At 70.7% G+C, this 51958-nt stretch carries 81 protein-coding genes (1 of these 81 cut by a window edge); 71 read left to right on the top strand and 10 right to left on the bottom strand.

Going from position 1 to position 51958, the window contains the following annotated elements; genetic code table 11:
- Together DQ384_RS26415 and secA2 are read left to right on the top strand one after the other, a co-directional pair.
- Window positions 1-370: the end of an MDR family MFS transporter gene (locus DQ384_RS26415; protein WP_114031592.1), read on the top strand. It extends 1160 nt beyond the left edge of the window; only the last 370 of its 1530 coding nucleotides appear in the window; its start codon lies beyond the left edge, outside the window; its stop codon occupies window positions 368-370.
- A gap of 57 nt (window positions 371-427) precedes the next feature.
- Window positions 428-2683 (top strand): accessory Sec system translocase SecA2, encoded by a 2256-nt coding sequence (gene secA2, locus DQ384_RS26410; protein ID WP_220183151.1) that lies wholly within the window; start codon window positions 428-430, stop codon window positions 2681-2683.
- A 134-nt stretch (window positions 2684-2817) separates the two neighbouring features.
- Here secA2 and DQ384_RS43730 read toward each other — a convergent pair whose 3' ends face one another.
- Window positions 2818-2940, bottom strand: a complete 123-nt coding sequence (locus DQ384_RS43730; protein WP_281274109.1) for a hypothetical protein — start codon at window positions 2938-2940, stop codon at window positions 2818-2820.
- A 542-nt stretch (window positions 2941-3482) separates the two neighbouring features.
- Here DQ384_RS43730 and DQ384_RS26400 point away from each other — a divergent pair.
- Together DQ384_RS26400 and DQ384_RS26395 are read left to right on the top strand one after the other, a co-directional pair.
- Window positions 3483-4841 carry a cytochrome P450 gene (locus DQ384_RS26400; RefSeq protein ID WP_114031590.1) on the top strand — a complete coding sequence of 453 codons (1359 nt, stop codon included), beginning with the start codon at window positions 3483-3485 and terminating at the stop codon, window positions 4839-4841.
- Between the two features lie 31 nt (window positions 4842-4872).
- Window positions 4873-5082: a hypothetical protein gene (locus DQ384_RS26395; RefSeq protein WP_114031589.1), complete on the top strand. Its 210-nt coding sequence runs from the start codon at window positions 4873-4875 to the stop codon at window positions 5080-5082.
- 1508 nt (window positions 5083-6590) lie between these two features.
- Here the strand turns inward: DQ384_RS26395 and DQ384_RS26385 are convergent.
- The gene (locus DQ384_RS26385) at window positions 6591-7055 is read right to left on the bottom strand and encodes an SSI family serine proteinase inhibitor (protein WP_114031588.1); all 465 of its coding nucleotides are present in this window, start codon (window positions 7053-7055) and stop codon (window positions 6591-6593) included.
- A gap of 142 nt (window positions 7056-7197) precedes the next feature.
- A complete protein-coding gene (locus DQ384_RS26380) occupies window positions 7198-8388 on the bottom strand; it encodes a S8 family peptidase (protein ID WP_181871424.1) in 1191 nt (396 codons plus the stop codon).
- Window positions 8389-8880: 492 nt separating this feature from the next.
- Between DQ384_RS26380 and DQ384_RS26375 the strand changes: the two genes are divergently transcribed.
- Together DQ384_RS26375 and DQ384_RS26370 are read left to right on the top strand one after the other, a co-directional pair.
- The gene (locus DQ384_RS26375) at window positions 8881-9456 is read left to right on the top strand and encodes a hypothetical protein (protein ID WP_114031586.1); all 576 of its coding nucleotides are present in this window, start codon (window positions 8881-8883) and stop codon (window positions 9454-9456) included.
- A gap of 249 nt (window positions 9457-9705) precedes the next feature.
- Window positions 9706-10869: an acyl-CoA dehydrogenase family protein gene (locus DQ384_RS26370; RefSeq protein ID WP_181871442.1), complete on the top strand. Its 1164-nt coding sequence runs from the start codon at window positions 9706-9708 to the stop codon at window positions 10867-10869.
- Window positions 10870-11020: 151 nt separating this feature from the next.
- Here DQ384_RS26370 and DQ384_RS26365 read toward each other — a convergent pair whose 3' ends face one another.
- Both DQ384_RS26365 and DQ384_RS26360 read right to left on the bottom strand, forming a co-directional pair.
- A complete protein-coding gene (locus tag DQ384_RS26365; protein WP_114031584.1) occupies window positions 11021-11218 on the bottom strand; it encodes a DUF5302 domain-containing protein in 198 nt (65 codons plus the stop codon).
- Between the two features lie 259 nt (window positions 11219-11477).
- A complete protein-coding gene (locus tag DQ384_RS26360) occupies window positions 11478-12305 on the bottom strand; it encodes a DUF4253 domain-containing protein (protein ID WP_114031583.1) in 828 nt (275 codons plus the stop codon).
- Between the two features lie 260 nt (window positions 12306-12565).
- Here DQ384_RS26360 and DQ384_RS26355 point away from each other — a divergent pair, with 260 nt between their 5' ends.
- Both DQ384_RS26355 and DQ384_RS41550 read left to right on the top strand, forming a co-directional pair.
- A complete protein-coding gene (locus tag DQ384_RS26355) occupies window positions 12566-13021 on the top strand; it encodes a MarR family winged helix-turn-helix transcriptional regulator (RefSeq protein ID WP_114031582.1) in 456 nt (151 codons plus the stop codon).
- A gap of 11 nt (window positions 13022-13032) precedes the next feature.
- On the top strand, window positions 13033-13209 hold the full coding sequence (locus DQ384_RS41550) for a hypothetical protein (protein ID WP_181871423.1): 177 nt from the start codon (window positions 13033-13035) through the stop codon (window positions 13207-13209).
- A gap of 18 nt (window positions 13210-13227) precedes the next feature.
- On the opposite strand, the gene DQ384_RS26350 is transcribed toward DQ384_RS41550, so the two are convergent.
- The 4 genes from DQ384_RS26350 to DQ384_RS26335 all read right to left on the bottom strand — a co-directional run bounded on the left by DQ384_RS26350 (window position 13228) and on the right by DQ384_RS26335 (window position 16397).
- Complete coding sequence (locus DQ384_RS26350) at window positions 13228-13767, bottom strand: MFS transporter (RefSeq protein ID WP_220183150.1); 540 nt, start codon at window positions 13765-13767, stop codon at window positions 13228-13230.
- A gap of 19 nt (window positions 13768-13786) precedes the next feature.
- A complete protein-coding gene (locus DQ384_RS26345) occupies window positions 13787-15334 on the bottom strand; it encodes a recombinase family protein (protein WP_114031581.1) in 1548 nt (515 codons plus the stop codon).
- Window positions 15335-15421: 87 nt separating this feature from the next.
- A complete protein-coding gene (locus tag DQ384_RS26340) occupies window positions 15422-15787 on the bottom strand; it encodes a hypothetical protein (RefSeq protein WP_114031580.1) in 366 nt (121 codons plus the stop codon).
- Window positions 15788-15881: 94 nt separating this feature from the next.
- Complete coding sequence (locus tag DQ384_RS26335) at window positions 15882-16397, bottom strand: hypothetical protein (protein ID WP_114031579.1); 516 nt, start codon at window positions 16395-16397, stop codon at window positions 15882-15884.
- A 169-nt stretch (window positions 16398-16566) separates the two neighbouring features.
- Between DQ384_RS26335 and DQ384_RS26330 the strand changes: the two genes are divergently transcribed.
- From DQ384_RS26330 to DQ384_RS26130, 47 genes are all read left to right on the top strand, one after another.
- Window positions 16567-16866 carry a helix-turn-helix domain-containing protein gene (locus tag DQ384_RS26330; protein ID WP_181871422.1) on the top strand — a complete coding sequence of 100 codons (300 nt, stop codon included), beginning with the start codon at window positions 16567-16569 and terminating at the stop codon, window positions 16864-16866.
- A complete protein-coding gene (locus tag DQ384_RS26325; protein ID WP_114031577.1) occupies window positions 16866-17102 on the top strand; it encodes a hypothetical protein in 237 nt (78 codons plus the stop codon). Before DQ384_RS26330 ends, DQ384_RS26325 begins: the two co-directional genes overlap by 1 nt.
- Before the next feature lie 25 nt (window positions 17103-17127).
- Window positions 17128-17334, top strand: a complete 207-nt coding sequence (locus tag DQ384_RS26320; RefSeq protein WP_114031576.1) for a hypothetical protein — start codon at window positions 17128-17130, stop codon at window positions 17332-17334.
- Between the two features lie 97 nt (window positions 17335-17431).
- Entirely contained in the window at window positions 17432-17989 is a 558-nt protein-coding gene (locus tag DQ384_RS26315) for a hypothetical protein (protein WP_114031575.1), read from the top strand.
- On the top strand, window positions 17986-18717 hold the full coding sequence (locus DQ384_RS41545) for a hypothetical protein (protein WP_181871448.1): 732 nt from the start codon (window positions 17986-17988) through the stop codon (window positions 18715-18717). The genes DQ384_RS26315 and DQ384_RS41545 overlap by 4 nt, the downstream gene beginning before the upstream one ends.
- Window positions 18714-18896 carry a hypothetical protein gene (locus tag DQ384_RS41540; RefSeq protein ID WP_181871447.1) on the top strand — a complete coding sequence of 61 codons (183 nt, stop codon included), beginning with the start codon at window positions 18714-18716 and terminating at the stop codon, window positions 18894-18896. The genes DQ384_RS41545 and DQ384_RS41540 overlap by 4 nt, the downstream gene beginning before the upstream one ends.
- Complete coding sequence (locus DQ384_RS26310; RefSeq protein ID WP_114031574.1) at window positions 18893-19426, top strand: hypothetical protein; 534 nt, start codon at window positions 18893-18895, stop codon at window positions 19424-19426. The genes DQ384_RS41540 and DQ384_RS26310 overlap by 4 nt, the downstream gene beginning before the upstream one ends.
- Window positions 19423-19902, top strand: coding sequence for a hypothetical protein (locus DQ384_RS26305; RefSeq protein ID WP_114031573.1), 480 nt, complete (start codon window positions 19423-19425; stop codon window positions 19900-19902). Before DQ384_RS26310 ends, DQ384_RS26305 begins: the two co-directional genes overlap by 4 nt.
- On the top strand, window positions 19899-20342 hold the full coding sequence (locus tag DQ384_RS26300; RefSeq protein ID WP_114031572.1) for a hypothetical protein: 444 nt from the start codon (window positions 19899-19901) through the stop codon (window positions 20340-20342). The genes DQ384_RS26305 and DQ384_RS26300 overlap by 4 nt, the downstream gene beginning before the upstream one ends.
- Window positions 20339-21376, top strand: a complete 1038-nt coding sequence (locus DQ384_RS26295) for a YqaJ viral recombinase family nuclease (RefSeq protein ID WP_114031571.1) — start codon at window positions 20339-20341, stop codon at window positions 21374-21376. The genes DQ384_RS26300 and DQ384_RS26295 overlap by 4 nt, the downstream gene beginning before the upstream one ends.
- Window positions 21376-22182, top strand: coding sequence for an ERF family protein (locus tag DQ384_RS26290; RefSeq protein WP_220183137.1), 807 nt, complete (start codon window positions 21376-21378; stop codon window positions 22180-22182). Before DQ384_RS26295 ends, DQ384_RS26290 begins: the two co-directional genes overlap by 1 nt.
- A gap of 46 nt (window positions 22183-22228) precedes the next feature.
- Window positions 22229-23059, top strand: coding sequence for an exonuclease domain-containing protein (locus DQ384_RS26285; RefSeq protein ID WP_114031570.1), 831 nt, complete (start codon window positions 22229-22231; stop codon window positions 23057-23059).
- Window positions 23060-23136: 77 nt separating this feature from the next.
- On the top strand, window positions 23137-23718 hold the full coding sequence (locus DQ384_RS26280; protein WP_147268902.1) for a hypothetical protein: 582 nt from the start codon (window positions 23137-23139) through the stop codon (window positions 23716-23718).
- Entirely contained in the window at window positions 23715-23873 is a 159-nt protein-coding gene (locus tag DQ384_RS41535; RefSeq protein WP_181871421.1) for a hypothetical protein, read from the top strand. The genes DQ384_RS26280 and DQ384_RS41535 overlap by 4 nt, the downstream gene beginning before the upstream one ends.
- Entirely contained in the window at window positions 23870-24478 is a 609-nt protein-coding gene (locus tag DQ384_RS26275; RefSeq protein WP_114031568.1) for a hypothetical protein, read from the top strand. The genes DQ384_RS41535 and DQ384_RS26275 overlap by 4 nt, the downstream gene beginning before the upstream one ends.
- Window positions 24478-24636, top strand: a complete 159-nt coding sequence (locus tag DQ384_RS41530) for a hypothetical protein (protein ID WP_181871420.1) — start codon at window positions 24478-24480, stop codon at window positions 24634-24636. Before DQ384_RS26275 ends, DQ384_RS41530 begins: the two co-directional genes overlap by 1 nt.
- Entirely contained in the window at window positions 24636-25469 is an 834-nt protein-coding gene (locus DQ384_RS26270; RefSeq protein WP_114031567.1) for a hypothetical protein, read from the top strand. The genes DQ384_RS41530 and DQ384_RS26270 overlap by 1 nt, the downstream gene beginning before the upstream one ends.
- Window positions 25466-25930: a hypothetical protein gene (locus DQ384_RS26265; RefSeq protein ID WP_114031566.1), complete on the top strand. Its 465-nt coding sequence runs from the start codon at window positions 25466-25468 to the stop codon at window positions 25928-25930. Before DQ384_RS26270 ends, DQ384_RS26265 begins: the two co-directional genes overlap by 4 nt.
- A gap of 139 nt (window positions 25931-26069) precedes the next feature.
- Window positions 26070-26252 carry a hypothetical protein gene (locus DQ384_RS26260; RefSeq protein WP_147268901.1) on the top strand — a complete coding sequence of 61 codons (183 nt, stop codon included), beginning with the start codon at window positions 26070-26072 and terminating at the stop codon, window positions 26250-26252.
- Window positions 26249-26581: a hypothetical protein gene (locus tag DQ384_RS26255; protein ID WP_114031564.1), complete on the top strand. Its 333-nt coding sequence runs from the start codon at window positions 26249-26251 to the stop codon at window positions 26579-26581. The genes DQ384_RS26260 and DQ384_RS26255 overlap by 4 nt, the downstream gene beginning before the upstream one ends.
- Window positions 26578-26967 (top strand): hypothetical protein, encoded by a 390-nt coding sequence (locus tag DQ384_RS26250; RefSeq protein WP_114031563.1) that lies wholly within the window; start codon window positions 26578-26580, stop codon window positions 26965-26967. Before DQ384_RS26255 ends, DQ384_RS26250 begins: the two co-directional genes overlap by 4 nt.
- A complete protein-coding gene (locus DQ384_RS41525) occupies window positions 26964-27137 on the top strand; it encodes a hypothetical protein (RefSeq protein ID WP_181871419.1) in 174 nt (57 codons plus the stop codon). The genes DQ384_RS26250 and DQ384_RS41525 overlap by 4 nt, the downstream gene beginning before the upstream one ends.
- Entirely contained in the window at window positions 27134-27841 is a 708-nt protein-coding gene (locus tag DQ384_RS26245) for a RusA family crossover junction endodeoxyribonuclease (RefSeq protein ID WP_220183136.1), read from the top strand. The genes DQ384_RS41525 and DQ384_RS26245 overlap by 4 nt, the downstream gene beginning before the upstream one ends.
- Entirely contained in the window at window positions 27841-28437 is a 597-nt protein-coding gene (locus DQ384_RS26240) for a hypothetical protein (protein WP_114031562.1), read from the top strand. Before DQ384_RS26245 ends, DQ384_RS26240 begins: the two co-directional genes overlap by 1 nt.
- Window positions 28434-28676, top strand: coding sequence for a WhiB family transcriptional regulator (locus DQ384_RS26235; RefSeq protein WP_114031561.1), 243 nt, complete (start codon window positions 28434-28436; stop codon window positions 28674-28676). The genes DQ384_RS26240 and DQ384_RS26235 overlap by 4 nt, the downstream gene beginning before the upstream one ends.
- On the top strand, window positions 28673-29161 hold the full coding sequence (locus tag DQ384_RS26230) for an HNH endonuclease family protein (RefSeq protein ID WP_114031560.1): 489 nt from the start codon (window positions 28673-28675) through the stop codon (window positions 29159-29161). Before DQ384_RS26235 ends, DQ384_RS26230 begins: the two co-directional genes overlap by 4 nt.
- Entirely contained in the window at window positions 29158-29895 is a 738-nt protein-coding gene (locus DQ384_RS26225) for a hypothetical protein (protein ID WP_114031559.1), read from the top strand. Before DQ384_RS26230 ends, DQ384_RS26225 begins: the two co-directional genes overlap by 4 nt.
- A 20-nt stretch (window positions 29896-29915) precedes the next feature.
- Window positions 29916-30449, top strand: a complete 534-nt coding sequence (locus DQ384_RS26220; protein WP_181871418.1) for a hypothetical protein — start codon at window positions 29916-29918, stop codon at window positions 30447-30449.
- A complete protein-coding gene (locus tag DQ384_RS26215; RefSeq protein WP_114031557.1) occupies window positions 30436-30975 on the top strand; it encodes a hypothetical protein in 540 nt (179 codons plus the stop codon). Before DQ384_RS26220 ends, DQ384_RS26215 begins: the two co-directional genes overlap by 14 nt.
- Window positions 30975-31199, top strand: a complete 225-nt coding sequence (locus DQ384_RS26210; protein ID WP_114031556.1) for a hypothetical protein — start codon at window positions 30975-30977, stop codon at window positions 31197-31199. The genes DQ384_RS26215 and DQ384_RS26210 overlap by 1 nt, the downstream gene beginning before the upstream one ends.
- A 90-nt stretch (window positions 31200-31289) precedes the next feature.
- The gene (locus tag DQ384_RS26205) at window positions 31290-31679 is read left to right on the top strand and encodes a hypothetical protein (RefSeq protein WP_114031555.1); all 390 of its coding nucleotides are present in this window, start codon (window positions 31290-31292) and stop codon (window positions 31677-31679) included.
- Window positions 31679-32833 carry a glutathionylspermidine synthase family protein gene (locus DQ384_RS26200; RefSeq protein WP_114031554.1) on the top strand — a complete coding sequence of 385 codons (1155 nt, stop codon included), beginning with the start codon at window positions 31679-31681 and terminating at the stop codon, window positions 32831-32833. Before DQ384_RS26205 ends, DQ384_RS26200 begins: the two co-directional genes overlap by 1 nt.
- Window positions 32834-32919: 86 nt before the next feature.
- Window positions 32920-34116 carry an RNA ligase gene (locus tag DQ384_RS26195; protein WP_114031553.1) on the top strand — a complete coding sequence of 399 codons (1197 nt, stop codon included), beginning with the start codon at window positions 32920-32922 and terminating at the stop codon, window positions 34114-34116.
- On the top strand, window positions 34113-35015 hold the full coding sequence (locus DQ384_RS26190; RefSeq protein WP_114031552.1) for a phosphatase domain-containing protein: 903 nt from the start codon (window positions 34113-34115) through the stop codon (window positions 35013-35015). Before DQ384_RS26195 ends, DQ384_RS26190 begins: the two co-directional genes overlap by 4 nt.
- Window positions 35015-35239, top strand: coding sequence for a hypothetical protein (locus DQ384_RS26185; RefSeq protein ID WP_114031551.1), 225 nt, complete (start codon window positions 35015-35017; stop codon window positions 35237-35239). The genes DQ384_RS26190 and DQ384_RS26185 overlap by 1 nt, the downstream gene beginning before the upstream one ends.
- Window positions 35232-35759, top strand: coding sequence for an RNA polymerase sigma factor (locus tag DQ384_RS26180; protein ID WP_114031550.1), 528 nt, complete (start codon window positions 35232-35234; stop codon window positions 35757-35759). Before DQ384_RS26185 ends, DQ384_RS26180 begins: the two co-directional genes overlap by 8 nt.
- Window positions 35752-36372, top strand: a complete 621-nt coding sequence (locus DQ384_RS26175; protein ID WP_114031549.1) for a hypothetical protein — start codon at window positions 35752-35754, stop codon at window positions 36370-36372. Before DQ384_RS26180 ends, DQ384_RS26175 begins: the two co-directional genes overlap by 8 nt.
- Complete coding sequence (locus DQ384_RS26170; protein WP_114031548.1) at window positions 36369-36794, top strand: hypothetical protein; 426 nt, start codon at window positions 36369-36371, stop codon at window positions 36792-36794. Before DQ384_RS26175 ends, DQ384_RS26170 begins: the two co-directional genes overlap by 4 nt.
- A gap of 112 nt (window positions 36795-36906) precedes the next feature.
- Entirely contained in the window at window positions 36907-37107 is a 201-nt protein-coding gene (locus tag DQ384_RS26165; protein ID WP_114031547.1) for a BldC family transcriptional regulator, read from the top strand.
- Window positions 37100-37741, top strand: coding sequence for a hypothetical protein (locus tag DQ384_RS26160; RefSeq protein ID WP_114031546.1), 642 nt, complete (start codon window positions 37100-37102; stop codon window positions 37739-37741). The genes DQ384_RS26165 and DQ384_RS26160 overlap by 8 nt, the downstream gene beginning before the upstream one ends.
- Window positions 37738-38316, top strand: a complete 579-nt coding sequence (locus DQ384_RS26155) for a hypothetical protein (RefSeq protein ID WP_114031545.1) — start codon at window positions 37738-37740, stop codon at window positions 38314-38316. Before DQ384_RS26160 ends, DQ384_RS26155 begins: the two co-directional genes overlap by 4 nt.
- Window positions 38313-39410 carry a hypothetical protein gene (locus DQ384_RS26150; RefSeq protein ID WP_114031544.1) on the top strand — a complete coding sequence of 366 codons (1098 nt, stop codon included), beginning with the start codon at window positions 38313-38315 and terminating at the stop codon, window positions 39408-39410. The genes DQ384_RS26155 and DQ384_RS26150 overlap by 4 nt, the downstream gene beginning before the upstream one ends.
- On the top strand, window positions 39407-39790 hold the full coding sequence (locus DQ384_RS26145; RefSeq protein WP_114031543.1) for an SPFH domain-containing protein: 384 nt from the start codon (window positions 39407-39409) through the stop codon (window positions 39788-39790). Before DQ384_RS26150 ends, DQ384_RS26145 begins: the two co-directional genes overlap by 4 nt.
- Entirely contained in the window at window positions 39787-39936 is a 150-nt protein-coding gene (locus DQ384_RS41520) for a hypothetical protein (protein WP_181871417.1), read from the top strand. The genes DQ384_RS26145 and DQ384_RS41520 overlap by 4 nt, the downstream gene beginning before the upstream one ends.
- Entirely contained in the window at window positions 39933-40565 is a 633-nt protein-coding gene (locus tag DQ384_RS26140; RefSeq protein ID WP_114031542.1) for an N-6 DNA methylase, read from the top strand. The genes DQ384_RS41520 and DQ384_RS26140 overlap by 4 nt, the downstream gene beginning before the upstream one ends.
- A complete protein-coding gene (locus tag DQ384_RS26135) occupies window positions 40562-40819 on the top strand; it encodes a hypothetical protein (protein WP_114031541.1) in 258 nt (85 codons plus the stop codon). Before DQ384_RS26140 ends, DQ384_RS26135 begins: the two co-directional genes overlap by 4 nt.
- 180 nt (window positions 40820-40999) lie before the next feature.
- A complete protein-coding gene (locus tag DQ384_RS26130) occupies window positions 41000-41194 on the top strand; it encodes a hypothetical protein (RefSeq protein ID WP_114031540.1) in 195 nt (64 codons plus the stop codon).
- An 11-nt stretch (window positions 41195-41205) separates the two neighbouring features.
- Here DQ384_RS26130 and DQ384_RS26125 read toward each other — a convergent pair whose 3' ends face one another.
- Window positions 41206-41400: a hypothetical protein gene (locus DQ384_RS26125; protein ID WP_114031539.1), complete on the bottom strand. Its 195-nt coding sequence runs from the start codon at window positions 41398-41400 to the stop codon at window positions 41206-41208.
- A 302-nt stretch (window positions 41401-41702) separates the two neighbouring features.
- Between DQ384_RS26125 and DQ384_RS26120 the strand changes: the two genes are divergently transcribed.
- The 16 genes from DQ384_RS26120 to DQ384_RS26045 all read left to right on the top strand — a co-directional run bounded on the left by DQ384_RS26120 (window position 41703) and on the right by DQ384_RS26045 (window position 51722).
- Window positions 41703-42953: a hypothetical protein gene (locus DQ384_RS26120; protein WP_114031538.1), complete on the top strand. Its 1251-nt coding sequence runs from the start codon at window positions 41703-41705 to the stop codon at window positions 42951-42953.
- Complete coding sequence (locus tag DQ384_RS26115) at window positions 42953-43252, top strand: hypothetical protein (protein ID WP_114031537.1); 300 nt, start codon at window positions 42953-42955, stop codon at window positions 43250-43252. The genes DQ384_RS26120 and DQ384_RS26115 overlap by 1 nt, the downstream gene beginning before the upstream one ends.
- Window positions 43249-43491, top strand: a complete 243-nt coding sequence (locus DQ384_RS26110) for a hypothetical protein (protein WP_114031536.1) — start codon at window positions 43249-43251, stop codon at window positions 43489-43491. Before DQ384_RS26115 ends, DQ384_RS26110 begins: the two co-directional genes overlap by 4 nt.
- Window positions 43488-44066: a hypothetical protein gene (locus tag DQ384_RS26105; protein ID WP_114031535.1), complete on the top strand. Its 579-nt coding sequence runs from the start codon at window positions 43488-43490 to the stop codon at window positions 44064-44066. Before DQ384_RS26110 ends, DQ384_RS26105 begins: the two co-directional genes overlap by 4 nt.
- Complete coding sequence (locus DQ384_RS42340) at window positions 44059-44655, top strand: hypothetical protein (protein WP_220183135.1); 597 nt, start codon at window positions 44059-44061, stop codon at window positions 44653-44655. Before DQ384_RS26105 ends, DQ384_RS42340 begins: the two co-directional genes overlap by 8 nt.
- Window positions 44652-44975 carry a hypothetical protein gene (locus DQ384_RS26095; protein WP_114031534.1) on the top strand — a complete coding sequence of 108 codons (324 nt, stop codon included), beginning with the start codon at window positions 44652-44654 and terminating at the stop codon, window positions 44973-44975. Before DQ384_RS42340 ends, DQ384_RS26095 begins: the two co-directional genes overlap by 4 nt.
- The gene (locus DQ384_RS26090; RefSeq protein WP_114031533.1) at window positions 44975-45322 is read left to right on the top strand and encodes a hypothetical protein; all 348 of its coding nucleotides are present in this window, start codon (window positions 44975-44977) and stop codon (window positions 45320-45322) included. The genes DQ384_RS26095 and DQ384_RS26090 overlap by 1 nt, the downstream gene beginning before the upstream one ends.
- Complete coding sequence (locus tag DQ384_RS26085; protein ID WP_114031532.1) at window positions 45319-46680, top strand: hypothetical protein; 1362 nt, start codon at window positions 45319-45321, stop codon at window positions 46678-46680. Before DQ384_RS26090 ends, DQ384_RS26085 begins: the two co-directional genes overlap by 4 nt.
- Window positions 46673-47143 carry a hypothetical protein gene (locus DQ384_RS26080; RefSeq protein ID WP_114031531.1) on the top strand — a complete coding sequence of 157 codons (471 nt, stop codon included), beginning with the start codon at window positions 46673-46675 and terminating at the stop codon, window positions 47141-47143. The genes DQ384_RS26085 and DQ384_RS26080 overlap by 8 nt, the downstream gene beginning before the upstream one ends.
- Window positions 47144-47228: 85 nt before the next feature.
- Window positions 47229-48500, top strand: coding sequence for a DNA modification methylase (locus tag DQ384_RS26075; RefSeq protein ID WP_114031530.1), 1272 nt, complete (start codon window positions 47229-47231; stop codon window positions 48498-48500).
- Window positions 48501-48575: 75 nt separating this feature from the next.
- A complete protein-coding gene (locus tag DQ384_RS26070; RefSeq protein ID WP_147268899.1) occupies window positions 48576-48767 on the top strand; it encodes a DUF7167 family protein in 192 nt (63 codons plus the stop codon).
- A gap of 81 nt (window positions 48768-48848) precedes the next feature.
- Window positions 48849-49235 (top strand): hypothetical protein, encoded by a 387-nt coding sequence (locus DQ384_RS26065; RefSeq protein ID WP_114031528.1) that lies wholly within the window; start codon window positions 48849-48851, stop codon window positions 49233-49235.
- A 72-nt stretch (window positions 49236-49307) separates the two neighbouring features.
- A complete protein-coding gene (locus DQ384_RS26060) occupies window positions 49308-49766 on the top strand; it encodes a Pycsar system effector family protein (RefSeq protein WP_114031527.1) in 459 nt (152 codons plus the stop codon).
- An 88-nt stretch (window positions 49767-49854) separates the two neighbouring features.
- Window positions 49855-50460 carry a hypothetical protein gene (locus DQ384_RS26055; RefSeq protein WP_114031526.1) on the top strand — a complete coding sequence of 202 codons (606 nt, stop codon included), beginning with the start codon at window positions 49855-49857 and terminating at the stop codon, window positions 50458-50460.
- 53 nt (window positions 50461-50513) lie between these two features.
- On the top strand, window positions 50514-50912 hold the full coding sequence (locus tag DQ384_RS26050; RefSeq protein ID WP_114031525.1) for a hypothetical protein: 399 nt from the start codon (window positions 50514-50516) through the stop codon (window positions 50910-50912).
- 183 nt (window positions 50913-51095) lie between these two features.
- Window positions 51096-51722 carry a hypothetical protein gene (locus DQ384_RS26045; RefSeq protein WP_114031524.1) on the top strand — a complete coding sequence of 209 codons (627 nt, stop codon included), beginning with the start codon at window positions 51096-51098 and terminating at the stop codon, window positions 51720-51722.
- The last annotated feature ends 236 nt before the right edge of the window (window positions 51723-51958 follow it).

Here is a 51958-nt window from a genome sequence, read left to right as displayed (position 1 = left end):
CTCCGTCGACTATCGGGACGTGGGCGCGGCCACCTCCGCGGTGAACTACTTCCGCCAGACCGGCGCGTCCCTCGGCACGTCGCTGGTCGGCGCCGTCTTCATCCACCGCCTGACGGACGCCATCACGGCCGGTGGGACGAGGCTGCCGGTGCGCGGCGTCAACGCGCTCACCCCGCAGATGGTGCACCACCTTCCGCCGCCCGCGCGCGCGGCGATCGCCAGGGCGTACGCGCAGGCGCTGCCGCCGATCTTCCTGTACGTCGCGCCGATCGTCGCGATCGGGTTCGTCCTCGCCTTCTTCATCAAGGAGGTCCCCCTCTCCACGCGGCCGGGCGCGGCACGCCGGGACGTCGCCGCGCACAGCACCTGAGTGATCAGAGGCGGGAACGCCGGTAGAGTAGTTGGCGTTGGAGGGAATGTGGCCTCGATATCGCAGTTGATTAGAAACCTCCTGGATCGCCCGGGAAGTGCAAACATCAGCCCTTTTCAACGCGTGGCCACCCAGGCCGGCGCGCATGAGGATCGGCTCAAGGAGCTGGACGAGCTCCCGCCACCTCGCATGGGCGATCTGCCGGAGTTCTGCGCGATAGCCCGAGAGGCCGCCCGGCGCACGCTCGACGAGCGTCCGTTCGACGTGCAGCTCGTCGGCGCCCTGGCCCTGTTGTCCGGGCAGGTCGCCGAGATGGCCACCGGCGAGGGCAAGACGCTCTCCGGCGCGATCGCCGCGGCGGGCCACGCCCTGCGCGGACGGCGCGTCCACGTCATCTCGGTGAACGACTACCTCGCCCGCCGCGACGCCGAGTGGATGGGCCCGCTGTACGAGGCGCTCGGCGTCTCCGTCGGCTGGATCAGCCAGTCCTCGACGCCGGAGGAGCGCCGCGAGGCGTACGCCAAGAACGTGATGTACGCCTCGGTGAGCGAGATCGGCTTCGACGTGCTGCGCGACCGCATCGCGACGTCCGCCGACGACCTCATCGTCCCCGAGCCCGAGGTCGCGCTGATCGACGAGGCCGACTCGGTGCTGGTGGACGAGGCGCGCGTCCCGCTCGTGCTGGCCGGCGCCGCCGACCCCGGCCTGGACTCGGCCGAGACCGCCGAGCTGGTACGGCGCCTGTCGCGCGGCTACCACTACGAACTGGACGACCAGGGGCTCAACGTCTTCCTCACCGCGAAGGGCACCGACGCGGTCGAGAGGGCCCTCGGCGGCATCAACCTGTACGAGACGCCCGAGGTGCTGACCCAGGTCAACCTGGCGCTGCACGCCCACGCGCTGCTCACCCGCGACGTCGACTACCTCGTGCGCGACGGGCGCATCCAGCTCGTCAACCAGTCCCGCGGGCGCGTCGCGACGCTGCAGCGGTGGCCGGACGGCCTTCAGGCGGCGGTCGAGGCCAAGGAGGCCCTCCCGGCCAGCGAGACCGGCGAGATCCTGGACTCGATCACCATTCAAGGCCTTATCCGCCGATACCCCGAAATTTGTGGCATGACGGGTACGGCGGTCGCGGTCGAGGACCAGCTCCGCGAGTTCTACGGCCTCAAGGTCGCGGTCATCCCCCCGAACCGGCCGAACGTCCGCGTCGACGAGCCCGACCGCGTGTTCGGCGCCGTCGTCGACATGCGCATGGCCCTGGTCGACGAGATCGCCCGCGTGCACGAGACCGGCCGCCCCATCCTCATCGGCACCCTGGACGTCTCCGAGTCCGAGCGCCTGGCCGACGACCTGCGCCGCGAAGGCCTGGAGTGCGTCGTCCTCAACGCCAAGAACGACGCCGAGGAAGCCGCGATCATCGCCCAGGCCGGCCAGAAGGGCACCATCACCGTCTCCACGCAGATGGCCGGGCGCGGCACCGACATCCGCCTCGGCGAGGGCGTCGCCGAGCTCGGCGGCCTGTACGTCATCGGCGCGGGCCGTCACGCCAGCAGCCGCCTGGACGACCAGCTCCGCGGCCGCGCCGGCCGCCAGGGAGACCCCGGCGGCTCGGTCTTCTACGTGAGCCTGGAAGACGACCTGATCACCCAGTACGCGCCCCACGAGTCCCTGCCCCCCGCCGACGACGAGACCGGCGTCGTCCGCAGCAAGCGGGCCGGGTACATCGTCGGCCACGCCCAGCGGGTCGCCGAGGGCACCCACCTGGAGATCCACCGCAACACCTGGCGCTACACGCGGCTGCTCGAAACGCAGCGCGCGCAGGTCCTCGAACAGCGTGACAAGGTGCTGCGCGGCGAGGCCGGCGGAGACGCGCTGGCCGCCGCCCGTCCCCAGCGCTGGGAAGAGCTGGGCGCCGAGGTCGGCGATGCGGTGCTGCGCGAGGCCGCCCGGCAGATCGTCCTGTTCCACCTCGACCGCTGCTGGACCGAGCACCTGGGCTTCATGTCCGACATCCGCGAGGGCATCCACCTGCGCGGCCTCGGCCACAAGCTCAAGCCCATCGACGAGTTCCACCGCGAGGGCGTGGCCGCGTACAAGCAGTTGCTGGAGGAGGTCGAGCGCCGCTCCATCGAGACCTTCGAGACGGCGACGATCACCGCCGACGGCCTGGACTCCGAGGAAAGCGGCCTGAAGCGCCCCACCGCCACCTGGACCTACCTCGTCCAGGACAACCCCTTCGGCAGCGCCTTCGACCGAGCCCTGAAGAACCTCGTAACCCCGAGATCAAAGCGCCGCCAATCCCTCGACGACTAAAGCCCCGGAAGCACGGGGCCGGCCGTGTTCATAGACCGGCCCCGCAAGGAATGGCCCTCGCCACCGGGCCGGGCTGCTTTCCCCAGGGGCTCCCGGCCACCTTCGACCGACGGTGGACGAACCGTGACCGCGGGTCAGCGGTTGACGGTCGTCCGTACCTCATCCAGGAGGGTGGTCGCGTCGGTGACGGTCTGAGCGATCTGGTGCGGTGACTCGCCGACGTTGCCGTAGAACCCCAGCGGATGTCCGGGCTGCACCCCGACCTCGTAGCGGCCTTCCCGGCAGTCGGCCCAGATCCGGGTGGACGCGGTCCAGGTCGCGGTAGATCCAGTCGACGCGTCGGCCTTCGATGGTCAGCCAGCCGCCGCCGTCTACCCATGGCCCCCAGCCGCCCGGCTCGGTGATTTCAGCCTCTGCGCCGGCCTCCTGAACGGCCAACGCGCGCAGCGCCGCCACGTCCAGATCGCCCCGGTAGTACAGCCCCAGCGCAACGCCTCGCCGTGGCCTCTGACGAGCCTGCCGACAGGACACGGAAAGGTGCTCCTGCCGGGCTTCGAGTGACTTGACTAGAACCGGTTCTATTTCGTTGAATCCGGCTGTTGCGAAGATCGTGGCGCACGGCGATAGTTGGTTGGGCGGGCAGGGAATTCGTGGAACAAGGAACAACGAAAAGGTGGAGCCCGGGGCACCGGGAGTTCCTCGTCCGCCGCTTCCGTCGTCGCTTTCTCACTCACCTTCCGTGCCCGCTTTCGCCTTTCCGGCATCGGCCGTCCCGTAGGCCATTTATCGGAGGACCGCTATGTCCGTTCCTACCGTCCCCGCGTACACCGAACCCGTCCGGCCGGTGCCCGCCTCCCGGACTCCGTTGCTGGGCAACCTTCCGGAGTTCGCCAGGGACCCGCTGGCCTTCTTCACACGGCTGCGCGACGACCATGGCGACATGGTCGAATGGCGGCTCGGCCGGCAAAGGTGCCTGTTCCTCGCCAGGCCGGACCACGTCGGCGAGGTGCTCGCCGGCGCCGAGAGCACCTTCGTTCACGCCCAGATGCCGCCCACCTTCCTCCAGTTGCACGGCGAGGGCATGGTCAACAGCAGCGGCGACGCGTGGCGGCGCAAGCGCGCCCTGGTCCAGCCCGCGATACGCCCGCGTCAGGTGCGTGCCTACGCGCGCACGATGGCGCAGTGCGCCGAGGAGTTCGCCGACGGGCTGAAGGCGGGCGAACGCCTCGACATCCGGCGCCACATGTTGAAGCTGACCCAGCGCATCGCCGTGCGTACGCTGTTCGGCACCGACACCGCGGAACAGGAGGCGACCGTCGGCCGCACCATGGAGGTCGCCCAGCGGGAGATCGGGGCTGAGCTGGGTGGTTTCGCCTCGATGGTGCCGAGCTGGGTGCCCACGCCTGGACGACTCCGCCTCAAGGCCGCCATCACGGAACTGGACGCCGAGGTGCTCCGGCTCATCAAGGCGCACAAACAGAGCGCCGGGGAGCGTGAAGATCTCATCAGCCGGCTGATGACGGCCCGGGACGAGCAGGGCCGGTCGCTCACCGACCGCGAGGTCCGCGACGAGGCGGTGACGCTCTACGTGGCCGGGCACGAGACCACCGGCACCACGCTGACCTGGGCGTGGTATCTGCTGTCCGATCATCCCGAGGTGCTGGCCAAGCTCGCCGGGGAGGCGCGCGAGGTGTTCCAAGACCGTTTCCCCGACCACGACGACTACCCGCGCCTCACCTACACCCAGCAGGTGATCAAGGAGACTCTGCGCCTCTATCCGCCGGTGTGGCTGGTGTACGCGCATGCGACCGAACGCTCCACCGTGGGAGGGGTGCGGATCCCGGCGGGCAGCCGCGTCTACACCAGCCCCTGGGTGACCCACCGGGACCCTCGCTGGTTCCCCGACCCCGAGGAGTTCCGGCCCGAGCGCTGGACCGACGCGTTCGACGCCACCCTGCCCGCCCACGCGTGGTTCCCCTTCGGCGGCGGCCCGCGCGCCTGCCCCGGCGCCCGGTTCGCACTGGTCGAATCGGTCCTGGTGCTGGCTACGGTGGCACGCCGGTTCTCCCTGCGCGTGGATCCCGGCGAGATACCGGCCAAGGCGGCCCTGACCCTGCAACCGGGCCGCGAGGTCCCCGGCACAGTGGTCGCAGCCTGAAGGTCCCTCGAACCGCGGTGGCGGTGGTTCCATGGCCGGCCGGTCGATCATGATGGTGACCGCCCTGAGCCCCGTGATCGGCTACGACCGCGCCGCCCGCATCGCGCACCTCGCGCTGGAGGAGGACCTGCCCCTCAAGGAGGCCGCCCTGAAGTGCGGCGTCAGCGAGCAACTCTTCGACGAGGTGGTGGTCCCGGAACGGCTCACCAGGCCGGGCACGGCCGGACGGCCCGCCCGATGAGATCACGGCGGCGGGCGCGTCGTCGGCCGAGGGGGTGCGCGCGGCCTGCGCGCACCCCCTCGGGTATCCGGTCCGCTGCGCCTCGAGGACGATCAGCCGCCGCACACGGGATAGATCGACCTCGCACACGGATACGTCAACAGCCCTACGGGGACCGGACGAGGTCTCGTCGTGACCGCCTGTGCCGCGGGACTGCTTGGCGGACCCGGAGGACCGGGAGGACCCGCGGGCCCCTGCGGACCGGCAGGACCCTCAGGCCCGGGAGGACCGGGAGGGCCTACGGGACCTTGGGGACCGGCAGGACCCTCGGGGCCGGGCGCGCCATCGGCCCCCGGAAGACCCGCAGGACCCGCCGGACCGCGAGCGCCATCGCTCCCCGGAGGCCCCGGAGGCCCCGCAGGTCCCGCAGGCCCCGCAGGTCCCTCCGGCCCAGGAGGACCCTCTGGGCCTGGAGCGCCATCGGCCCCAGGAGGACCGGCAGGACCGGCGGGACCGGCGGGACCGGCGGGACCGGCGGGACCGCGGGCGCCATCGGTCCCCGGAGGACCGGCAGGTCCCGGAGGACCGGCAGGTCCCGCAGGCCCGGGAGGACCCTCAGGCCCGGGAGGACCCTCAGGCCCGGGAGGACCCTCAGGCCCGGGAGGGCCCTCAGGACCCGGAGCACCGTCGGCCCCCGGAGCGCCCGTGGGACCCGCAGGACCGGCGGGCCCCGCGTCCCCGTCGGCCCCTGCCGGGCCTGCCGGTCCGGGAAGACCTCGGGGGCCTGGGGGCCCGGCCGGACCTGGGGGACCCTGTGGGCCGGCGGGGCCGCGCGGCCCTGGTGGGACCTTGCAGAGCGCTTCGGGCAGGTGAAGCCATCTGCACAGCGGGATGGTCCCGGGCTCTGCCGGAACGGCTCCGGGGGTCTCGACCCATTGGACGGCCGCGCCGGGCGGCGCCACACACACATAAAGGACGCAGTCCGCGGGAGACACGAAAAGCCGCGAAGGGGTCGGCGAAACCCCGGCCGGCGCTCCGTCGCGCGTGCCGATCCCCGCGTGGTTCCCCATCGGGCGATCTGGCCGCAGTTCGGTCGTTGTTTCCGCGCCCGCCGGCCCGGGCGAGTAGAGGAGAATTGCCCCGCCGAGCGCGCCGCCCAGCAGGGTTCGTTTCATTAGCGTAGCCACGCTGCGCTCTCTTCCCAGAAGTTCGGAGAAAGCACCCGGGAGACGGAAAGTTTCCGCGACGGAGGTTCGGATGCTCAATTGTTTCCGACCCGTATAACCCCCGTGCCGGGTGTCGCGGAATTCCCTTGCCCGGCGGTAACGCGACCGCGGCCCAGAACATCCCAAAACGACAGCTGTAGCGAATCGCCTGAATTAATGAAACAAATACCGGCCACAGAATCGGAGCCATCGGCTCCGCCCGGAGTCCGGAGGTCCGATGCTCCCCGTCCGCCGGAACGTCCTGCCCACACGCGAAGGGGCCCGGCATCGGCCGGGCCCCTTCGCGTCTCCTGGTTCACGCGTTCAAGACCGAACGTCCGCCACAGGACCGAGGGTGCTGCGCATTTCGCACTTGTTGCCGAAAGTGCGGGAGGTCATGACCATACGACCGTCCCAGACGCCGGACGCCGTCACGGTGAGCGGCTCGTACATCGCCGGGCAGGCCGTCCCCACCTGGGCCTTGAGCTTTCGCAGGTCGCCGCCCACCGTCCCGAGCAGCGCGCACGCCTCGGCCGTTCTCGGATGCGTGCCGCCCTGCTGCGGCGCGCACCGCAGCACCACGCTGGTGGAGGCGTCCCGTCCTTCGTGTATCACCAACACCAGCGAGCGGGGGGACGAGACGGCGCCGGGTGCGCCCGACGTGGCGGTGGGGTCTTTCGGCGGCGGGTCACCTGCGGCCGAACCGGCGTCCGCGGCCGTTTGCCCGAGCACGGCCGTCGCGGCGATGATCGCCGCGACGCAAGCCGCACGACTGAAACGAAGTCCCATCTATATCCCCCGATGAATGGAAGCCCAGTGCTGTCGATCTTTCGGACGAAATCCTGCGAGCGGGCGTTCGACGTCGAACGCGCCGCGTTGCCGAGCGGCCCCGCCGGGCCGCTCGCGGACCGGGAAGCGGACCGGGACTGGCCTACAGCCCCGCGGTGTACAGCAGCCTGTCGTTGGCGCCGTGAAGGCCCTTGAGGACACCACTCGTGGACGCGTCGTTGATCCACTTGAGGACGGTGGCCGTGGGGTAGTCCCCATATGTCTGCTTGAACAGGGCGCCGACCCCGGCGACGTAAGGCGAGGCGAAGGAGGTCCCGCTGCCTTGGGCGCTGCCGCCGCCCATCCTGGCCGAGACGACGTCGGTGCCGGGGGCGAACAGATCGACACATGGGCCCACGTTGCTGAAACCGGAAAGCGTGTCGTCGCCGGCGGACGCTCCGACGGTCAGCACCCGGGAGGCACCGGCCGGGGAGAAGTCACACGCGTCGTCCGCGCTGTTCCCGGCGGCGACGCTGACGAAGACACCTGAGTCGGCCAGCGCGGTCGCGGCGGCGTTGGCCGCGGCGGATTTCGGGCCGCCGAGGGACATGTTGGCGACCGCGGGTTTGACCGCGTGGGCGGCCACCCAGTCGAAGCCGGCGATGATCTGGGAAAAGGTGCCGAAGCCGTCACAGCCGAGGACGCGTACCGGGGAGAGCTTGACCGATCGGGCCACCCCCCAAGTGGTGCCGCCGACGATGCCGGCGGTCATGGTGCCATGGCCCAGGCAGTCGTTGGTGCCGTTGCCGTCGTCGACGGTGCTGTAGCCGGGAGCGATGCGGCCGGTGAACTGGCTGTTGGTCTTGTCGATGCCGCTGTCGACGATGTACGCGGTCACCCCGGCGCCGGTGTGCGCGGCGTTGTAGACACGATTGAGCGGAAGACGGCGCTGGTCGATGCGATCGAGTCCCCAGGAAGTGGTGGGCGCCGCCGGCGGAACGCGCGTGATCGGCCCGGCGAAGCCGCGCGGGACGTCCACCGCCCGGGCCACGGCGTCCTGTTCGATCGCGGCGACATCGGGATGGGTCCGCATCTCGTTGAGCTGGGCGAGCGTCATCCGGGCGGTGAACCCGTTGATCACCCGCTCGTAGATGTAGAGGGGCCGCACCCCGCTCGGGGCCATCACGCCGGAGCTGAGAGCGCCTGGCTTGAGCGTGACGATGTACTGGCCGGGGACAGCGCTCGCGGCGGGAGGAACCGTCACTTCTATCGCGGTTCGCCGTACGGCCGCCGTACCGGCCTGGGCGCCCGGGGCCACTCCGATCAGGGCGCTGACGAACGCGAGCCCGATCACCGCAGGCGAGGCACCTCCCCTGATCCTGTGAAATCGGCGTGCGGAGCGCATGACCATCGCATCCCTTCAGAGCTCGTCCCCGTCCTGAGCTTCATTCGTCCTCCAGACAGTAACGATCATCCGTGCGGCGTAATCGTCGCGCCGCTCCGCGTGTGCCATCCGTTAGGGTCAAAATTCGTCAGGGCGCCGGTCGCCATATGACCACCGGTGGACATTCCCGCCTCCCCGCGAATGTCCCGCCTTGCAGGGAAATGCCCGTAGTGGCGAAACGACCGGCCGATGGATTCGCCGGGCCAGAACGGCGGTCGCCGTTCTTACCAATTCCTGGCCTTCCCGCCCCGGCCGCCTCCGACGGACGGCGGCCACATAATGCGACCATCTCGGTAGGTCGAAAGCCTGACGCACCAAATGCCCTACGATTCCATGCGATGCCCTGGCGAATTTCCGCCCATCGAATCCATGGAGCGAACGAAAAGGAAAGTCGGGGTCAATATGTTCCGATCAGCGTTCGTCATCGCGACCGCCTTGGCCGGGCTGCCGTTCTCCGCGGTCACCACGCCGGCCGACGCGGCACGCCTCGCGCCCGCGGTCTCGGCGCGCTCCCTCGCGTCGCCGGCCGTCACGGCCGAAGCTCGGCGGCCCGCCTGCGCGCCGCAGGGCTGCGCCGAGGTGGCGTGTCCGCAGGGCTACGCCTGTGTGTACGCGCCCAAGCAGTGCCTGACCGTTCCGTGCCCTCAGTACGAGTGCGTCCCGAACGGGACCGCGACCCCCCCGACCCCGCCGTACACCCTGCCGGTATACCCATATCCCTACCCGTACCCGTACCCCACGCCCGCGTGGCCGCCCTACGGCTGGTACCACAAGCATCATCATCACTACCCCGCCCCCTACCCGCGGCCCCACTCTCCGCGGCCGCGCAATCACTCCCAGCCGAACGCGCTGCTCGCCCAAGGGGTGGCCCCCAAGCCCGCGGCCGACGGGCAGATGCCGGCTCAGAGCCCGATCCTGGACGTCCCTGGCCGCTCCGACGCGGAGCGGCCCGGCGTCTCCCTGGCCGACGCGGGCTAGGCCCGCCGCCCGGGACCGGCCGTGGGGGCGGGGTCATGGCACACCCGCCACCGCGGACCTCCGCCCCTGGAACCGCCCACCCACCACAGCGCGCCCGGCAGGGCCGATCACGGCGATCGGCGATCACGCGGAGGACGTCTTCGGCCGCCTTCGCCCGGGCGCGTTGGAGGGGCCGGGAAGAGCTGTGATTGGGTGCTGACTAGCACGAGGGCACACAAGTCACCTCACGACCCCTGGGCGGTGATCGGCATTAACGCTCACGACTTTCTCGAAGTAGACCGCGAACTTTCCGACGAGGAGCGCGCGATCCGCGACGCCGTCCGCGACTACGCGGGCGCCGAGCTGCTGCCGCATGTCGCCGACTGGTTCGACGCCGGGACGCTGCCCGACCCGCGCGGGCTGGCCAAGGGGCTCGGCAAGCTAGGCGTCTTCGGCATGCACCTGACCGGGTACGGCTGCGCGGGCACCAACGCCGTCAGCTACGGCCTGGCCTGCCGCGAGCTGGAGGCCGTGGACAGCGGGCTGCGCAGCTTCGTCTCCGTCCAGGGCTCGCTCGCGATGACGGCCGTCCACAGGTACGGGTCGCCCGAGCAGAAGGACGAGTGGCTCCCCCGCATGGCGACGGGCGACGCGCTCGGCTGTTTCGGCCTCACCGAGCCCGACTCGGGAAGCGACCCCGGCTCGATGCGCACCCGTGCCCGCCGCGACGGCGACGACTGGGTGCTGGACGGCACCAAGATGTGGATCACCAACGGCTCGGTGGCCGACGTCGCGATCGTCTGGGCCGCGACCGACGAGGGCATCCGCGGCTTCCTGGTGCCGACCTCCACACCCGGGTTCTCGGCGAACGTGATCCACAAGAAGCTGTCGCTGCGCGCGTCCATCACCTCCGAGCTGGTGCTGGACGGGGTGAGGCTGCCGGGGGACGCGATACTGCCGGGCGCGGAGGGGCTCAAGGCGCCGCTGTCGTGCCTGTCCGAGGCGCGGTACGGCATCGTCTGGGGCGTCGCGGGCGCCGCCAGGGCCTGTCTGACTGCCTCGATCGACTACGCCAAGCACCGCGTGCAGTTCGACCGGCCCATCGCCGGCTTCCAGCTCACCCAGGCCAAGCTCGCCGACATGCTGGTGGACGTCAACCACGCGATGATGACCGCCCTGCGCATCGGCCGTCTCAAGGACGAGGGCCTCGCGACCCACGCGCACGTGAGCTTCGGCAAGCTGGCCAACGTCCGCGCCGCCCAGCGCGTCGCCGCCACCGCCCGCAGCATCCACGGCGCCAACGGCATCACCCTCGAATACCCCGTGATGCGCCACATGGTGAACCTGGAGACGGTCGCCACCTACGAGGGCACCGCCGAGGTCCACGCCCTGACCCTCGGCCGCGCCCTCACGGGCCTGGACGCCTTCCGCTGAGCGGCCCCGCCCACGGAGTGTGGCCGTGTCCCGCGGGGGTCGTGAACGACGCGGCCTCGCGGGCACGGTGACGTGCGGACGCGCATGGCACAAAGGCCCGTCTCAGGCTTGCTGAGAACGGGCCTTTCGCGGGCTGGGTGGCTCCGAGGGGTCAGCCGCTCTTGCGGCGGAAGGAGCGCTTGCCTGCCGCGGGGCCGTGGGCGCCGGCGATCTTGGAGGCGTTCTTGCCTCGGCCGGCGGCGTTCGACTCCGCCTGGGTCTGGCGCTTGCGTTCCAGGGCCTCCCGGAACTTGCGCTTCAACTCGTCGTCCGAAGTCTCGGCCTCGGGCTCCGGTGCGTTGGCGGTCATGCGGACCTCCTGCTCTTGGACGGGGTACCACTGGGCCTCGCACGCGCGCGTGACCGCTCGCCCGACGACGGTGGCCTGCCCCCGCCCCCGATTACGTCACGCCGAGATCCGGCGAAGCACGCGGACATCATCTCATGGCTGGTCGTTGCGCTTCATACGCCTGTCCTGACATGAACTGACTTCGTGGTGCAAGTGTGTCGACACGGACAGTGGCACCTCGCACCACTTTGACGCTGAACGTCGAAGAATGTCCGAAGTATCAGTCCCACCAGAACGACCAGGTGTACTTGCCCAGAATCTGCTCGGCGTAGTCGATCAGCGTGCCCGCGCTCTGGATGATCGCGTCCGGGCAGAACGCCCAGTGCTCGGCGGCGACGTGCACGGCGTGGGCCGGCGTCTGCGGGGGCGCGGCGACGCTGAGCTCCAGCGTGTTGAACCCCATGCCGACCAGGCGGGCGGCGAAGCGGTCCTCCCAGCTCCGCACGACGGCGGCTAGCGGCACATTCCACTCGTTGTGGTGCAGGGCGCCCTGCCACCCCATGACGGCCAGCGCGTCCGCGCCGCGCTGCACCGCCGCCAGGCCGATCGGCATGCCCTGCTCGGCCAGCATGGCCGCGTACCGGTCGGCCAGGGCGTCGGGGTCGGTCTTCAGCTCGCCGGGGTCCGCGGGGCCGGGGCAGACCGGGCCGAAGGGGTCGAGGGTCTCGACCTGGTCCTCGTGCGCCCGCTGGATCCAGTCGGCCCAGACCTCGTCCATGAACGCGCCGATGTTGTAGTTGTCGATCTCGGCGGCGGCGTCCGGCGCGATCTGGCCGACCGACCACGGCTGGACCGACTCCTCCAGCAGGACGGGCCACAGGCCGGACCTCGGGTGCTCGGCGCGCAGCCGCGCCCACAGCGTGCCCGTCGCGGGCGTCTCGCTCAGCCAGAAGGCGGGGCGCCGGCGCGCGGGGAAGCGCGCGTACGTCGGGTCGGGCCACACCAGCGTTCCAGGCGGGAGATCCACCGAGAGCGTGCGCCCGCCGCCGCCGTCGTCGAACAACCGGCACACGGCGGCCGGCAGCATCCGGCCTTCACCATCGTCCATCTCAACCGTTCCGGTACCGACCACACCAAAAGCATTCCGGTAAGCCGAGATGGTAGTGCGAGGGGGATCCGTCACACCTTCCGTCGTACCGCACAACCGCCCATCCTGTCCCGCGCCCCCGGCCATGATCTCTACGGTACGGATATGCGGCTCGATCGGCCATTTGTTCGATCAAACCGGTCTTACACCGAGCATGAGCCCCCGAACCGCACGTCACAGGCGACGTGGACGGATACATAATGTGGTGATATAAGCATGTTATGGAAATCTCCGGTCCGGCCTCGACACGCGAGCACCCCGCCGCCCACGTCACGGGAGCCCTGGAACGGCTGACCCGCTTCCTCGTCCGGCTCGGCCCGCGCGGCGACCTTTCCCTCACCGCCGTCGGCACCCTCGGCACGCTGGAGCGCTCGGGCCCCTGCCGGCTGACCGAACTGGCGGCGCACGAGGGCGTCACCCAGCCCGCGATGACGCAGCTCGTCTCACGACTGCAGGAGTCCGGCCTGGTCACCCGCACGAGCGACCCGGACGACAAGCGGGTCGTCCAGGTGCGCATCACCGACGCGGGACGCGCCGCGCTGGCCGGACGCCGGGAGACGCGCGCCGCCATGCTGGCCGAGTTGCTGGACCAGCTGAGCGAGGACGAGCGCGCGTCGCTCGTCGCGGCCGTCCCCGCCATCGACCGCCTGACGCACCTGGCACCCGAGGACCGCTGAACCACGTCCACGTGCCCTTCTACATCGGCGCGGGGACGCTCGTGCTCGGCATCGTCATCCTGTCCACCGCCCACGGGCACCTCCAGCAGGCCGAGCGGGTGCAGGCGGCCGCGGTCGACGGGCCCGGCGAACCGGCCGAGCCCGGCCTGGAGCTCGCTCGCCTGGACGCCTCCGGCACCACCGCCTGACCGGCCCGGACGGACGGCTCAGGCGGGCTGGGGGATGTCGCCGCCGCGCTCGGAGCGGCTGAGGGCCGCGTCGCGGGTCTCGCGCATCGTCGTGTAGACGACGAGCGACACCGCGGCGCAGCCGGCGACGTACCAGTAGAAACCGGACTCGGCGCCGGCGTTCTTGAACCACAGCGCGACGTACTCGGCCGTGCCGCCGAACAGGGCGTTGGCGATGGCGTACGGCAGGGCGACGCCGAGCGCGCGCACGTGCGTGGGGAACAGCTCGGCCTTCACGCACGCGTTGATCGAGGTGTAGCCGGTGACGATCACCAGCGCGGTCAGGGAGAGGGCGAGCGCGGCTCCGACGGTGGTGACCCCGGCCAGCGCGGTCATGATCGGGACGGTGCCCAGCATCGAGCCGACGCCGAACGTGATCAGCAGGGGCCTGCGGCCGACCCGGTCCGACAGCGCCCCGGCCAGCGGCTGGAGCAGGCAGAAGATCGTGAGGGCGAGGAAGCCGACCAGTGTGGCGTCGGACTTCGACAGGCCGGCTGTGTTGGAGAGGTACTTGGTCAGGAAGGCTCGTGTACCGCAACTAAATGGGGAAGGTCCGCTCCTCGCCCCATGCCGCGCGCAACGTCACCCATGCCGACCTGCGCGACTCGCGAAAGATCAGAATCTCCGGCAGCAGATCAGCGACCATCTCTCGCCGTGCTTCGGGGCGAAGCGTCAGCCATTCCTCCACCACTGTCCGGATCACTGGCACGTACTCGTGCCGTTGCAGCGGCGCCGGTCGATCGTCCTCCTCCAGAGCTGCCGCAGCCACGGCCCGCTCGGTCAGGAGCACGTCCCTGGCTCGGATGTAGGAGTCCTCGGGGATGATCCCTTTAGCCATTTTCAAGGTCAGTGCGTCCATGGCGGCGTCAGCGGCGGCGACCTCGGCCTCGAGCTTGGCGCGCTCGGGCTGGATTGTGGCCTGGGATGGCTCATTGGCGACGGGCGCCTCGGCGGCGATGTCGTCGGCCCACTGGGCGAGCTCGCGCACCACGATGGCCTCGATGGCGCTCCGTCGTGCGCTTCGAGCAAGACACGTGCGCTTTCGTAGGTAGCCGCTGCAGAGGTACCGGACGGCCGGCTCGGGGCCTTCCGCGCAGGGCGTCATCCGGCTGCCGCAGTGGCCGCAACGCAAGGAGGCTGCCAGGGGGTAGATCGAGGCACGGGCGCGGGGTGGGGTGGCGGCAACGCGGAGTCGCCGGCGGCGGTATGCCTGCCACTCTTCCTCGCTGATCACAGGTTGGTGAGCGCCCTTGATGAGGGTCATGTTGCTGCAGTTGGCGGGCTGGTTGCATTCACAGTTGGGGTCGTGGATGCGCAGCAGGCCGGCGCCGAAGCCGCGGTCGAGCATGCCCCTTATGGCTACATCGGACCAGTGGTTGCCGCGAGTGGTGCGCAAGCCTGTCTGGTTGAGGTAGGCGGCGAGTTTTTGACCGCCGGTGCCGGCGATGTATCGCCGGTAGAGGTCCGCCAGGACCGGCCCGGTAATGGGATCTGGCTCATACCGCTCGGGGCCGTCGTCGGGAGCTCGGAGGGTCCGGTGCGCGTGGAGGGGGTCGGGCTGGCGGCCGCGGAGAACGTACCCGAATCGGGGGCGGCCGTTGGCCGGGAGTCCGCTGGCGACGCGGTAGGCGTGAGTCTCGGCCCATTGCTCGCCGATGCGGTCGCTTTCGAAGGACGCGATCTCCATGAGCATGCCGCGGGTCAGTCGCCCGACGGCGGTGCGGGCGTCAACGTCTTCGGTGGCTGATTGGAGTTCACCGCCGGCGAGGTTCACGCGGCCGAGGTTGACGGCGTTGCCGGTGCGGTTGCGGCCGAAGCGGTTGAATTTCCAGACGATGATCTCGCGGGCGTCGCCTGATTCGATACCTTCGATCGCCTTCATGATCTTGCGACGGAAGTTGCGGCCTGTGGCGTCAAGATCTTCGATCCATCGCACGATTCGCCGGCCGTTGCGGCGGGCCCAGTCGGTGATGGCGGCGCGTTGGATCTCCGGGGAGATCTGCTCTTCCATGAGCATCGAGACGCGTATGTAGCCGATGGCGGGAATCAGTTCGCCGCTGGCGATTGTGCGCTGTTGGGGGGGCATGTGACTCTCGTCCGGGGTCGGGTCCCGGGGCTGCCCGTGGCAGGGGGCACGAGCGAGCCTTTGTAGGGGGTCAGGTTGTCGTAGGGGTCAAATCCGGGGAACGAACTCGAGTGGGTTGTCGATGGCGTCGGGGGTCAGCGCGTCGAGCCGCCCTCGCAGGTAGCTGGCGCGGAGCGATATGTCGGCCAGGCTCTTGGTCAGGTCATCGATCTTTTCTGCGACGACCCTGCTGGCTTCTGCGGCGCGTCGCTGGTTTTCGGCCAGTTCGCTGATTGCGGTCACGATGCGTCCGATACACCAGACGACGGTGCATCCGAGCGCAGCGACGGCGATTGCCCGAAGGGTGGCGTTCCACTGGTCGGGATCGACAATCCCCGTGACGATGACGAGGGTGTCGAGTGGAACGAGCGCCCACAGGGCTACGGCGATGTAGCCGATGGCTTTTTGTTGCATGCGCTTACCTCAGGTTAGGAGCGTTTCTTGGTGCGCTCTGGCTAGATATGGACGCTCCAGAACCTGATGCGGGTTACGTGCCGCTCCGGATTTTTCAGGTGTCTTCGGGAGGTTCTTCGGGGGTCCATTCTCCTCGCAACAACTTGGCATATATCAGATTCCGTCGAAGTCTGCGGCGCTGGTAGTCCACCTCCTCTTCTCGTATGACCCGCTCGAATTGCTCACGCTCTTCGGGGGTCATGGCGGCGAGCCGCTGTGCGAGCTCCGCTTCCATGGCGGCGATGTCGGGGGCTGCCTCCTTGGTACGCGCGGCCGCCTTCGCCCCGACCGCGTCCTGGGGCACGCCTCCGATGCCGGAGATGAGAATAGGTTCCTGCCCGGCCAGGACAAGCTTGATCGAGCCGGGCGCCCACAAGAGGGCTTCTTCGAGGCGCGCCTCGACGATGGCGCTTACGCCGGCTTGGCCACGGCGGAAGCGCCGTAGGTGCGTCGCCGAGATGGATGCATGGTCGGCGATGTCCTCCCATTGGCGGCGCAGCTGCTTACGCCGTTGATCCATCAAGTGGCCGAGGTGCTCGCGTGTCTGCCCCTCGGCGCTTGCGCTGATCATGCATGGCCCTTCTGGCGAACTCGTCGAGTTGCGGCACTGGGCGCACTGTATCGCACAGTACCGCACATTCGCAGGTCCGAGGCCCTTTCTGTTTTGACAAGAATCCGACACAAGGGCGCACATGTGCGGTTTGTTGCGCAGCACCGCACATGTGCGCTACGTTCCGCACATGGCACCTCCAACACGCCTGAGCCTTCCCTTCGACGGTCTCCGGGCACGGCGCGAGCGGGAGCGCCAGGGCCTGACCCTCGTCGCTCTCGCCGATCGCTGCGCGGAGGCCGGCCGCCGCTTCGCACACACCACGATCAGCCGCTGGGAGTCCGGTGACTTCGGCCCTACCGCGCCGAGCGTCAAGGTCCTCGCCGACGCGCTGGGAGTGACGGTCGACGACCTGTGCACCCCCGCCGACGAGGACAACAGCAACACCACCCCCGCCTCGGCGGACGACAACGACGGGCGGCCGTCCTGATGTCGGCCTACCGCGACAGCCTCCGCCCCGAGCAGCGCCCCCTCTACGACCAGGCCATCGCCAGCGCCGGTCGCATCCTGGCGGCCGCCCGGCAGCGCCGGGACTCCCTCCCCCCGGAGGAGGCCGCCCGCGAGGCCTATGTCCCGGGCGGCCCGTCGATCGAGGAGCTCACCGCCCTGATCGAGCGGCACAGGGCCGAGGCCCGCGCCGCGCAAGGCCGTACGGCCGCTGCTTGACCGCCCCTGCCTGAAGGAGACACCGATGCTGACCACGGACCAGAGGGTGGACCGCTACCTGCGGCAGAACGGCGGCGGGTCCCGCCTCACCGCCGCCCAGTTCCGACGGATCCGCCGCAAGGAGGGCCGCCGCACGCTCGCGGCCCTCGCCGCACGCCAGGCCAAGTCCGCGGAGGCCGCCGACGCCCAGAAGCGGCGGGCGTCCCTGCCGGTCGGCGTCTTCCGCCGCTGACCCTCGCATGAAAAGGCGGGCCGGCCGGATCGCACCCGGCCGAACCCGCACACCCCCGGCTCAACCCGCTCAACGCGCTGAACAGGAGAGCAGAGAGATGACCAAGCCTAGCGACTGGCCGTACGACGGCGCGGTCGAATACGCCGTCTGGATCCGCGGCGGTGAGACCGACATCACCAGCACCATGCCCACCGACAACCAGCAGATCGTCCGCGACCTGATGGACAGTTTCAAGCACGGCCCCTACAAGCAGTCCCTCCTGGTGATGCGGACCTACACCAAGGCCCCCGGCAAGGGGATGGTCTGGGGCGATTGGAAAGAGGCCACCGACGAACTGCTGCTGCGGGTCGCGGTCCGGCAGGCGGGGGCGGTCCTGGCGCGGATCGTAAGCCTCCCGCTCCCCATCGTCGATTGGACGTTGGTGACGCGTCCGCGGCAGGTCGGGCTGGTGGCGAGTATCGGGACGCGCCATGAGAACAAGCGGGCGGCCCTCGCCGCGTACGCGACGCTGCTGGGCGTCGAGGTGAGCGAGAGGGAGGCGGACGAGAAGATCCACTTGGAGGTCGAGGGCAGCTACCACGGCGTGCTGGTGCAGATGTGGGCGTACGTCGACCGGGTGGAGCGGTCCGAGGACGCGTCGGCGGTGACCGCGTGACGCTCCAGCAGACCCTCCGGGGGGCGGCCGACATCGTGGGCTCGCTGCCGCACGCCCGGGTAAGCCCGGTGGACCTCGGCCTGGCGCTGCGCAGCGCCGCCGGGGGCGACTACCACCAGGCGCAGGCGGCGCTGGAGGCGTTCGCGAGCTACCTCGACACCAAGGCCGCCGGGAGCAGCCAGTGGGTGCGTGAGTGGTCCAAGCCGCGCAGCCGCGACGAGGTGGCGGCTGAGCTGCGCGCCGCCAGCCAGAACCGTGACGGGCGTGTGATGGCCGCCCGCACTCAGGACGAGATCGTGACCCGCATCCACGCCGTGGGCGAAACCGACTTGTTCGGTTTCCGGACAGAGGTCCTCGCCGCGGCGCTGGACTTCGAGCACGTCCGCGAGTTCCTGAAGGACGGTGTCACCGAGACCGACTGGCACCAGGTCACCGACCGGGAGAACGCGGCGCGCGAGTACTACCAGTTTGCGCTCGGCAAGATCCGTCACCACCGTGGCCTGTCGGCGGAGCGCAGTGTCTTGAAGCTGGCCGAGCACGCGTGGCTGCTCGGCCAGGACGACGTCGTGGCGGCGATGGACGAGGCGCCGTACCCGCCGTACGGGGCGCCGAAGGTGCGGGCGTTCGCCCAGGGGTTCGACCTTGTGTGGCCGGGCGATGCGGAGATGACGCGCATGGCGGCCGGCGAGCCGTGCACCCCCGGCTGCGTCGAGGGGTGCTTGCGGTGACCGGCCTGATCACACGTCTCCGCGACCGCAGTGAGCAGGCTCGGGTGCGCCGCGAACTGAAGGCCGGGACGCCGAACGACCGGCAGATCGGTGATTACCTCGCCGCCGCCCGCGGTGGCCGGACCACGACCAGCGGCCGGCGGCCGTACGGCCGGTCCGGGGTGGGTGATGCCCGGTGAGCGGCGTCCAGGTTGGGGTCCTCGTCGACGTCACCATCAAGGGTGTCCCCCTCGCAGGTGTGGACCGGTACGGGTGCGTGACAATCACCGCCGAGGCGGGGGACGGCGGCCCGGCGAGTTTTCACATGCCGCCCCAAGCCGCGGTCGGGCGAGCCGACACCAGCGAGGCGATCGGCGAACTGCCGGCCGGGGACCAGGGCGACCGCACCGCCAAGATCCTCGAACTCCTCGACCGCCTGGAGGCCGAGGACGTCATCTCCCCGTACGTCGCCGCCACGGCGCGCAAGGTGGCTGGCTTGCCGCCCCGGCACTGGCCGCCGCAGCCCGGCGACGTGTGGCACGACGGCTACCCGTTCGGCTCGCCCCTGTGGTTCGCCCAGGTCCTCCACGAGATCGGTCACTCCGAACTGGTGATGGTGCCGACCGAGCGCAGTCCGGGCACGACGGGCGTGAAGGCGCCGGAGGAGTTCCTGGAGTACGCCTGCGACGAGATCGCGCTGGTCTACCGCCGTAAGGACGGTGACCAGTGAGCGCCTGCTGGTGCGCGGACCCCGGCCGCACCGAAGAGGAGATGTACCAGTGCCCCGCCGGCGACGCGGGCGAGGAGTGCCTCGCACACGACTACGTGGCGGCCGGCGGGGACCTGGGCGCGGCCTTCGGCTGGCTGGGCAACTACCGGGTGCCCGACAACAGGCAGCTGCGGGAGGCCATGCGCCTCGCGGCACAGCGCGGCCAGCGACGTACACGCGCGGTGATGGCGCTGACGATCATCGATTGGAAGACCGGCCTGCGCCGGTCAGCGATCCGCTGGCAGGACGGCGACCCCCCGCCGGTCGGCGGGTGCCGGTGGTGCGGCTACCACCGCGATGACCACGACCTGGCATGGCTGGGGTCGTGCCGCGGGTTCGAGGAGCCGACGCTGAAGCAGCGCCAGGCTCGTACCCGCGCCCGGGCCCACAGCGCCCTTGCCCGCCGTGTCCGGCGAGAGCTGGGAGTCGCCCGGTGAACGACATCCGTCTGTGGCACGGCGGCTTCCCGGGTCTGAAGCCCAGCGACTTGCTGCTGCCGCCCGACCAGACCGGCAGCCTCACCAGCGCCCGGCTGCTCAAGGGCATGGGGTTCGATCCGCACGCCAACGGTGTGGAGGCCGACCGGATGCGCAGCGACCGGGTGTACCTCACCACCGACCGCGGGCTCGCCCGGGCCTACGCCGCGTGCTGGATCACCCAGACCGGCGGGGAGTACCGCCTCGGGCGCGGCGCCCTGTACGTGGCCCGGCCCGTGGGCGAGAGCTGGCCGGACCCCGACATGCCGGACGGCTGCATCGAGTGTGACCGCGCGGAGATCGTGACGGTCTACGACGCCGCGGTGCGCATGACCGAGCGTGAGATCACCCGCAAGATGGCCGCCGCCACCCGGCGCCGACCCGTGCGGGGTGGCGTGTGACCGTCATCGACGGGCCGCCGGCCGCCCCCGCCCGGAGGGTCACCCCGACCGCCCACCTGGTGCTGCCCGCCACCGCCAGCCGCGAGGAGTGGCTGACGGCCCGGCTCGGTGGCATCGGCTCCAGCGACGTCGCCAACATCCTCGAGGTCGGATTCAAGCCGCCGCTGCACGTCTACCACGACAAGCGCGGCGAGCTCCCGCCCGACCCGGACGAGGAGCTCGACGAAGCGCTGCTGTGGGGCACCCTCCACGAGGAGACCGTCGCCCGCGAGTGGGCCCGCCGCAACCGGTCGGTCATCCGCCGCGTCGGCCTGGTCGCACACATCGACGCGCGCTGGATGATGTGCACCCTGGACCGGCGCGTCACCGAGTGCCCGCTCAAGCGCACAGAGCGGGAGAAGTGCGCTCTGGAGGTCAAGACCCGCAACGCGTTCGTCGCCAAGAAGTGGAAGCGCGAGGTCCCCGACGACGTCCTGGCGCAGACCCTGTGGCAGATCAACGTCACCGGCTACGACCACGTGCACGTCGCCGTGCTGATCGGCGGCAACGACTACCGGCAGTACACCGTGCGGCGCGAGGGCAACGAGGACCTGATCGCCGACATCGTCACCGCGACCGAGCGGATGTGGCACCGGATCCGGCAGGGCCGGCCGCCCCAGCCCTCGGGCGACCCCGACCAGCTGATCGAGTTGTACGAGCGGCTCAACCCGGGCCGGGCCGGTTCGGTGCGCGTGGAGGGCACCGACGCGGTGGAGCTCCTCGCCGAGTACGAGACCGGGCGGCTGGAGGAAAAGGCCGGCAAGGCGAAGAAGGACAGTGCCAAGGCCCGGATGGTCGAACGGCTCGGCGGCAACGCGGTCGCGCTGTTCGGCGACGAGCTCGCCTTCTCCTACGAGGAGTCGGCCGGCCGCCCGGCCGTCGACCTGGAACTGATGGCCGAGCAGTACCCCGACGCCTATGCCGCGTGCGTGACCCCGACCACACAACGCCGCATCAAGATCGGCAAGGCCTTCCGGATGGAGGAGCTTCCCTGATGTCCCTGCGTGAGAAAGCCGCCAAGATGGCCCGCCAGGAGGATGACTGGCCGCCGGTCGCCACACCGGGCTCTGGAGGGTCCTCGGCTGAGCGTCGTGAGCCGCCGGCCCCAGCCTCAGCCCCGGACGACGACGACCTGCCGGAGATGCCGACCAAGGACGCCGACATCGTCCCTGTGCACGTCGCATGGCAGCGGGTTATGACCAGCATCCGCAAGATCGGCAAGAGGGACGAGTTCAAGGGCGGGACCGCGGGCACCTTCAACTTCCGGGGTGTCGATCGCACCGTCAACAACTTCGCCCCGGTCCTTCGCGAACACGGCGTTCTGGTCCTGCCGGTCAAGGTCGACGCCAGCTATCGCGACTTCAAGAACAACAACAACAAGATCCAGCGGGAATGCACCGTCACCGTGACCTGGATGGTCATTGGCCCTGGTGGCGACACGCTGCCCTCCACGCTTCAGTCCGCGGGCGAAGCCCTCGACACCTCCGACAAGGGCACGGCCAAGGCCCAGAGCGTGGCCCTGCGCGTGTTGCTGCTCACCGCCGCGATGGTGCCCACAGGCGACCCGGATCCGGACTCGCAGTACATCGAGCGGGGAGAGGCCCAGGTCCGGACCGCGGCGAACTACCGCGATGAGGCGCTGGAGGAGACGACCAGTAAGACCCGGCTCCGGCAGATGCACTGGGAGCTCAAGTCCGCGCGGCGGTTGGGCGAGCTGGTGGAGAACGAGGTCGGCGACGAGGAGGCGATCGGCGACCTGATCGTGCGGGTCGGGAAGTCACGTGAGGCGGGTGGTGCCTGATGACCGCTCCGTACCCGGTGCCCGACAAGGGCGAGGTGCCGTTCTGATGGCTGGTCCCTGGTACCTTGCGCGGCTCGCGCCATTCGATCTCGAAACCACTGGCAAGGATCCGGAGGAAGCCCGGATCGTCGAGGCGTACATCGGCATGGTCGGCGGCGGCTTGCCCCAGTTCGACCCGCCGCCGATCCTAGTCGACCCGGGCGTCGAGGTGCCGGACGAGGTCGCGGAGATCCACGGCTACACCACCGAGTTCCTCCGCGAGCATGGCGGCCCCGCTGCTGAGTGCGTCGATGCCATCGCCACGCGGGTTGCCGACGCGGTCAACGAGAAGGTGCCGCTGGTCGGACAGAACATCCGCTACGACCTCACGGTGCTGGATCGCGACTGCCGCCGGCATGGGCTGCCCAGCTTGGCCGAGCGCATCGACGGCACGCTCGACGGCCTGATCATCGACACCTACGTGATCAGCAAGCACGTCGACCGGTGGCGCCCGCGGGTGAGCGAGAAGCAGGGCGCGCACGTGCTGAAGACGACCGCCCAGGTGTTCGGCGTGAAGTGGAACGACGACGACGCGCACGGCGCCCGGTACGACGCCCTGATCGCAGCCCGGGTGGCGTGGTGGATGGGCCGGCACGCGTTCGCGCCGGTGCATCAGAGGCCGCGCCTATCGGGCCGCCGGGACGAGCGGCACCTGTTCGATCACCTCGCTGTGGACCTGCACGAGTTGTTCGCCGCCCAGAAGCGATGGGCCGCCGAACAGGCAGCGAGCTACGAGGAGTACCTGCGCAGCCCGAAGGCGGGCGAGAAGCGCGACCCGGATGCGGTCGTCTCCGGCGACTGGCCGCTGATTCCGGCGCCCACTGGAGCGCTCACGTGAACCCCCTGAACGACGGAACCCCGCGCCGGGATGTGGCCTGGCGCGGGGCTGCCCCCATCAGCACGACGGAGTACGACATGACCGATCGTAACGGCACCACCAGACCGACCAACCCGACCGCGCAGGCCCCGGCGGCCCCACCGGCAGCCGCGCAGACCGCGGCGTGGCCCGGGGACGAGGCACGCCAGACCGTCATCGAGTCCAACCGGGTCGCCGCCGAGCAGCGCCTGCGCAACGCCGAGGAGCACCGCGCGAACGCGCGCCGGATCCACGACGAGATCGGCGCGCTGTCCCCGAAGCTCGAGGCCAAGCGCCAGGAGCTCGAGGAGTTGCGCGGCCGGATCGACGGGCTCATCGAGGACGAGCGGCGGGAGAACCTGTACGCCGAGCAGGAGCAGCGGACCAGCGAGGCCTACTCGGCGGCCGCGACCGCGCTGGAGACCGCTGCGCTGTCCCCGCCGGTGAACGGTGTGAAGGTTTTCCCTTCCGAGCAGCAGCCCGTGATGGAGTCATGCCCGCGGGGGGACGGGCCGATGCGCTGGACGGCGGAGCACGGGCTCATCCACGACCTTCCGGACAACGGGTGGCGCCCCGCCGGCCAGTTCTGCGGGCAGCCGCAGGACGCCACGCAGGCGCCCCGGCAGGCGGGGGCCTCATGAAGCTCTTCCGCCGCCACGGCGGCCGTCACATGCGCTGCTCCGGCTGGGGCGACCTGGCCGCCATGGTCGCCGCCTACCGGGCGTACCCGATCGTCGTCCCCCCGGTCGACTGCCCTGCTCTTACCCGCAAGTCCAACCAGGAGAAGAACCGGTGAGCCGCCCCCGTAACACCCGAAATCAGATCATCTCGATCCCGGCCCTGCACGGGATGAGCATCCCTGGTGCCATCGAGAAGCAGGAAGCCGAAGGCGCTGCGGCGATGCAGCGAGGCGACTGCGAGATCATCCCCGTCGAGATCAACGGCGGCACCGAGGCAGACCTGATCGCGCTGGGCTTCGTCCTAGGCCCCGTCGATCCGGCTGATCGGCTGATGCGTGAGGCGACGCTGCCCGCCGGGTGGAAGCGCACTGGCACCGGCCACTCCATGCACACCGACATCGTCGACGAACTGGGCCGCAAGCGGATCGGCATCTTCTTCAAGAACGCCTGGTATGACCGTCGCGCTGACCTGTCGATCACCTCCGTGTACGGGTACATCGGCACCTGCCTGCATCAAGGGCAGACGCCGATCCTCGACGGCGAGTGGGCGACCCGTGAGGCGGTCCTCGAAGCACTCGACGAGCACGCCAGGCAGAAGCAGGACTATCTGCCGCTGTACGAGTGCCGCGACGACGAGCATTCGGCGGGCCGCGTCACGGAACTCCGCGGGGAGATCGCCGCGATCAAGGCTCTGCGCGCCAGTGTGACGGGTGGTGCGTGATGCGGCCGCCGTTCGCCGGGTTCGCCGCTCCGGCCGCGCTGCTGGTGGCCGGTGTGGCGTTCCTTCTGATCACGGGAGCGGGGAGCGCCGTGTCCGGCGCGGTGCCCTCGCCGACGCCGGGGCCGCCCGTGGTGGTCGTGACGGGCGGTGGTCGCTGATGGCCACGGTCGAGGAGGCGAAAGCCATCAACCGGGTGTTGCGGTACGTCCTGCAGAGCCCGAGCGTCCTGCCCGGTGACGAGGCACTGGGGGCCGCGGAGTTCCTCATCTTGCGGGCCCGCCGGGCGCTCGGCGGCGCCGGGCTCACCGTTGAGGAGGTCCGGGAGCGCTGGCCCGTGGTGGAGCTCGGCCGCGAGGACGTCGAGGTGGCCACCTGCCGGTTGTGCGGGTGCACCGAGGACGCGGCCTGCGAGGGCGGCTGCTGCTGGGTGCCGAACGGGCTTGGCGTGGACCTGTGTAGCGCCTGCGTCGGTCGGGTCCGGGAGTTGATCGACGAGCTCGACGACGCGGCCGCCCAGGAGCTCGCTGACCAGACGCTGCTTCGCGGGCTGACCGTCAAGGACGGCGTCGCGGAGCTGGCGATCGTCCCGCCGCACGAGATCGCGGTTGCGTGGGTGCGCTACGCCCGCGAGATGCTCGGCGACGCTCCGAACTACGTCGAGACGCTGGTCGAGATGCCGAAGGCCTCGATGGAGGTTGGACTGGCCGGCGAGGCGGAGCGGTTCGTCTTCATCCTGCAGCGGGTCGGCAAGGTCACTCCGCACGAGGCGCGTTCGCAGGCCGAGGCCGAGCGGGACGTACTACGCGGCGTCATCGTGCAGCTGGCTCGGGCGTTGCACACGACCAGCGACGGCACGGGTGTCAGCGCCGCGCTGTCGGCTGTCCCGGCCGACCTGTGGGCCGAGGCCGTCGGCGAGGACGCACCGCCGCCGCCGCCGCACGCGTGCGGGGAATTCGGGCCCTGCCCCGAGCACGCGGGGGTGCCGGCATGAGCGTCATCGGCCAGGCCGAGGGCATCGAGCACGGGACGCCGAGGGGTTACAAGCAGCACCTGTACCGCAAAGTGTCCGCCTGCCAGGAGTGTCTCGCGGCGCACCGCGAGAACGCCAAGGCCAAGGCCCCCGGGCGGCGTGCGGCAAGGCGTGCCGAGACCTCCAGAGCCGATGCCGCCAGCTGGTACGACGGGCAGCTCGACCGCCACCCGGAGGCTCCGGCACTGCGGCCGGGCACCGTCTTCGGCCAGGACCTGGCGATCGGCGATGTCATCGACTTCCTCGGCCGCCACTACAAGATCGACCAGTTCACGCCCTACACCGGCCGCCTCAAGGCGCAGCTGGGCGCCGGCACACGCATTGCGTGGAGCGGCAAGTGGGGCATGACGGTGGGCCCGCGGGCCGTGATCCCCATCCTGCCGCGCGCGCAGGCGGCAGCACCAACCCCTGGAGGCGCCTGATGGCCGCGCCAAGATCGTCTCAAGACAGCTTGGCCGACAACGCCGGATGGTTCGCCCTCATCCCGGCCTTCGCAGGCACGCTCTGGGCGACTCGGTGATGTCTCTGGTGATGGGCCTAGCGGCCGGCGCCCTGATCAGCATGTCCATACAGCGCCTGGCGGGCTACCGGGAGAAGCTCGCGGAGATGCGCCGCCTGGCGGTCGAGCTGGTGCGGGACATCGACGACCGCGCCCAGGGACACCTGCGGGTCGACGGGCTGAGCTACGTCCCGGCCGACGTGCTGGCCGAGGATCGACAGCCGCAGGCGGGTGATGCCGAGTGATCCACCTGCAGTACCTCGCCGACGACCAGGACATCACCAGCGCCGTCCTGCGATACCTCCACCAGGACAAGGACATGGCGGCGCTGATCCTGCTCCTGATCCTCACCGTGGTCTGCGTCGTCGTCGCGACCGCCGCCGGCAAGCGGGACTCCGCGCGCCGACGGCGCCGCCCGCCCCGCAAGCGCAGCAAGCCCACCGCGGCGGTGGACCCGAGTATGCCCGGCCCCGGCCATCCCGAGTCTCTCGACCGCCCCCTGACCCGCCGCGAGCAGGCCGTCCTCGACGCCATCGCCGAGCAGCTGCACGCCATGGACCGGAGGAGAGCGTGAACCACCGCCCCTCAGCCGTTCGGGCCCTGCTGTCCCGGGCCCAGGCCGTACGCGACCTCATCCGGGTCACCGGCGACCGCGACTTGGCCGTGGCCCAGCGCGACACGGCCGAGGACACCAACCGGTCGCTCCGCGCCGTCGTAAACCGCCGCGACCAGCAGATCACCGACCAGAACCGGCGCCACCAGCGGCTGCTCGACGAGCTGAGCGCGCTCCTGGAGGAGTGGGAACGCGACGGCCTCAGCCCAGACGAGGTCCGCACGCGGGCCCGTCGCGCCATCGCCGAGGCCAGCACGCGGCAGGAGCTGCATGCCGCGGTGGACTCATTCGACCCGGCCGAGGCGCTCGACGTCATCCAGGCCCGTACACAGGAAGGCATCCGATGATCGCGGCGCTCATAGCCGTCCTCTTCTTCGCCCTGGCCGTGGCCACCGCCATGCGCGGCTTCCGGAAGTGGCAGGCCGGCGACGAAGACGGATGGGTCACCGCGATCGCGTTGTCGACCGGGGCGATCTTTATCGCGATCTTCACCGTCCTGCTGGGGGCGGCCCAATGAGCTCCCCCGAGGAGAGCAGCCCCGCCGCCCTGCGGGCACGCATCGCCATCCTCGAGGATGGCCTGGTCGCCGCGTACGAGCTGGTGACCGACACCGTGCCGGCCAATCCTCGGGGCCTGCGCGACTGGTACATGGAGAACCTGGCCGAGGAGGTCGAAGAGATCTTCGCGCGGCGGCCGCACATCAGCGCCGACCACGCGGCACGCCAGGCCCCGGCGATCACCATCACCGTGTACGGCACCCCCGGGCCGCAGGGCAGCAAGCACGCCACCCTCCACAAGCAGTCCCGCCGCGTCGTGACCATGGAGTCGTCGAAGAAGGTCAAGCCCTGGCGGCAGGACGTCAAGCAGGCCGCGCTCGAGGCCATGGGCAAGGGCGAACCCCTGGACGGGCCGCTGGCGGTCGAAATGGTGTTCACGCTGAGGGACAAGCCCGCCAGCAGGCCCACGTGGTGGCCGACGTCGGCGCGCTGGTCACGGCTGCTGTGGTGGCGCCCGGCGGGCGCGCCCGACCTGTCCAAGCTGATCAGGAGCACCGAGGACGCTCTCACCGAGGCCCGGGCGTGGCGGGATGACGCCCGGGTGGTGGAGTACCGGCGCGCCGCGAAGGTCTTCGTCGGCCAGCCGGGCGAACCGGACGCCCTGCGCGCGCCGGGCGCGGTGATCCGTGTCTGGCCGCTGCCCGTCGAGGCGGTGAGCCGCTGATGGCGCCCACCGGCAAGCACCAGGCCGCCCGCGACGAGCTCGACCGGCTCATCGTCGCCCATCTCGACGCCCACCCGCGGGCCCAGCTCACCGCTGGGGATATCGCCCGCGCGATCAGGCGCGACAAGGGCAGCGTCGCCAAGGCACTGCCGCGGGTTCAGCTCGCCGGGCTGGTCGTCGGCACGCCAACGAAGAACCCTTACGGCAGCCGTCCCATGATGCTCTGGCAGGCCGCGCCCAAACAACGCGACCGTTCCATCGTCACCTGCAAGAGCTGCCAGCAGCGAGGGCCGCACGGCGGCCGCGGCCTATGCACGATTTGCCACGGGCGGCACAAGCGCAAGGGGACGCTCACCCAGTTCCCGCTGCTGGGGAACCCGCACAAGGACAAGAAGCCGTGGCAGCCCAAGCAGGCCCGGTCAAGGGCTCTCGTCCGCGACTACGAGTTCCTGATCGACCAGGGCGAGCGTAACGAGGAAGCCCTCGCGCGCGAGCTCGGCTGCTCGGTCCGGCACGTCCAGCGCCTGGCTGGCGCGTCGCGCACTCGCCAGAAGGAGCAGCCCGCCCTCCAAACCGGTGAGGGGGCGACGCCATGACCTGGCAGAAGCGAGGCGCCTGCAGGGATGAGGACCCAGAGCTGTTCCACCCGGTCAGCGACCTGCTGAGCGAGCAGATCGAGCGCGCCCGCGCGGTGTGCCGCAGTTGCCCGGTCTACGCCGAGTGCCTCGACTACGTGGTGACCAACCCCGCCAAGGCCCGATACGGCATCTGGGCCGCCACCACGGAATCCGAGCGCCGAGCCATGCGCACCCCTGAGAGGACGGCCGTCCGTTGACCAACATCGACCTGTTGCCTCCTCGCATCACCAGCAAGTTCCGCATCGATGCAGAGACCGGGTGCTGGAGATGGACCGGGTCTAAAGCCCGTGGAGGCTACGGCCAGCTCTGGATCGCAGCGAAGAAGGGCTGGCGGAAGGCGCACCAGGTCACCTACGAGCTACTGATCGGCCCGATCCCCGACGGGCTCGAACTCGATCACCTGTGTCACACGCGCGACCGGGATTGCCCAGGTGGCACGAATTGTCGCCATCGCTGCTGCGTGAACCCCACCCACCTTGAGCCCGTGACGCATGCCGAAAACCTTCGACGAGGCGGGGGTGTAGAGCGCGCCGCAGAGCTACGACGGGCGATCACTCACTGCCCTCAAAACCACCCCTATGACGAGGTCAACACTCACCGCAATCCATCCGGTAGCCGGGTGTGCCGCACCTGCAAGCGCGAGGCCATGCGCCGGGTCCGAGCCAGGAAGAAGGCATCGTGACGAGAATCGACATGACCACCAGCGAGCTGCACGAGCTGCTCGTCCCGGTGATTCCGCACGCCTCCACCGACAAGGACGACCCCAACTACAACGTCGTCCGCCTGGAGACCACCGACGACACCCTGTACGCCGTCGGCACCGACCGATACACCCTCGGCGCGACCCGCCATCCCCTGGGCGACACCGACCCCGTCAAGATCGCGATCAGCGTCATCGACGCCCGGAACATGCTACGGACCTTCAGGTACACCAAAGACAGCGACCCGCAGCTCACCCTGGTCATCGACCAACTGCAGCTGACCTCCACCGACAACCCCACTCCCAGCGGGCTCAGCCTGCGCGTCGACTCCGAAGACGGCACCCGCCTCACCCATCAAGGCCAGCCCGCCATCGCGTTCAACTGGCGGCCCATCGTGGCCAAGATGCTGCACCGGCCGCTCGCGCCGGTCTCACCCGCCGTTCTGCTCACCCCCAAGTACCTGCCGCGGTGGGCCCGGGCCGCCCATAAGTGGGACCACCTCACCGTGCTCGGCGGCCCCCGCCCCGGTGACCCGATCGCGGTGCTCGTCGGGCACCGCTTCGTCGGCCTGTGGATGCCGATCACCCAGGAGGGTTTCGACCCCGGGCGCGCCCTGGACGGCAACCCCTGGTTGGAGGACTGCGTCCCCGCGGACGGCCCGGTGGAGCCACTGCTGTTCCCCGCGGACGCGCCCGACACCGGAGCCGACGCATGATCCCGCGCGCCCTATACCAGATGGCTCGCGCGGTGGGCTACGGCGGCCCGGCGATCCTCACCATCGCCACCCACCCCGACGGCAGCCGGTACGCCGGCTGGCCCGTCGGCTGCATCCGGCTTGATCACCTGCTCTTGGAGGTGCTGGGTGACCCGGCTGACGGCACATACCGGATCGCTCCCGACGGCAGGCTCACACCCGGCGTCGGCAACTACCCAGCCGACACGGTCGTGAGGCGGATCCTGCCCTACCTGGAGCAGGCCCGGACACCGGTCGAGGCCTCGCCGTGGATCCGCCAGGTCAGCGCGAAGATCCGGCACCAGCTGATCGGCACGCCTGACGGCCGGTACACCATCGCGGACCTGGCCCAGTGGGAAGCGTGGGCGGACGCCGCCGACGGCGTGCCGTGGCAGCTCGACGGCGGCCCGCACCGCCCCCTGGTTTGGGCGCCCGCCGACGACCCCAGCGGCCGGGCCACCGCGATGCTCACCACGATCTACGCCCCCACCGACCCAGCGCCGCCCGCTCCGGAGGCCCTCGATGTCGCACGCTGACCTCACCGTCTACCGCACCCGCCTCCCCGGCGTCCTCCAGCTCTGGCAGCACCTGGCCCATGCCGACGACGCGTGGAATACCGAGGTCAAGGCCGCTCTGAGCGAGCTCGACATGGCCGGCCGCAAGGTCATTGTCGACGAGTACACCGGCGCGATCATCGGCGTGGAGCACGACGGCGGCGACCCACCCGCGGGATGGCGTGTCCACCGCAAGCTCGGCCACCTGGTCCCGAACCGTTCCATCACCGCAGGCAAGCGGATCGACCAGGTCCTCGACCGGCTGCGCCGTCCCGACGTGCGTGACCGCCTTCCCGGTATGCCGCGCCAGCACTGGGGCGGGCCGGCACTGCTGACGTGCGGGGTCGCCGTGCACGAGGACGAGCATGGACCGGCGCTGTATGCCACGTGGCCCGGCTCGATCCCCGACGAACTGGTCGACGGGGAGATTTGGGAGCGGCTGCGCCTGTCGGTCTACTACGCCGTCCTGGAGGCCGAGGAAGACGCCAAGGCCGGGGCGGTGAGCTGATGGGCAACAGCTTCGGAGTCGTGATCTTCGCCATCGCCGCGGTCGTGGGGGCAGCGATCAGCGTCTGGTGGATCCTGCGCGCCGGCGCGAAGACCGTCCGGGTGCTCGACGACCCCGCCCAGCGCCGCAGCGCCCGCATCACGACGTACGTCGCGGTCGCCGTGGTGCTGACCGTCGTCGTCGGGATGTTCGCAGCCGTGCTGATCACCTGGCCGACGAGGTGACCGCATGGACCACGACTGCAACCCCTACGTACTGATCGCCGCCGTCCTGTTCCTCATCGCAATCGTCCTCCTGCTCTGGAGCTGATCCACATGCAAACTCCCAGAAAGGCGTCCACCGCCATCACCCTGGTCGCCCTCGGCGCGCTGTCACTCGCCATGGTCACGGCGTGCTCCGACGACGACGGCCCCACCGTCGCGGCCGACTGCGTCATCCGCGAGGCCGACGGCAAGCTCAAGGCCGTCGACGACAAGTACTGCAGCAACAGCGGCGGAGGGGGCGGGCACAGCACCAGCTCGTTCGTCTGGATCTACGGCGGCAGCTACTCCAACGGGCACGTCTACGGCGGGTCCTACACCAAGCCGCCGAACACCAACATCGCCTCCCGATCCGGCCGAACCGTACTGTCCAACGCCGGCAAAGGCACCGTCAGCCGTGGCGGGTTCGGCAGCCGCGGTTCCGTCAGCGGGAGCGGGTCCTGATGCGCCGCCTGCTCAGCGATCGCCGACCCGACTGGCAGAAGACCATCGAGGCCCAGGGACTGGGCTTTCATGGAAACGTACCGCAAGGCGAGGATGGCCGGCCCTACTGGGACGAGTCCGTGTACTACGCGTTCACCATGCCCGAGATCCTGGAGCTCGAGCGCGTCACCGAGGACCTCCACGGCATGTGCCTGGAGGCCGTCGACCACGTCATCACTCGTGAGCGGTACGCCGACTTCAGGATCGCGGACTGGTTGCACGAGCCGATCCGCCAGTCGTGGAAGCGCCGCGACCCGCACCTGTTCGGCCGGTTCGACCTGTGCTACGACGGCGCTGGGCACGCCAAGCTGCTGGAGTACAACGCCGACACCCCCACCAGCCTGGTGGAGAGCTCGGTGATCCAGTGGCACTGGAAGGAAGACGTCCATCCGGCCTGCGACCAGTGGAACTCTCTCCACGAGAAGCTGATCGACCGATGGCTGCACATTTCCGCGCCCGGCGCCGGCATCCACTTCGCGTTCACCCGCGACGAGGAAGCAGGTGAAGACGCCCTCAACGCCGCCTACATGATGGAGACCGCTGCCCAGGCGGGTCTCCCGACCCGGCTCCTCGCCATCGAGGACATCGGCTGGGACTCCGGCCAACGGCGGTTCGTCGACCTGCAGGGCCAGAAGATACGGCGACTGTTCAAGCTGTATCCGTGGGAGTGGCTGGTCACCGAGTCGTTCGCCGCCCTGGCCATCGAACGGCAGGCGCGCACGCCGTGGGTCGAGCCACTGTGGAAGATGCTGCTGTCCAACAAGGCGCTGCTCGCGGTGCTGTGGGACATGTACCCCGGCCATCCGAACCTGCTGCCGGCCCATCTGGACGGCCCGCGGGACCTCGCCGCGTACGTGGCCAAGCCGCTCCTCGGCCGAGAAGGCGCCTCGATCCGCATCGTCCAGGCCAGCGAAACGACCACCATGCCGGGTGACTACGGCGCCGAGGGCTACGTCTACCAGGAATTCTGGCCGCTCCCGGACTTCGAGGGCAGGCGGCCGGTCCTCGGCTCGTGGGTCATCGGCGACGAGTCCGCCGGCCTCGGTATCCGGGAGACCTCCGGCCTGATCACCGGCAACACCTCCTCCTTCGTCCCTCACCTCATCGACAGCTGATCTTCGCCGGGCCCCGATCAGGGGCCGGGGCTCGGCACCCCCCTCCAAGCGAACTGGATATCGAATTGAGCAACACCTCCACGGCAATGACACCGACGTTCGATCCGAGACTCGACCACCTGCACATCTGGGATCTGGTCAAGCTCTCCTCCCTCGAGGACGCCGTCGAGCAGGGCCTGGTCCGCGAGCAGCGCCACCCGGCCGAGGCTTTGCGGATCTTCAACTACACCGAGAAGACCATCTACGAGCAGGCGTGGACCTCCGTTACCCAGCAGTGCCGCGGCCTGGTCGTCGACGACCACGGTGCTGTCATCGCCCGTCCGTATGAGAAGTTCTTCAACCACGGCGAGCCGCTCGCCGACGAGCTGAACCTCTCGGCGCCGGCCCAGGTGCTGGACAAGCTCGACGGAAGCCTTGGCATCCTCGTGCCCACCTCGACCGGTTACGAGGTCGCCACCCGCGGCTCGTTCACCAGCGAGCAGGCCCTCCATGCCACCGCCCTGTACCGGGCCCGCTACGCCGCGGCGTTCACCCCGCCGCCCGGCGTGACGGTGCTATTCGAGATCGTCTACCCGGCCAACCGGATCGTCTGCGACTACGGCGGCGCCGACGACCTGTTCCTCCTCGGTGGCGTGGAGATCCGCTCCGGCCGGGTGCTCGGCCCGGACGAGATCCCCGGCTGGCCGGGGCCCGCCGCCACGGTGTTCAACCTGCCGACCCTGGCCGACGCCCTGGCCATGCCGCCCCGCCCGGGCGCCGAGGGCCTGGTCGTCCGCCAGCTCGACACCGGCCACATGGTCAAGATCAAACAGGAGGACTACGTCCGCCTCCACGCCATCGTCACCCGCACCTCCGCCCGCAACGTGTGGGAGTTCTGCGCCGTCGACGCCTGCAAGCACCTCATCACGGTGCCCAAGCACTGGGGATCACGCATCGGCCTGGACCCCGAGCGCGCGACCGCCATCCTCGCCATGGGCCCGGACTGGGAGCACCACCTCATCGAAGGTGTCCCCGACGAGTTCCACACCTGGATCCGCACCACGATCAGCCGCCTGCGCGCCCAGGCCACCGACCTCCACAAGCAGCTCACCGCGACGGCCCGGGAACTGGAGGCCCTGTACGGCGACGACCGCAAGGCCTTCGCCGCAGACGCCCTGCAGCGCGACCACTTCGGTGAGCTGTTCCTGCTGCGCGACAGGCGCGACATCACCACCAACGTCTGGAAGCTGATCTACCCGCCGGCGGAGAAGCCTTGGGGTGCCCGGTCCGAGGCGGTCGCATGAGCACCCTCACCATCACCCGCGGCCTTCCGGGAAGCGGGAAGACCACCTGGGCGGCAGGGTGGGTGGCCGAAGACCCCGGCGCCCGGGCCCGCGTGAACCGGGACGACCTGCGGTCGATGATGCACAACGGCACCTTCATCAGCGGCCTGACCGAACCCCGCATCATCGTGGCCCGCAACGCCACGATCGCCGCGTTGCTCCGCAAGGGCGTGGAGGTGGTGTGCGACGACACCAACCTGCCTCAGCGGGTCGTACGCGACCTGATGAAACTCGCCCGCCGGGCGGGCGCCGACTTCGCGGTGCGCGATTTCACCCGCGTCCCGTTGAAAGAGTGCATCGCGCGGGACGCCGCGCGTGAGCGCCCGGTCGGCGAGCAGGTCATCCGCAGCATGCACGCCAGCCACCTGCACGGCCGCGACCTGCCGCTCCCCATCCCCGAGGACCCGGACGCGGCCGCGCTGCGCCCCTACGAGCCCAAGCCGGGCACGCCCCGCGCGGCACTGGTCGACGTCGACGGCACCACCGCGCTGATGAACGGCCGCTCCCCCTATGACGAGACCCTCGTCCACGAGGATCTCCCCAACACTCCGGTCATTAACGTCGTCCGCGCGCTGCACGCGGCCGGCCACCAGATCGTGGTCATGTCCGGCCGCACCGAAGCCTGCCGGCAGGGCACTGCCCGGTGGCTCGAGCGGCACCTGGGCATGCCGATCGCGGGCCTGCACATGCGCAAGATCGGCGACCACCGCCCCGACTACCTGGTCAAGGCCGAACTGTTCGACGCCCACGTGCGCGACCACTACGACGTCGCGTGCGTTCTGGACGACCGACGTCAGGTCGTGAGCGCCTGGCGCGCCATGGGCCTGACCGTACTTCAGGTCGCGGATGGTGATTTCTGATGGCCGAGCAGCCCACAGGCACTCACCGCTGCGCCGCGATCGACTGCCTGACCAAGATTCCCCTGCGCCACCTGATGTGCAAAGGCCACTGGAACCTGGTGCCTACGAAGATCCGCAAGCAGCTCTACCGCGCCGAGCGCACACAGCCGCGGAACTGGAACTCCTTCGCGGCCTCGCTGCGCCGGGCCCGCCGCGCGGTGAAGGAGGCGAGCATCCGTGCCTGATCTCGACCAACTGGCCCTCACCGCCCCGCATGACGCCGCTGTCACCGACCAACTACTGCGCCTCGTCAGAGCCCACGCCATCAAGGTCTGCCGCCGGCGCCTCGCCTGGCACCCGCACCTGGTCGACGACGCTGTGCAGGAGACCGTGATCGCGACGTGGTCCGTGGTGCCGCGGTGGCGCCCCGAGCGGCCCTTCCTGGCGGTCGTCTCCCGCATCGCGGTGAACAAGTGCGTGAGTGCCCTTCGAGCTCAGCGCCCCAGCATGAGCCTCGATGGACTGGGCTTCGAAGACCTCGCCGCCGACGTGCCCGACCCGGCGGAGGTGGCCGCGTCGACCGACATGTACAGCCGTGTGCAAGCCGCCATGGCGCGCCTCTCGACGACCGACCAGCAGGTATTGACGCTCCGGTTTCTCTACGGCATGCCCGGCGCCGATATCGCCCACGTCCTGGGCGTGCCCCACGGCCACGTCCGGAAGAGGCAGCACAGCGCCCTGCGGAAGGTGGCCGCTCGTGTCTGAACGTGACGCCCGCCGCGAGAAGTTCGAGGACCGCCTCTACGAGGCGATCGAGCGCGCCATCGCGGAGAACTACGACGGCACCCCGGTCAACCCGGCCGCCATCGCCACGATCGCCACCGACGCCGCCCGCAGCGTGTTCAACCAGCGCGCCGGCCAGCCGTTCGACGACGACGCCTTCGACGCCTACGAGATCACCTCGACCTGCGAGGTGTGGCTGACCTGCCCACGCGCCGAGTGCCGCACGGAAGTACACGACGAGCGGGAGGAAGGCGCCGTGCTGACGCTCGGCGACGTCATGACGCTCGCCATCGACCACGAGGCCACCCACGGCGGCTACCAGCCCGACCAGTGCACCGTCGTCGACGTGCCCGACGTCGGCGCGATCCGGGTGCAGGGCGGGCCCGGCGACCTCGACGACGGCGGCCGCCAGGCGCTCGGCGAGGTCGTGCGCGCGGCTCAGCGCAAGGCGGCGGCCGAGCTGAAGGCCGCCGGCGTCCGGGAGTTCGCCGCCTACCTGGAAGCCCACCCCTTCCCGGCCCCGCTCCCTTCGCGGATCTACGCCACCCTCGCCCGCGAGAAGGCCGACCGCCTCGCAGCAGGGGAGGCCCTGTGAAGCGCCGACGCCGCGCCGACGGCACCGACCGGTGGTTCCGCGCCGTTCTCCTGGTCCTGCTCACCGATGCCGGCAACATCACGGCCACCGCGATCTGGCGCCTATCCGGAGCCAGGTCCCCACGCCAGGTCGACCGGTGGCTCACCCGCCTGCGTGCCAACCGCTGGGTGACCACTCGCCTGGAGACCCCCATCCCCGAGAACAGGCCTGCGCTGACCTTCTACCGGCTGACCAGCTACGGCCGCCGGGAGGCGCGGCTGTACCTCGGCCTGGAGCACGTGTCGCCCGACGACCAGCCCACCGAGATCATCCCGGCCCCGCCGGCGCCATGCGGCACCGAGCATGACCGCGCCAACGCCCTCGAGCGGCGGGTGCACCTCCTGCAGGACGCCAACATGGCCGCCGATCGGAGGCGCCGATGATCCGCCACGTGCGCGCCTGGTGGGACCGCCAGCGCGACCGCGCCCGGGAGCCCTTCGACATCGACTTCCCCGAAACCGACGAGCCCGCCATCACTACAGAAAGCACCGAACGATGAGCGTCACCGCGCCCCCGCCCACCGACCGGCTCCTCACCCCCGGCGAGGTCGCCGCCCTCTTCCGCGTCGACCCCAAGACCGTGACCCGCTGGGCCGTCGCCGGCCGCATCGCCAGCATCCGCACCCCCGGCGGGCACCGCCGATTCCGCGAGACCGAAGTCCAGGCCCTGCTGCGCGGCGAGGGGCCGCGTGACTGACCAACCTCCCGGCACCACAACCACCAGCCCGGCCGCCCAACGCGACCGGGCCTGCCGGCGTTGGGACGGCGACGACTACTGCGGCGCGACCGACGACGTCCGCCTCTACATCAACGGCCACCGGTGCCCTCGCCACACCCCTGCGGCGATCGCCGGGAAGCCCGAGGCCACCGGCCAGTACTGCGCGCCCGGCCGCCACTACTGCGTGGCCACTGGCACGCCGTGCCCCTCCTGGACGGGCCCCGAGGACGAAGAAGCCGTTGATCCCGGCGCGCAAACCGAGACCGTCCTCGCGCTCTTCGACGCCCCCGAACCCACGCCTCCCGCACCACAGGAGTCCGACACCGTACGGCGGACCCGCCGGCAAGCCGAGATGCTCGCCGCCGGCATCCACCCACTGTCGGCCCTGCTCTCGGTCCAGCTGCGCCTCCACCCCGAGGCCGCGCCGCACGACGACCGCACGGCGCCGGGGCGGCGGTGCGGCACCTGCCAGTCCCGATACCTCAACCACCGCAACTTCCCCAAGTGCCGATTGCGCGCGACCTCGAGCGAGGCCTCCGACTGCCGGGCGTGGTGGCCCGCATGTGTCGACCACCAACCCGCCCCCGCCAGCGACAGGGAAGGAGCACCGTGACCTGGGACCAGCAGGCTGATCTGCTGAAGCAGGCGGACCAACTCGACCAGGCCCGAACCGGCCTGCCCGAACGCGCGATCCGGCTGCTCACCACCGCAGCCGCCCACCTGCGCGACGCGGCCGCCGTGTACGACTGCGACCCGACGCTGGTCGGCTGCCCCGCCGGGCGCGAGCGCGACCTCGACCTGATCGCCGAACTCGCCCGGCAGATCCACATCGTGGTCCGCGGCGCGGCCGCCACCCCCGCCGGCGCCCGCTGGCCGACCGAGGACCGCTGGGCCCTCGCCGAAGCCCTGGCCGGACGGCTTCCCGCCGCGCTTGAACGTGCCCAGGCCGTCGCACACCCTGACCACGCCACGCCCGAGGGTTCCCGGGCGATCTCCCTGCTGCGCCTAGCTGCCGCCCAGGGCCATCTCCGCGAGTGGGCCCACGCCCTGCGCGCCTCGCTCGACCCCGCGCTCGCCCTGCCCCACCCCGCGGCCGAGGCCACCGAACTCGCCGGCCTGATTGACCAGATCACCGCCCGCATCAACGCCCTGGAGCACCCCTGCACGCCAAGCGAGGCCCCGGCATGACCAACCCCTCGAACCCCGTCGACGACAACACCTTCACCCGGCCCCTGATCCGCGCCCTGCGCCAGCACGTCGAAGTCTTCGCCGCGTCGATGGCCGGCGCCAAGGCCTCCAGCGGCCGGCTCGCCGAAGTCCGCCCGGCCGCGGTCGCGTGGGTCTACTGCACCGTGCTCGTCGCCTGGGCCGAGGACCATCACCTGATCGATCCGTTCCTGCGCACCATCACCCCCGAGCTCCGCCGCGAGGTCCTCGACCGCGCCGGCGGTCCTCGCGGCTGGGTCGCGGCCGCCATCAACCGCCTCGCCGCCGCCCACCCCGCCACACGCTGCCTCCTGGACGGCCGCTACAGCGCCCTGCACGACCACACGCCCACCGACGACGCGTGCCTGGACCTGATCCACTGGTGGGCCGACGAGGCGCCGCCGCTCGCCTACGAGGCCACCAGCGGGCCCCTGAGCATCTCCGGGTGGCTGGCCGGCGACATCCTCCAGCACCTGCGCGACCCTCGGCCGCACGGCGGAGGCGGCGGCAACGCCCAGACGCCATGGTGGATCGCCGACGGCATCCTCGACCTCACCCTGCTCCCGGCCGCCGCCGAGTTCACCGGCCAGACGCTCCACACCGTCGACCCGACCTGCGGCACCGGCCACTTCCTCGTCCGAATGATCGACTTCCTCTGGGAGTGGTACACCACGGGCGGCCTGGCGGCCCGCCAGATGAAGGTGAAGGGCATCACCGGCGGCCCGGTGTACCCGCCAGCCGAGGCGATCCGCCGCATCCTCGCCGGCGTCCACGGCTGCGAGATCGACCCGCTCACCGCCTCCGTCGCCCGCCTCCGTTGCGTCGTCACCATCGGCGAGCTCATGCACCGCTCCAGCCTGATCCCCGTCCTGCGCCTGGACCGGATCCCGCCCATCCGCCCGCGGATCGCCGTCGGGGACTCCCTGCTCGCCGGCCGCATCAGCCGCCAGGAGCACGCCCGCCTTCACCCCGGCCTGGCCGCTATCGCCAACCTCGGCCACGACCACGAGCCTGCCCCGCCCGTGGTCGTCGTCACCGCCCCCCAGCAGCCCGACCTGTTCGGAGCGGCCTCATGACGACCACGCCGCAGCCCAACGGCCGCCCGCCGAAGCCGCCCGCGCGGCACAACGACCCGGACTGCCTCGCCTGCGCCCACCCCGACCAGCTCCCCGACTGGCTCAACGGTGAGCGGACCAAGGCCGCGGAGCTCCTGCATCGAGCACAGGAAGTCCGCGTGCAGGCCGTACAGGCCGACGCGGCGGTCCTCGCCGCCGTGGGGTGGCAGGACATCATGGCCGCGCAGCGCGAGCAACGCCGCCTTCACGGCGAAGCGAACGCCCTGGCCCAGAGCGCCCTGATCATCCAAGCGCACGCGGACCGGGTGGAAGCCGCCCATCCGCGGCCCGTGGAGAACGTTCAGCTTCCGCCGTTCGACCTGTTCGAGGCCGCGTCATGACCAAGACCCGCCTGGCGGCCGCCGGACGCCTCACCCTCTGGTTCGAGCCACGCGACGCCTGGATCGGCGTCTACATCGGCCCGGACGCCATCTACGTGTGCCCCGTGCCGCTCATCGCCATCCGCTGGGCCAGGAGGCCACGATGACCGCCCTACTCGCCCACGACCAACTCGTCGCGCGCACGGTCATTAACCGCATCGCCGGCGCCCGCGGCCTGGCCGCGCCCTGGCCGGGTGCCGACGCCGAGCTGCCCTCATGGCTCACCGACGCCGACTTCTCCCAGTGGGGCATCGTCGAGCTCGGCGAACTACGGCAGCGCCTCCTCGCCCCCCGTCGGCGCGCCCGGGACGGCGTCATCTACACCCCGCCCGAGGTCGTCGACTTCCAAGTGCCCGCCGCGCTCCAGGCCGCCAACCTCAACCGGCTCGCCGGCCACCCGCGGCCGCTCGCCCACATCACCATCCACGACCCGTTCTGCGGCCCCGGCATCTTCTTGATCCACACCGCGCGCCATCTCACCGAGTGGTGCATCACCCAGGCCGACCCGCCACCGCACGTCCCGGACTTCCTCATCCAGGCAGTCACGGCCCAGGTCATGAGCGAATGCCTCTACGGGACCGACCTGGACGCCGTGGCCATCGACCTGGCCAAGTCGGTGTGCTGGCTGGAGATCGGCGGCATCCGGCCGATCACGTTCATGGACGACAACATCGTCTTAGGCGACACCTTCCGCAACCAGCTGCCCGCCAAGCTGCTCGCGAGGTGGCCGCTGTGACCCCGAGCTACCGCCAGATTGACCACTGGATCCGCCGCGGCTGGCTCCGCCCCATCGACAACGGGGGCACCGGCCACCCCCGTGAATGGCCTGTCATCGAGAGCCGCGTCCGCGACCTCATGGGCCGCCTCGTCGACGCTGGCTTCACCCCTGCCGCTGCGGCCGATGCCGCCCGCATGCACGTCACCCTCGGCGGCTCCGTGCTCCTCGCCGACGGCCTGGTCCTCCTCATCGATGGTCAGGGGGAAACGTGACGCGGCCCTATTGCCATCATCCGTGTCAACGATCACACTCCCCCGTGGCCAGGGCAAACACCCCGCCATGTGCGCTCAGAGGCCGTGTGCCAGCGATCACGGCCAACGACCTCTGCAGGTCACAGCAAGGGTATTCGTCGACACGGACGACCACAGATGCGCTCGGGCTGGAGGGCGTTTGTGACCTCGCACTGCTCCACAAGCCCGCGCCCCGCCACGCTGATCATCAGCGGCCGAGTCCCCGGCAAGACCCTGTACAACGCGCTGTCATGCGACCGGTGCGCGGACAGGCACCGGCAGAAGGCGTACGAGACCAGCGGGCCGATCGTCGAGAAGCCCTACGACCGCGCCGCGCGGCAGGACGGGCTGTTCTGAGGGCGTCGGCGTCAGGCGCCGGCGGGCTTCGATCGCTTGGCTGGCTCTGGCCGCTTGGGGAGTTCGGCGCCGGGGATGCCGATGTACCAGCGGATGAAGTCGCGGATCATCGCCGATCGGTTCCGCACGCCGACCAGCCGGCCGAATGCCTCCCACAGTTCAGTGTCCACCCTGATGGGCCGGTGTCTGGTGTGGGTGTCCTTCACATCGCACATCGTAACCCGTGCATATCCAGGATCCTTGCCCGCGCCGTTGCCGTGTATATCCACGCTTGCTATCGTCGTGGATATACACGGGGACCGCAAGTCCCACTATGGCCAGCACTTTGTCGCCCGACGGGGGCTCTATTTCGCATGCCTGAAAACACCGCGCCGCCGGTCAGCGGGACACCGCCGATCCATGAGAGCCGCCGCCCCCTGCTTGCCAGAGAGACGGGGGTGCCCCATGCCTGACCGATTACAGGTCCCGCCTCCACATGACCCCCAACGAGAGAACGGATTGAAACGGCGTGAGCGGACAGGCGCGGGGCGCGGCCATCGATGAGACCGACGTCCCGGCATGGGCGCACCGGTATCTGAGCCCTGGGCAGCTCAAGTTGAACCGGGCGCTTGTGTGGATGCTGCTCTTCTACAAGCGCACAGGGCTCGACTCTTCGCGCTACAACATCGCGCAGCGGCTCTACGTGTACACGGTTGGCAAGGACCACAAGGAGGCCAACCCGGGGTACAAGTCGCTGGCCACGGAGCTGAACATGGCGGAGAACACCGCCATCGCCTCGGTGCACCAGCTGATGGACGAGGGCTGGCTGGTTACCCGCGGGGCGCGACGCTACCCGACGTTCCGGCTGGCGTGGCCGACGGAGGACGTCATCGCCCAGGCGCCAGGCAAGGTTGAGGTGAAGCTGTGCGGGCGGCCGACGAGCAAGGGTGGCGCGTGCAAGAAGCGCGCGGGGCGGGGGACCAAGCATCAGGGCGAGGGGCCGTGCATCGAGCACGAGGAGACCCCTGAACCGCAACCGTTGCGGTTGGAGGATGAGGCGGAGACCGACAGTGAACCGCAACCGTTGCGGTTCACGTCTGTGGATAACCCTCCCGATCAACCGCAACCATTGCGGTTCGACCCTGTGGATAACCCCGAGATTCGAACGCGTTCAACCGCAACCACAGCGGATCTCAACCGCAACCGTTGCGGAAGTGAACCGCAACCACAGCGGATCTCAACCGCAACCGTTGCGGCAGAGTACGTAAGGAGTACGTCAGGAGTACGAGAAGAGTACGAATCTGGGGTTCTCGCCGTAGGCGAGCTAACGGTCCGTACCGCGCGCACGACCGCGACAGCGCCTACGGCGCAACCCGACAACCTCACCGCCCGAGGCATCATCGCGGCCACCCCCCGCTACCGCGCCGCCCCCGCCTGGGTCCGCAAACACCTCATCGCCCTCGCCACCCACGCCCTCGAGGCCGGGTTCGCCCGCGAGGTCATCCTCCAGTACGCCCACCAGGTCATCGCCGAACGCACCTACGCCGACCACCAGCACATCCCCGAACTCCGCGGCGCCCTGCAACGCCTCGGCCGCGACGTCGCCCTCGGCACCACCTGCCCGCGCTGCGGCGGCGACCCCACCGGCCCGTCGTTCTGCTGCGTCGACCCTGCCACCGCCTTCCGGGTCCCGACCCCCGAGGACCTGGAGGCGTTCACCCGCGGCCTCGACCAGCTCGGCGTCACCCCCGACCAACTCGACCCCGCCGGGAGCGCCTGATGGATCTATCCGCCGACCTGCGCGCCGCCCAGGACACCTTCGATCAGGCTGACCGTGAGCTCGTCGACGCCCGCAACCGCCTGGACACCGCCACCGCCGCGTACGACCGCATCCGCCGTGCCACCCCGGTCGGCGCGCCGGTCACCGGTGCCCGAGCCGCCTGGGGTCTGGCCGGCCTGGAGTGCTGGAACGCACTGATCGCCCGGGAGACCGCCAAGGACGACCTGGCCGCCGCGCGCCGCACCACCGACCGCGACGCAGCCGACGCGCTGCTGCTCCCCACCCGGAGGCCCCGATGAGCTCCGACCCCGACATCCAGCGCGCCTGGAACCAGCTGTACGACGGCGTGCGCCGCGAACTCGGCCCGTTCGTCGCCGCTGTCTCCCTCGAGGATCTGGTCAAGCGCATCGTGTCCAAGCACATCGCCGGGCCCGGATGGCGGCCGCCGCTCAACGCCGTCCCCGACGTCGTCGCCCGCGCCCGGGCCGCCAACGCCCACCGCGCGCTCGGCGACCACGAGCCCGGCGGGCCCGCATGAGCCGCGCCGCCGTCGTCGACGGCCAGGACACGCTGTTCGCCCTCGATGGCGACCCCGAGCCTCCGCCCGCCCGCCCGGCGCCGCCCGCGCCCCGCCGCGGCCGCCGCACCGCGCGGTCCCTCGCCCACACTCCCCGCCGGCGCCGCGCCAACCAGGACGAAGACTGCGAACCCGCGTGCCTGCGCTGCGGCGGCCCGGAAGGCCGCGGACTGTGCCAGCCCCGCTGCGCCGTCGTCTGCGCCCACACCGCCCAGCCCGACGTGATCGACGTGTGCATCATCACCCGCCACGTCACCGCTCGGCTCGCCGTCGGCACCCCCGGCTCCCGGCCCGGCCGCCGCCTGGCCGTCGTGGACTCCTGCCCGTGGTGCGAGCGCGTCCACTGGCACGCCGCCGCGTTCGGCGTCCGGGTGCGCGTCGGCCAGTGCGGCTGGCCCTACGTCGTCCACCTCGACCGGCCCCCGGTCGCCACTACGGCCGCGCTCGCCGAGCACACCCCCGAACACCAGCACGCCGCCGAACGCGGCGCCGCGGCCGCCCGCGCCGCGCTCACCGAAAGGACCAGCTGTGCTTGACGAACTGGCCGCCCACCTGCCCCCCGAGGAGCAGCAGATCCTCGCCGCATGCAGCGACCTGGTGGGCCGAAGCGGCGCCCGCCAACTCCAGATCGGCTACCTCCATGACGGCGTCCCGGCCGATCAGGCGGGCTGGTACGCCCACGCCATGTACCGGGGCGCCCGCCTGACGGTCGAGAACCAGCCCGGCGCCGCCCAGGCCGCTCAGGCCCTCGCTGAGAAGGTCCTGACCGGCGCCAAGTGCCGGTGCGGCCGCCTGGTCGCGCTGTCGGACTCCGGCGCCACTGCCTTCGACGGCACCCTCATCGCCGACGGCAGCCGGTGGACGGTCGAGCAGGCCCGCGACGCGGGGCAGTGCCGGTGGCAGCGCGTGGGCGCGCGGTGGGAGATGGGCTGCGCCGGAGTTCGCCCGGCCCAGACCGAGTTCACCCCGAGCGGCTGCCGCTGGTGCGGCGTCGCCAAGCACGACCACCTCCAGCGCTGGACCGCACAAGCCGGATGGCACACCTGGGCCCCGCCCACCCAGGAGCAGATCAAGACCCGTATGCGCGCCCGCGCCGCCGCGCGTGCCGCCGGAGCGACCCGATGAGCGTGATCGACGACGTCACCGCCGCCCGCGCCCGGCAGCAGGCCCTTGACGGGCAGCAGGACTACGCCGACGGCACCGGCCCCGAGGTCCTCTGGGGCCGCACGGACATCGCGCGCCACGTCGCCATGCACGCCCAACACGAGTGCCTCGGCCGGCTCACCCAGGGGCGCGCCACCTGGCTGGACATTCTGCACGCGGACACCGCCGAGGCCTTCGCGCAAGACGACCCGGCCAAGCTGCGCGCCGCGCTGATCCGCGTCGCTGTCGACGCCGTGGCGTGGGCCGAGGCCATCGACCGGCGAGGCGGTGCGCCCTCGTGATGGCCGACCGTCCTCGCCCCGAACACCGCCAGCCGGACGAGAGCACCGCCGGACACATCACGCGCGCCATGCCCTGGTACACCATGCAGCGCTGCTGCCTCCATCTCGAGCGTCTCCGCGGCTCTATGACCGAGGCGCTGCGTGCCCTGGACGGCCACCTCGCGGGCATGCCCGGCAGCCAGAACCCGGCCGAGGCGCCAGTGCCCGACTCCCAGCGCGACCGCGTCACCACCTGGGCCGCCATCCTCTGCCGGCAGCTCGCCGAACTCGACCAGCTCGACCTCGAGAGCTGGAAGTCGCAGGTGCGCGCCGAGATCCTCCCCACCACCGCGAAGGACCGCCCGTGATCCCCCGCCACCACGGCAGTGTCGACTCCGTCGGCCACCGCACCGAGAACCTCTGCCCCTGCCCCCAGGAGGCGTGCGGCCTGGTCGACCCCGCGCACGCCGAACCCGACTGCATCCAGCACGGCCGTAACCACCCGCCCCAGCCCACCGCCCACGGCCACCACCGCGACCAGTGCCCCGGGGTGCCCGACCCCGGCGACGTTCTCGCCGCAGCGCTGCGCGACGTCAAGCTGGGCGACCTCGCAGGCGCGGGCGAGGCGTTCGGCCGGCGGGCCGGGTGGGTCCTCGTCGACGCACTGCGCGCGGAGGGGTACCGCCTGGTGCACCGCACCGTGAACCTCTTCGACCCCGAGGTCGACGACCCCGACGGTGGTGAGCTCGGCGAGCGCGCCGCCATCGCCGCCGACCTGCACGCCCGCGCCGCCGCCATCGAGGACTCCAACGGCAACAACCACGACTGGCTCGCCGAGATCCTCGCCGAGAAACTCCCCACCCTGGCGATCGGCGGCGCCATCCAAGACGACCCCCGCAACGTCGCCAGGGTGGCCTACCGCGGCATGGCGTTCATTATCACCGCACCCGGGAAGGGACGATCAAGCTCCGATGCCCCCGCACGCGCCCCAGAGGCCCCGCAGGCGCCCGTAGGCCCCGAGGCCGGTATCCCAGGATCCCTCGATGGCGCAGAAACGATCACAGCGCCGCGCGGCGACCACGGGCGGGCCTACTCCAGAGAAACCGCCAGCGACGTCATCCGAGACCTCAAGAACAGCTACGTAATCATCCCGAAGATCCTCCTTCCCAGCCCCGCCGCGCTCGACCTCCTCGCCGATTGGCTCGACCTTCACGACGCCGACTCGAAGCTCCCTGCCCCCGCACGGCAAGACGAGCTCCGCCGCTGGGCCGAGGCCATCCGCAACGCCGATGCAGGCGTGACCCCCGAGGCTGCGGAAGCGACCACGGCCCCGAGCGGCGACCGCCCGAAGGTCTACACGGGCGAACCACAGGCCACCCCGCCCGTAGTCGAGCGCCCGCCCACCCCTGTAGGCGCCACCCTCGAGCGCAGCCACCTCGCAGCCGCCGTCCAGACCGCCCTCGCCGACGCCGGCCACACCGCCGCCACCGACTCCGAAACCGGCGACGGCTACCACCTCGAACACCTCGCCGGCGTCGTCATGGTCACCCTCATCCGCGGCGAGACCCTCACCAAACTCCCCTGGGCCCCCACCCAACGCCAGACCCTCGGACCCTGGGCCGACACGCTGCGCGCCGCCGGATTCGAGGTCGCCACGATCGGCGGCCACGACGCCCCCAACGCCCTGCACGTCCTCCGACTCCTCCCGGCGGCCGCCCGTGAGTGAGATCCCCAGGCACTGCCCCTACAAGGCCGGCGACCGCGTCCAGATGCACGGCTACTCCGGCGAGCACGTCCACCGCGGGGGCCACCTCAACGACCACGCCGTCACCGGCTTCCGCGGCGTCGTCGAGGGCTACATCGGCGCCACCATCCTCACCGGCACCACCGACGACGGCCGCCCCTGGGCGGAGTACTGGGGCAGCCTCGACCCCGACGGCACACCCTGCAGCAGCGCCGCCCTCTGCAGCTGCTGCCCCCACCCCGGCCGCCGCATGGTCAACGGCCGCGTCCACAGCGGCCGGTGCCGGCCCGCCGAGGCCTCCGCCGACCGGGCCCGCGCCGCCGCCCGCGCGCACGCCGAATGGTGGCGGACCGGCGTACGGCCCAGCGGCCCGCAGATACCGAGATACGACCAGGGCGCGCTCTTCCCCACCGAGGACATCGGCACAGCCGGAGCCGCCCGGTGACCACGGCCATCCACCTCGCCGCCATGACACACCCCCACCCGCGCAACGCGGCCTACGCCCAGCTCAGCACCCCTCGGAGGACCCCATGACCCAGGACACACGACGAGACGTGACACGGCACAACGTGCCCGAGACCCTGCACCATCTGCTCGTCCCGCTGGACCAGCTGCGGCACTTCCCCGGCAACGCCCGCACCCACGACGACGACATGCTCCGCGACAGCCTCGAGCGCAACGGCCAATACAGGCCCGTGGTCGTCAACCGGCGCACCGGCGAGATCCTGGCCGGCAACGGCACCGTCGGCGCTGCCCGCGACCTCGGGTGGACGCACATCGCGGTGACCTACGTCGACGTCGACGAGTCCAAGGCCCGGCGGATCGTGCTGATCGACAACCGGGCCAACGACGTCGCCGGGTACGACCTGGCGGCGCTCGCCGAGCTGCTCAAGCAGGCCCAGCCGGACCTGTCGGGCACCGGGTACGACCAGGGGTACTTCGACGGGCTGATCGCGTCGCTGTACGTCCCCGAGCAGCGCACCGACCCCGATGACGCGCCGCCGCTGCCGGAGGTGCCGCGCTCGGCGGAGGGCGATGTGTGGCTGCTGGGGCCGCACCGTCTGGTGTGCGGGGACTCCACCCGGCTCGAGGTCGTCGAGTCGGTGATGGGCGGGCAGCTGGCGGACTGCATGTGGACCGACCCGCCGTACGGCGTGGAGTACGTGGGGAAGACCAAGGACGCGCTGACGATTCGCAACGACGGTGCGCAGGGGTTGCCGGCGCTGCTGGCGGGTGCGTTCGCGGGGGCGAGTGCGGCGCTGCGGCCGGGGTCGCCGGTGTACGTGGCGCACCCGGACGTGTTCCGCGGGGTGTTCGAGGCGGCGATGCTCGCGGCGGGGTGGAAGGTCCGGCAGAACCTGATCTGGGCGAAGGACCAGATGGTGCTGGGCCGGGCGGATTACCACTACCAGCACGAGCCGATCTTGTACGGGTTCACCGCGGGCGGGAAGGGGCGGCTGGGCCGGGGCGGTGAGGGCTGGTACGGCGATAACGCGCAGACCACGGTGTTCGAGGTGGCGAAGCCGCAGCGCAACGCGGATCACCCGACGATGAAGCCGACCGGGCTGATCGTGCGGTGCCTGCAGAACTCGTGCCGACCGGGTGGGCGGGTGTTCGAGCCGTTCGGGGGGTCGGGTTCGACGTTGGTCGCGGCGCATCTGACGGGGCGTGCGGCGCACGTGGTCGAACTGGATCCGCGCTATGTGGACGTGATCTGTCGCAGGTGGCAGGACCTGACGGGGGTTGTGCCGGTGTTGGAGGCGAGTGGGGAGGCGGTGGATTTCGCCGGATTTTTGTCCTGATGTCTGGACAAAGTTAGAGTGGCCTCGCTAACATTGTCTGCACATAAGGACAAAGTTTTGAAGGGCGGAACCACCATGAGCACCACCCACCTCGAGGTCAGCATCACCCTCGGCGCCAAGGGCGCGGTCCTCACCGAGGTCATCGACACCGGCATCCCCACCGAGGAATGGGACGCCATGACCCCCGACAACCGCCAGCGCTGCGGCGACGCCGAGTACGAGGCCTGGAAGAACAACCAGATCGGCGGCGACTGGCGCCGCGCCTGACCCACCCGGCGGGCCCGCAACCCGGGCCCGCCAACCCGCCCCCGCCCTTCGCCCACACAGCCCCGCAACCCAGGAGACCCGATGCTCTTCGACTTCGCCGCCGAGCTCGCCGCCGACATCGCCGCCCTCGACACCCTCACTCCCGACGAGCTGCGCGCCACCACCGCGGCCGCCGAGCGGTTCGCCGCCACCGGCAACGAGGACCAGTGGGACCGCGCCTACCGCGCCGAGCTCGAGAAGCGCGCCCTGAGTCTCGCCCTGACCGCCCCGGTGCAGATCACCGACATCCACCCGGGAGACCTGGTCGAGGCCACGACTGCCAGCACGCACCCGCGCACGACCCGCGTCCTCGTCGACCGCACCCCCTGGTCCGGCAACGAGCGCAGCACGGTGCTCAGCGACGGGCGCGGCGTCATCGCCGTGCTGACCGACACCCTCCGCGTCGCCTCGACGAGCACCGCCAACTGACCTCACCCGCGGCGGCCCGCGTGAGCGGGCCGCCCCCTGGCCCTCGCGCCCCGCCCACCCGAACGGAGCCCAATGGACCTCCTCGCTGAGCTCGCCGGCGTTCGCGCGGAGCTTGCCCGCACCGACGCCAAGGCAGGCACGCTGCTCGGCACCACTCTGACCCTCGCCGGTGTGGCCGTCGCTGCCGCGGCCCTCACCGGCCGGCAGCTGCCTCTCGCCGCCCGGGTGGTGGTTTGGCTGTGTGTGGCCTGCATGATCGCCTGCGTCGCCTTGCTCGCCGTCGCCATCCGGCCCTCCCTGAGCCGCGTCGGTCCCCATCCCGGGTGGATGGGCTACGCCGACGCCGACCCGGCCGAACTCGCCGCGCGGACGGGATCCGACCACCGGCAGGACAGCGCGGCCGAACTGGTCCTGCTGTCCCGGCTGGTCCGCCGCAAGTACCGGACCATCCAGCACAGCGTCCATCTGCTGCTCGCCTCGCTCGGCTTCGCGGCCGCCCTGCCAGGCCTGCTCCTCATCGGAGGCGCGTGATGAACGGCCCGCGCGCCGACCGTGAGGTCGCCTCACCTTCCCCGAGCACCAGCTCGTGACCCCCGCCAACGAACCGGAAGGACACCGCATGGACAACCAGCTCGTAGCCCCGCCCGAGATGGTATTCGCCGACTACGCGTCCGGGCTGCTCGCCCTCCACGACGGCTGGGACAGCCTCCACGAGTTCCGCACCCTGACCTGGGACGGCACCCGGATCGAGACCACCACCCTCCACGCCATCGCCCCCGACGTCCCACCCGAGCTCTACCCCGGCTACATGATCAAGGCCGCCGGTAAGGAGATCGCCGCCCAGCTCGCCGCGAGCGAGCACACCCTCTACGGCTTCACCCTGACCTTCGAGGGCTACGCGGTGGTATCTCCGGCGGACCTCCCTGCCGAGGAGCGGGAGCGCCTGGACGCCGACCTCCGCGCTCAGAGGCTGGACAAGCGACCCGACTCAATGGAGTTCGTCCAGGTCTGTCTGGTCGACATCCACGACCGGCTGTGGACCGCGCGCAAAGAGCGCCCGAACAACCGCACCCACTTCCATCACTACGCCAGCGCAGCCGACGCGGTGGGTACGCACGGCGGGCCGTTCATCCAGGCCATGCGCGTCGCCGCCCTCGACGTCGCCCGCCAGGTCCACGGCTACCGCCTCGACCAGCCCTTCACCATCAAGCTCCCACGTCACTGAAGCCCTGGCGGCCCGCCCCGCGCGGGCCGCCCCTCTCCCCTCAGAGGTTGACCATGAACGACCAGATCGACCCCGCCACGCTCGGCCTCGGCCAGCCGCAGGACCGGCCTCGCACCCACACGGTCGAGATCGACCTCCGCGCGCTGACCAGCGGCGAGCGCAGCGCGTTCTTCGCCACGATGACCCCGCGCGAGCTGGACGGCGCGCTGCACTTCCTCGCCGACCAGGCGCCGGACTCCGTCGACGAGGCCATCGCCATCGTCCGCTCCCTGCGTGCCAACGAGCCGTACATCCCGCGCCGCGGCGACGCCGTCGAGGCGTGGCTGACCAAGAGACACCTCTCGAACGGCCACCAGCGGCAAGGTATCTGGCGCGCACTCGCCGAGTACCAGCGGCACGCCGACGCTGGCATTCCCCTCGACCAGGCGATCCCTGACCCCGGCGGCGCCTGACGATGCGCCCTGGCCTTTCTCTCGTCCGGGCCGCCCCTCTTCCTTCACCTGAAAGCGAGACCTCCCATCGACACCGAGAAGCCCTGTAAGGGCACCACCCTCGGGCGCACCGCCTACGTCTCCGGCCTGCGCAAGCTGGCCAACCTGCTGGAGCTCAGCCCGAGCCTCGGACTGCCCGACGGCATGGACGCCGACGCCCCCTGGTCCACCGTCATCGACGACGACACCTCGCCGATCGGCCAGGCCCTGCTCTACATCGGGGCGATGAGCGAGCCGCCCACCGTGGAGCTGAACCCGATCGACGGCCATACGGAGCTGACGACCTTCGTGGACATCATCGGCCGCATCGACGGCCTCCACATCCTCGTGTCGCTGCACGCCCACGAGGTCTGCGAGAAGTCCGACACCGGGGAGTGGATCATCCCCAAGGCGATCCGCGAGGCCGTGGAGGCTTCGGGTGATCAGGCTGACTCGCACCTCATCGGCGAGATCGACGGGCTCAAGGATGGCCAGCGCGCCCTGGAGTCCCAGCCCTGGTATCCCGCCCGTGACGGCGACGTCCTCCACGTCCACTACGAGACCAACGGCGCGCTGCCCGAGTTCGGCGAGACCTACCGGGTCGAGAACTCCGAGGAGCACGGCGGCCTGGTGCTCGCGCTGATGTCGCACACCGCCAAGGACACCGACGACGTCGGCTGGTACTCGCCCGGGGTGGCCGGTGACCCGCTGGCCGAGCCGTGGTTCGAGGCCGGGCCCGCGCAGCTCACCCTCATCCGCGACGGCCGCGTCGTCCACGGCGGCACCCGATGACCACCGTCACCTTCGTCCGTATGACCCGCAGCGACGGCGCAACCCCGGCCTCTCGCACGGTCTACGCCGTACTGGTTACCCTCGCCGACTCCTTCGTCACGGACATGTCTGTTGCCCGGCGCCGAAATTGCCGACGAGGTAGGCGCTGAGGATGCCGATGATCTGGGATGAGAACACCCCGCCGTGGGTGGTCCGGCGGGGTGTTCATCGGCGAGGTGTCGTTGTTCGTCGGCATG

The sequence above is a fragment of the Sphaerisporangium album genome, assembly GCF_003323745.1.
Taxonomy (GTDB): domain Bacteria; phylum Actinomycetota; class Actinomycetes; order Streptosporangiales; family Streptosporangiaceae; genus Sphaerisporangium; species Sphaerisporangium album.
The sequence above is the reverse complement of the archived record's forward strand: the minus strand, read 5'-3'. Positions and strand labels throughout refer to the sequence as shown.

Bases quoted from the DNA above. Each gene is read 5' to 3' on its own strand.
- DQ384_RS26400 (WP_114031590.1), top strand. From the start codon at position 3,483: ATGTCCGTTCCTACCGTCCCCGCGTACACCGAACCCGTCCGGCCGGTG.
- DQ384_RS26395 (WP_114031589.1), top strand. From the start codon at position 4,873: ATGGCCGGCCGGTCGATCATGATGGTGACCGCCCTGAGCCCCGTGATC.
- DQ384_RS26385 (WP_114031588.1), bottom strand. From the start codon at position 7,055: ATGGGACTTCGTTTCAGTCGTGCGGCTTGCGTCGCGGCGATCATCGCC.
- DQ384_RS26375 (WP_114031586.1), top strand. From the start codon at position 8,881: ATGTTCCGATCAGCGTTCGTCATCGCGACCGCCTTGGCCGGGCTGCCG.
- DQ384_RS26365 (WP_114031584.1), bottom strand. From the start codon at position 11,218: ATGACCGCCAACGCACCGGAGCCCGAGGCCGAGACTTCGGACGACGAG.
- DQ384_RS26360 (WP_114031583.1), bottom strand. From the start codon at position 12,305: ATGGACGATGGTGAAGGCCGGATGCTGCCGGCCGCCGTGTGCCGGTTG.
- DQ384_RS26355 (WP_114031582.1), top strand. From the start codon at position 12,566: ATGGAAATCTCCGGTCCGGCCTCGACACGCGAGCACCCCGCCGCCCAC.
- DQ384_RS26345 (WP_114031581.1), bottom strand. From the start codon at position 15,334: ATGCCCCCCCAACAGCGCACAATCGCCAGCGGCGAACTGATTCCCGCC.
- DQ384_RS26340 (WP_114031580.1), bottom strand. From the start codon at position 15,787: ATGCAACAAAAAGCCATCGGCTACATCGCCGTAGCCCTGTGGGCGCTC.
- DQ384_RS26335 (WP_114031579.1), bottom strand. From the start codon at position 16,397: ATGATCAGCGCAAGCGCCGAGGGGCAGACACGCGAGCACCTCGGCCAC.
- DQ384_RS26330 (WP_181871422.1), top strand. From the start codon at position 16,567: ATGGCACCTCCAACACGCCTGAGCCTTCCCTTCGACGGTCTCCGGGCA.
- DQ384_RS26325 (WP_114031577.1), top strand. From the start codon at position 16,866: ATGTCGGCCTACCGCGACAGCCTCCGCCCCGAGCAGCGCCCCCTCTAC.
- DQ384_RS26320 (WP_114031576.1), top strand. From the start codon at position 17,128: ATGCTGACCACGGACCAGAGGGTGGACCGCTACCTGCGGCAGAACGGC.
- DQ384_RS26315 (WP_114031575.1), top strand. From the start codon at position 17,432: ATGACCAAGCCTAGCGACTGGCCGTACGACGGCGCGGTCGAATACGCC.
- DQ384_RS26290 (WP_220183137.1), top strand. From the start codon at position 21,376: ATGTCCCTGCGTGAGAAAGCCGCCAAGATGGCCCGCCAGGAGGATGAC.
- DQ384_RS26285 (WP_114031570.1), top strand. From the start codon at position 22,229: ATGGCTGGTCCCTGGTACCTTGCGCGGCTCGCGCCATTCGATCTCGAA.
- DQ384_RS26280 (WP_147268902.1), top strand. From the start codon at position 23,137: ATGACCGATCGTAACGGCACCACCAGACCGACCAACCCGACCGCGCAG.
- DQ384_RS41535 (WP_181871421.1), top strand. From the start codon at position 23,715: ATGAAGCTCTTCCGCCGCCACGGCGGCCGTCACATGCGCTGCTCCGGC.
- DQ384_RS41530 (WP_181871420.1), top strand. From the start codon at position 24,478: ATGCGGCCGCCGTTCGCCGGGTTCGCCGCTCCGGCCGCGCTGCTGGTG.
- DQ384_RS26270 (WP_114031567.1), top strand. From the start codon at position 24,636: ATGGCCACGGTCGAGGAGGCGAAAGCCATCAACCGGGTGTTGCGGTAC.
- DQ384_RS26265 (WP_114031566.1), top strand. From the start codon at position 25,466: ATGAGCGTCATCGGCCAGGCCGAGGGCATCGAGCACGGGACGCCGAGG.
- DQ384_RS26260 (WP_147268901.1), top strand. From the start codon at position 26,070: ATGTCCATACAGCGCCTGGCGGGCTACCGGGAGAAGCTCGCGGAGATG.
- DQ384_RS41525 (WP_181871419.1), top strand. From the start codon at position 26,964: ATGATCGCGGCGCTCATAGCCGTCCTCTTCTTCGCCCTGGCCGTGGCC.
- DQ384_RS26245 (WP_220183136.1), top strand. From the start codon at position 27,134: ATGAGCTCCCCCGAGGAGAGCAGCCCCGCCGCCCTGCGGGCACGCATC.
- DQ384_RS26240 (WP_114031562.1), top strand. From the start codon at position 27,841: ATGGCGCCCACCGGCAAGCACCAGGCCGCCCGCGACGAGCTCGACCGG.
- DQ384_RS26235 (WP_114031561.1), top strand. From the start codon at position 28,434: ATGACCTGGCAGAAGCGAGGCGCCTGCAGGGATGAGGACCCAGAGCTG.
- DQ384_RS26220 (WP_181871418.1), top strand. From the start codon at position 29,916: ATGGCTCGCGCGGTGGGCTACGGCGGCCCGGCGATCCTCACCATCGCC.
- DQ384_RS26215 (WP_114031557.1), top strand. From the start codon at position 30,436: ATGTCGCACGCTGACCTCACCGTCTACCGCACCCGCCTCCCCGGCGTC.
- DQ384_RS26210 (WP_114031556.1), top strand. From the start codon at position 30,975: ATGGGCAACAGCTTCGGAGTCGTGATCTTCGCCATCGCCGCGGTCGTG.
- DQ384_RS26205 (WP_114031555.1), top strand. From the start codon at position 31,290: ATGCAAACTCCCAGAAAGGCGTCCACCGCCATCACCCTGGTCGCCCTC.
- DQ384_RS26200 (WP_114031554.1), top strand. From the start codon at position 31,679: ATGCGCCGCCTGCTCAGCGATCGCCGACCCGACTGGCAGAAGACCATC.
- DQ384_RS26195 (WP_114031553.1), top strand. From the start codon at position 32,920: ATGACACCGACGTTCGATCCGAGACTCGACCACCTGCACATCTGGGAT.
- DQ384_RS26190 (WP_114031552.1), top strand. From the start codon at position 34,113: ATGAGCACCCTCACCATCACCCGCGGCCTTCCGGGAAGCGGGAAGACC.
- DQ384_RS26185 (WP_114031551.1), top strand. From the start codon at position 35,015: ATGGCCGAGCAGCCCACAGGCACTCACCGCTGCGCCGCGATCGACTGC.
- DQ384_RS26165 (WP_114031547.1), top strand. From the start codon at position 36,907: ATGAGCGTCACCGCGCCCCCGCCCACCGACCGGCTCCTCACCCCCGGC.
- DQ384_RS26150 (WP_114031544.1), top strand. From the start codon at position 38,313: ATGACCAACCCCTCGAACCCCGTCGACGACAACACCTTCACCCGGCCC.
- DQ384_RS26145 (WP_114031543.1), top strand. From the start codon at position 39,407: ATGACGACCACGCCGCAGCCCAACGGCCGCCCGCCGAAGCCGCCCGCG.
- DQ384_RS41520 (WP_181871417.1), top strand. From the start codon at position 39,787: ATGACCAAGACCCGCCTGGCGGCCGCCGGACGCCTCACCCTCTGGTTC.
- DQ384_RS26140 (WP_114031542.1), top strand. From the start codon at position 39,933: ATGACCGCCCTACTCGCCCACGACCAACTCGTCGCGCGCACGGTCATT.
- DQ384_RS26115 (WP_114031537.1), top strand. From the start codon at position 42,953: ATGGATCTATCCGCCGACCTGCGCGCCGCCCAGGACACCTTCGATCAG.
- DQ384_RS26110 (WP_114031536.1), top strand. From the start codon at position 43,249: ATGAGCTCCGACCCCGACATCCAGCGCGCCTGGAACCAGCTGTACGAC.
- DQ384_RS26105 (WP_114031535.1), top strand. From the start codon at position 43,488: ATGAGCCGCGCCGCCGTCGTCGACGGCCAGGACACGCTGTTCGCCCTC.
- DQ384_RS26095 (WP_114031534.1), top strand. From the start codon at position 44,652: ATGAGCGTGATCGACGACGTCACCGCCGCCCGCGCCCGGCAGCAGGCC.
- DQ384_RS26090 (WP_114031533.1), top strand. From the start codon at position 44,975: ATGGCCGACCGTCCTCGCCCCGAACACCGCCAGCCGGACGAGAGCACC.
- DQ384_RS26075 (WP_114031530.1), top strand. From the start codon at position 47,229: ATGACCCAGGACACACGACGAGACGTGACACGGCACAACGTGCCCGAG.
- DQ384_RS26070 (WP_147268899.1), top strand. From the start codon at position 48,576: ATGAGCACCACCCACCTCGAGGTCAGCATCACCCTCGGCGCCAAGGGC.
- DQ384_RS26065 (WP_114031528.1), top strand. From the start codon at position 48,849: ATGCTCTTCGACTTCGCCGCCGAGCTCGCCGCCGACATCGCCGCCCTC.
- DQ384_RS26060 (WP_114031527.1), top strand. From the start codon at position 49,308: ATGGACCTCCTCGCTGAGCTCGCCGGCGTTCGCGCGGAGCTTGCCCGC.
- DQ384_RS26055 (WP_114031526.1), top strand. From the start codon at position 49,855: ATGGACAACCAGCTCGTAGCCCCGCCCGAGATGGTATTCGCCGACTAC.
- DQ384_RS26050 (WP_114031525.1), top strand. From the start codon at position 50,514: ATGAACGACCAGATCGACCCCGCCACGCTCGGCCTCGGCCAGCCGCAG.
- DQ384_RS26045 (WP_114031524.1), top strand. From the start codon at position 51,096: ATGGACGCCGACGCCCCCTGGTCCACCGTCATCGACGACGACACCTCG.